At 68.5% G+C, this 57,671-nt stretch carries 47 protein-coding genes, 1 rRNA gene, 1 pseudogene and 1 riboswitch (1 of these 50 running past the window's edge); of the genes and pseudogenes, 30 read left to right on the top strand and 19 right to left on the bottom strand.

All coding sequences use genetic code 11. The annotated features are described in order from the left end of the window. From BST28156_RS19830 to BST28156_RS19810, 5 genes are all read left to right on the top strand, one after another. Positions 1-337, top strand: the 3' end of a protein-coding gene (locus BST28156_RS19830) for a Rieske 2Fe-2S domain-containing protein (RefSeq protein WP_174903183.1). Its footprint begins 743 nt before the window's first position; only the last 337 of its 1,080 coding nucleotides appear in the window; the start codon falls outside the window, past its left edge; it ends in the stop codon at positions 335-337. Further along, positions 334-1,299 (top strand): PDR/VanB family oxidoreductase, encoded by a 966-nt coding sequence (locus BST28156_RS19825; protein WP_174903182.1) that lies wholly within the window; start codon positions 334-336, stop codon positions 1,297-1,299. Before BST28156_RS19830 ends, BST28156_RS19825 begins: the two co-directional genes overlap by 4 nt. Before the next feature lie 49 nt (positions 1,300-1,348). Next, the gene (locus BST28156_RS19820) at positions 1,349-2,413 is read left to right on the top strand and encodes a Rieske 2Fe-2S domain-containing protein (protein ID WP_174903181.1); all 1,065 of its coding nucleotides are present in this window, start codon (positions 1,349-1,351) and stop codon (positions 2,411-2,413) included. A gap of 158 nt (positions 2,414-2,571) precedes the next feature. Further along, a complete protein-coding gene (locus BST28156_RS19815) occupies positions 2,572-3,915 on the top strand; it encodes an MFS transporter (protein WP_174903180.1) in 1,344 nt (447 codons plus the stop codon). 95 nt (positions 3,916-4,010) lie between these two features. Next, positions 4,011-5,096, top strand: a complete 1,086-nt coding sequence (locus tag BST28156_RS19810; RefSeq protein WP_174903179.1) for a porin — start codon at positions 4,011-4,013, stop codon at positions 5,094-5,096. 21 nt (positions 5,097-5,117) lie between these two features. Here BST28156_RS19810 and BST28156_RS19805 read toward each other — a convergent pair whose 3' ends face one another. Beyond that, positions 5,118-5,564: a hypothetical protein gene (locus BST28156_RS19805; protein ID WP_174903178.1), complete on the bottom strand. Its 447-nt coding sequence runs from the start codon at positions 5,562-5,564 to the stop codon at positions 5,118-5,120. Between the two features lie 460 nt (positions 5,565-6,024). On the opposite strand from BST28156_RS19805, the gene tetH reads away from it, so the two are divergent. From tetH to BST28156_RS19785, 4 genes are read left to right on the top strand one after another with little or no spacing between them, the layout of a single operon-like run. Then, complete coding sequence (tetH, locus tag BST28156_RS19800; protein WP_174903177.1) at positions 6,025-6,816, top strand: thiosulfate dehydrogenase; 792 nt, start codon at positions 6,025-6,027, stop codon at positions 6,814-6,816. Between the two features lie 8 nt (positions 6,817-6,824). Continuing rightward, complete coding sequence (locus BST28156_RS19795) at positions 6,825-7,871, top strand: molybdate ABC transporter substrate-binding protein (RefSeq protein WP_174903176.1); 1,047 nt, start codon at positions 6,825-6,827, stop codon at positions 7,869-7,871. A gap of 40 nt (positions 7,872-7,911) precedes the next feature. Then, positions 7,912-8,622 carry a c-type cytochrome gene (locus BST28156_RS19790; RefSeq protein WP_174903175.1) on the top strand — a complete coding sequence of 237 codons (711 nt, stop codon included), beginning with the start codon at positions 7,912-7,914 and terminating at the stop codon, positions 8,620-8,622. Then, positions 8,619-9,545: a c-type cytochrome gene (locus tag BST28156_RS19785; RefSeq protein ID WP_174903174.1), complete on the top strand. Its 927-nt coding sequence runs from the start codon at positions 8,619-8,621 to the stop codon at positions 9,543-9,545. Before BST28156_RS19790 ends, BST28156_RS19785 begins: the two co-directional genes overlap by 4 nt. A gap of 24 nt (positions 9,546-9,569) precedes the next feature. On the opposite strand, the gene BST28156_RS19780 is transcribed toward BST28156_RS19785, so the two are convergent. Then, positions 9,570-11,486 (bottom strand): SMP-30/gluconolactonase/LRE family protein, encoded by a 1,917-nt coding sequence (locus BST28156_RS19780; protein WP_060242779.1) that lies wholly within the window; start codon positions 11,484-11,486, stop codon positions 9,570-9,572. Between the two features lie 69 nt (positions 11,487-11,555). Here BST28156_RS19780 and BST28156_RS19775 point away from each other — a divergent pair, with 69 nt between their 5' ends. Beyond that, complete coding sequence (locus BST28156_RS19775; RefSeq protein WP_155640662.1) at positions 11,556-11,759, top strand: hypothetical protein; 204 nt, start codon at positions 11,556-11,558, stop codon at positions 11,757-11,759. Between the two features lie 83 nt (positions 11,760-11,842). Here BST28156_RS19775 and BST28156_RS19770 read toward each other — a convergent pair whose 3' ends face one another. Together BST28156_RS19770 and BST28156_RS19765 are read right to left on the bottom strand one after the other, a co-directional pair. Next, positions 11,843-12,154: an aldehyde-activating protein gene (locus tag BST28156_RS19770; protein ID WP_174903173.1), complete on the bottom strand. Its 312-nt coding sequence runs from the start codon at positions 12,152-12,154 to the stop codon at positions 11,843-11,845. A 59-nt stretch (positions 12,155-12,213) separates the two neighbouring features. Further along, positions 12,214-13,407 (bottom strand): porin, encoded by a 1,194-nt coding sequence (locus BST28156_RS19765; RefSeq protein WP_060242777.1) that lies wholly within the window; start codon positions 13,405-13,407, stop codon positions 12,214-12,216. A 382-nt stretch (positions 13,408-13,789) separates the two neighbouring features. On the opposite strand from BST28156_RS19765, the gene BST28156_RS19760 reads away from it, so the two are divergent. From BST28156_RS19760 to BST28156_RS19750, 3 genes are all read left to right on the top strand, one after another. Further along, entirely contained in the window at positions 13,790-14,326 is a 537-nt protein-coding gene (locus BST28156_RS19760) for a GNAT family N-acetyltransferase (RefSeq protein ID WP_174903172.1), read from the top strand. 88 nt (positions 14,327-14,414) lie between these two features. Further along, positions 14,415-15,149, top strand: a complete 735-nt coding sequence (locus tag BST28156_RS19755; RefSeq protein ID WP_174903171.1) for a metallophosphoesterase family protein — start codon at positions 14,415-14,417, stop codon at positions 15,147-15,149. A 46-nt stretch (positions 15,150-15,195) separates the two neighbouring features. Beyond that, positions 15,196-15,807, top strand: a complete 612-nt coding sequence (locus tag BST28156_RS19750) for an alpha/beta fold hydrolase (RefSeq protein ID WP_174903170.1) — start codon at positions 15,196-15,198, stop codon at positions 15,805-15,807. Positions 15,808-15,926: 119 nt separating this feature from the next. Here the strand turns inward: BST28156_RS19750 and BST28156_RS19745 are convergent, their stop codons facing one another. After that, positions 15,927-16,586 carry an FMN-binding negative transcriptional regulator gene (locus tag BST28156_RS19745; RefSeq protein ID WP_060242768.1) on the bottom strand — a complete coding sequence of 220 codons (660 nt, stop codon included), beginning with the start codon at positions 16,584-16,586 and terminating at the stop codon, positions 15,927-15,929. A 157-nt stretch (positions 16,587-16,743) separates the two neighbouring features. On the opposite strand from BST28156_RS19745, the gene pdxR reads away from it, so the two are divergent. The 3 genes from pdxR (at position 16,744) to BST28156_RS19730 (ending at position 20,909) form a co-directional block, all read left to right on the top strand. Then, the gene (gene pdxR / locus BST28156_RS19740; RefSeq protein ID WP_174903169.1) at positions 16,744-18,228 is read left to right on the top strand and encodes a MocR-like pyridoxine biosynthesis transcription factor PdxR; all 1,485 of its coding nucleotides are present in this window, start codon (positions 16,744-16,746) and stop codon (positions 18,226-18,228) included. Positions 18,229-18,391: 163 nt separating this feature from the next. After that, entirely contained in the window at positions 18,392-20,623 is a 2,232-nt protein-coding gene (locus tag BST28156_RS19735) for a penicillin-binding protein 1A (RefSeq protein ID WP_174903168.1), read from the top strand. A 10-nt stretch (positions 20,624-20,633) separates the two neighbouring features. Continuing rightward, the gene (locus BST28156_RS19730) at positions 20,634-20,909 is read left to right on the top strand and encodes a nuclear transport factor 2 family protein (protein ID WP_174903167.1); all 276 of its coding nucleotides are present in this window, start codon (positions 20,634-20,636) and stop codon (positions 20,907-20,909) included. A gap of 35 nt (positions 20,910-20,944) precedes the next feature. Here BST28156_RS19730 and BST28156_RS35095 read toward each other — a convergent pair. Together BST28156_RS35095 and BST28156_RS19720 are read right to left on the bottom strand one after the other, a co-directional pair. Next, positions 20,945-22,202, bottom strand: a pseudogene (locus tag BST28156_RS35095) (hypothetical protein). Positions 22,203-22,601: 399 nt separating this feature from the next. Next, positions 22,602-24,020, bottom strand: a complete 1,419-nt coding sequence (locus tag BST28156_RS19720) for an MFS transporter (RefSeq protein WP_174903165.1) — start codon at positions 24,018-24,020, stop codon at positions 22,602-22,604. A gap of 394 nt (positions 24,021-24,414) precedes the next feature. On the opposite strand from BST28156_RS19720, the gene BST28156_RS19715 reads away from it, so the two are divergent. Then, positions 24,415-26,865: a DUF3772 domain-containing protein gene (locus tag BST28156_RS19715; protein WP_174903164.1), complete on the top strand. Its 2,451-nt coding sequence runs from the start codon at positions 24,415-24,417 to the stop codon at positions 26,863-26,865. 123 nt (positions 26,866-26,988) lie between these two features. Here the strand turns inward: BST28156_RS19715 and amaB are convergent, their stop codons facing one another. Further along, positions 26,989-28,500 (bottom strand): L-piperidine-6-carboxylate dehydrogenase, encoded by a 1,512-nt coding sequence (gene amaB / locus BST28156_RS19710; protein WP_060242753.1) that lies wholly within the window; start codon positions 28,498-28,500, stop codon positions 26,989-26,991. Positions 28,501-29,015: 515 nt separating this feature from the next. On the opposite strand from amaB, the gene BST28156_RS19705 reads away from it, so the two are divergent. The 3 genes from BST28156_RS19705 to BST28156_RS19695 all read left to right on the top strand — a co-directional run bounded on the left by BST28156_RS19705 (position 29,016) and on the right by BST28156_RS19695 (position 32,783). Continuing rightward, on the top strand, positions 29,016-30,596 hold the full coding sequence (locus tag BST28156_RS19705; RefSeq protein ID WP_174903163.1) for an amino acid permease: 1,581 nt from the start codon (positions 29,016-29,018) through the stop codon (positions 30,594-30,596). 128 nt (positions 30,597-30,724) lie between these two features. After that, positions 30,725-31,993 (top strand): NAD(P)/FAD-dependent oxidoreductase, encoded by a 1,269-nt coding sequence (locus tag BST28156_RS19700; RefSeq protein WP_174903162.1) that lies wholly within the window; start codon positions 30,725-30,727, stop codon positions 31,991-31,993. Between the two features lie 115 nt (positions 31,994-32,108). Beyond that, a complete protein-coding gene (locus BST28156_RS19695; protein WP_009689240.1) occupies positions 32,109-32,783 on the top strand; it encodes a TetR/AcrR family transcriptional regulator in 675 nt (224 codons plus the stop codon). A gap of 60 nt (positions 32,784-32,843) precedes the next feature. Here BST28156_RS19695 and BST28156_RS19690 read toward each other — a convergent pair whose 3' ends face one another. Both BST28156_RS19690 and BST28156_RS19685 read right to left on the bottom strand, forming a co-directional pair. After that, positions 32,844-34,625, bottom strand: coding sequence for a phospholipase D-like domain-containing protein (locus BST28156_RS19690; RefSeq protein WP_174903161.1), 1,782 nt, complete (start codon positions 34,623-34,625; stop codon positions 32,844-32,846). Positions 34,626-34,836: 211 nt separating this feature from the next. Beyond that, complete coding sequence (locus tag BST28156_RS19685) at positions 34,837-35,595, bottom strand: DeoR/GlpR family DNA-binding transcription regulator (RefSeq protein ID WP_060242745.1); 759 nt, start codon at positions 35,593-35,595, stop codon at positions 34,837-34,839. A gap of 235 nt (positions 35,596-35,830) precedes the next feature. Between BST28156_RS19685 and BST28156_RS19680 the strand changes: the two genes are divergently transcribed. The 3 genes from BST28156_RS19680 to nadE all read left to right on the top strand — a co-directional run bounded on the left by BST28156_RS19680 (position 35,831) and on the right by nadE (position 38,104). Next, positions 35,831-36,019, top strand: coding sequence for a hypothetical protein (locus BST28156_RS19680; protein WP_174903160.1), 189 nt, complete (start codon positions 35,831-35,833; stop codon positions 36,017-36,019). 188 nt (positions 36,020-36,207) lie between these two features. Further along, positions 36,208-37,077: a DMT family transporter gene (locus BST28156_RS19675; RefSeq protein ID WP_060242742.1), complete on the top strand. Its 870-nt coding sequence runs from the start codon at positions 36,208-36,210 to the stop codon at positions 37,075-37,077. A gap of 148 nt (positions 37,078-37,225) precedes the next feature. Next, positions 37,226-38,104 (top strand): NAD(+) synthase, encoded by an 879-nt coding sequence (gene nadE, locus BST28156_RS19670; RefSeq protein WP_174903159.1) that lies wholly within the window; start codon positions 37,226-37,228, stop codon positions 38,102-38,104. A 78-nt stretch (positions 38,105-38,182) separates the two neighbouring features. On the opposite strand, the gene BST28156_RS19665 is transcribed toward nadE, so the two are convergent. From BST28156_RS19665 to BST28156_RS19655, 3 genes are all read right to left on the bottom strand, one after another. Then, entirely contained in the window at positions 38,183-39,859 is a 1,677-nt protein-coding gene (locus BST28156_RS19665; protein WP_060242737.1) for a S10 family peptidase, read from the bottom strand. 71 nt (positions 39,860-39,930) lie between these two features. Next, positions 39,931-41,523, bottom strand: a complete 1,593-nt coding sequence (locus tag BST28156_RS19660) for a S53 family peptidase (protein ID WP_174903158.1) — start codon at positions 41,521-41,523, stop codon at positions 39,931-39,933. Between the two features lie 224 nt (positions 41,524-41,747). Continuing rightward, positions 41,748-42,368, bottom strand: coding sequence for a LysE family translocator (locus BST28156_RS19655; protein ID WP_040130991.1), 621 nt, complete (start codon positions 42,366-42,368; stop codon positions 41,748-41,750). A 134-nt stretch (positions 42,369-42,502) separates the two neighbouring features. On the opposite strand from BST28156_RS19655, the gene BST28156_RS19650 reads away from it, so the two are divergent. Then, positions 42,503-42,967, top strand: coding sequence for an Lrp/AsnC family transcriptional regulator (locus BST28156_RS19650; RefSeq protein ID WP_174903157.1), 465 nt, complete (start codon positions 42,503-42,505; stop codon positions 42,965-42,967). 126 nt (positions 42,968-43,093) lie between these two features. Here BST28156_RS19650 and BST28156_RS19645 read toward each other — a convergent pair whose 3' ends face one another. Then, complete coding sequence (locus tag BST28156_RS19645) at positions 43,094-44,005, bottom strand: LysR family transcriptional regulator (protein WP_060242732.1); 912 nt, start codon at positions 44,003-44,005, stop codon at positions 43,094-43,096. Positions 44,006-44,144: 139 nt separating this feature from the next. On the opposite strand from BST28156_RS19645, the gene speB reads away from it, so the two are divergent. From speB to BST28156_RS19630, 3 genes are all read left to right on the top strand, one after another. Further along, positions 44,145-45,101, top strand: coding sequence for an agmatinase (speB, locus tag BST28156_RS19640; protein ID WP_060242730.1), 957 nt, complete (start codon positions 44,145-44,147; stop codon positions 45,099-45,101). A gap of 54 nt (positions 45,102-45,155) precedes the next feature. After that, positions 45,156-46,481 (top strand): MFS transporter, encoded by a 1,326-nt coding sequence (locus BST28156_RS19635; protein WP_174903156.1) that lies wholly within the window; start codon positions 45,156-45,158, stop codon positions 46,479-46,481. Positions 46,482-46,651: 170 nt separating this feature from the next. After that, a complete protein-coding gene (locus BST28156_RS19630; protein ID WP_174903155.1) occupies positions 46,652-48,154 on the top strand; it encodes a purine-cytosine permease family protein in 1,503 nt (500 codons plus the stop codon). A gap of 114 nt (positions 48,155-48,268) precedes the next feature. On the opposite strand, the gene metE is transcribed toward BST28156_RS19630, so the two are convergent. Continuing rightward, positions 48,269-50,563, bottom strand: a complete 2,295-nt coding sequence (gene metE / locus BST28156_RS19625) for a 5-methyltetrahydropteroyltriglutamate--homocysteine S-methyltransferase (RefSeq protein WP_174903154.1) — start codon at positions 50,561-50,563, stop codon at positions 48,269-48,271. A 127-nt stretch (positions 50,564-50,690) separates the two neighbouring features. Between metE and BST28156_RS19620 the strand changes: the two genes are divergently transcribed. Beyond that, positions 50,691-51,599, top strand: a complete 909-nt coding sequence (locus tag BST28156_RS19620) for a LysR family transcriptional regulator (protein ID WP_060242725.1) — start codon at positions 50,691-50,693, stop codon at positions 51,597-51,599. A 31-nt stretch (positions 51,600-51,630) separates the two neighbouring features. On the opposite strand, the gene BST28156_RS19615 is transcribed toward BST28156_RS19620, so the two are convergent. Next, on the bottom strand, positions 51,631-52,353 hold the full coding sequence (locus BST28156_RS19615; protein ID WP_174903153.1) for a CbtA family protein: 723 nt from the start codon (positions 52,351-52,353) through the stop codon (positions 51,631-51,633). A 13-nt stretch (positions 52,354-52,366) separates the two neighbouring features. Then, complete coding sequence (locus BST28156_RS19610) at positions 52,367-52,576, bottom strand: CbtB domain-containing protein (protein WP_060242721.1); 210 nt, start codon at positions 52,574-52,576, stop codon at positions 52,367-52,369. Positions 52,577-52,611: 35 nt separating this feature from the next. Beyond that, a riboswitch (cobalamin riboswitch) is annotated at positions 52,612-52,753 on the bottom strand. Here BST28156_RS19610 and BST28156_RS19605 point away from each other — a divergent pair. Both BST28156_RS19605 and BST28156_RS19600 read left to right on the top strand, forming a co-directional pair. Next, entirely contained in the window at positions 52,744-53,376 is a 633-nt protein-coding gene (locus tag BST28156_RS19605) for a histidine phosphatase family protein (RefSeq protein ID WP_254596400.1), read from the top strand. (Overlaps the previous riboswitch by 10 nt.) 225 nt (positions 53,377-53,601) lie before the next feature. Next, positions 53,602-55,191 (top strand): inorganic phosphate transporter, encoded by a 1,590-nt coding sequence (locus tag BST28156_RS19600; protein WP_060242719.1) that lies wholly within the window; start codon positions 53,602-53,604, stop codon positions 55,189-55,191. A 438-nt stretch (positions 55,192-55,629) separates the two neighbouring features. Here BST28156_RS19600 and BST28156_RS19595 read toward each other — a convergent pair whose 3' ends face one another. Both BST28156_RS19595 and rrf read right to left on the bottom strand, forming a co-directional pair. After that, positions 55,630-57,054, bottom strand: coding sequence for a DHA2 family efflux MFS transporter permease subunit (locus BST28156_RS19595; protein ID WP_174903152.1), 1,425 nt, complete (start codon positions 57,052-57,054; stop codon positions 55,630-55,632). A gap of 325 nt (positions 57,055-57,379) precedes the next feature. Beyond that, positions 57,380-57,492, bottom strand: a 5S ribosomal RNA gene (gene rrf / locus BST28156_RS19590). Positions 57,493-57,671: the final 179 nt, after the last annotated feature.

Genomic DNA, 57,671 nt, shown 5'->3' with positions numbered 1-57,671 from the left:
GAAGGCGTCGTCGATCGTGGTCGACTTCATCACGCCCGAAACGGAAACGTCGATCTGGTATTTCTGGGGCATGGCGCGCAACTTCCGGCCGGACGATGCGGCGCTGACCGACACGATCCGCGAAGGCCAGGGCAAGATTTTCGCCGAGGATCTCGAGATGCTCGAGCGCCAGCAGCGCAACCTCGAAGCGTGGCCGGACCGCAATCTGCTGAAGCTCAACATCGACACCGGCGGCGTACTGTCGCGCAAGGTGATCGAGCGGCTGCTCGCCGACGAACGCGCGTCGGCCCCGCAGCGGCCCGTCATTCCGGTTGCGCGCGCGACGGAGGCGTCATGAGCGATGCCTCGCTGACCGTCAAGGTGGCCCGCAAGTGGCAGGAAGCCCGCGACATCTGCGGGTTCGAATTCGTCAGCGACGACGGCTCGCCGCTGCCGGGCTTCACGGCGGGCGCCCATATCGACGTCCATCTGCCAGGCGGGCTCGTGCGCCAGTATTCGCTGTGCAACCACCCCGCGCAGGCCGACCGCTATCAGATCGCCGTGCTGCTCGATGCCGAAGGCCGCGGCGGCTCGCGCGCGATCCACGACGCGGTCCGGCAAGGCGATACCGTGCGGATCAGCACGCCGCGCAACCACTTTCCGCTTGCGGCCGGCGCGGCGCACCACCTGCTGCTCGCCGGCGGGATCGGCGTCACGCCGATCCTCAGCATGGCGGAACGGCTGTCGTCGTCCGGCGAGCCGTTCGCGATGCATTACTGCGCGCGTTCGACCGAGCGCATGGCCTTCGTCGAACGGATCGCCGCCTCCGCGTTTCGCGACCGGGTGCGCCTGCATGTCGACGACGGCGAGCCCGCGCAACGATTCGATCTCGCCGCGGTACTCGCGGCGGCGCCCGAAGGCACGCATCTCTATGTGTGCGGGCCGCGCGGCTTCATGGACGCGGTGCTGAACGAAGCGCGCGCACGCAACTGGGCCGAAGCACGGCTGCACTACGAGTTCTTTGGCGGTGCGGTCGAAACGTCCGCTGCCGACCGTCCGTTCCAGGTCCGGATCGCGAGCAGCGGCCGGGTGATCGACGTGCCGGCCGAATGTACGGTCGTCGCAGCGCTCGCGGCCAACGGCGTCGACGTGCTGACGTCGTGCGAGCAAGGCGTATGCGGCACCTGCCTGACGCGCGTGCTGGACGGCGAGCCCGAGCATCGCGATTCGTACCTGACGGACGACGAGAAAGCAGCCGGCGACCAGTTCCTGCCGTGCTGCTCGCGTTCGCGTAGTGCGGTGCTGGTCCTCGATCTGTAGCAAACGGCCCGCGCGACGCGCAGCGGCAATACGATACTGGAGACAATCGATGGCACATCACACCTCGCCAGAAATAAATAGTCCTATCTTTCCCGCCAACCGATGGTGGGTCGCCGCACTCGCGTCCGAACTGGCCGACCAGCCGGTTGCCCGCACGCTGCTCGGCCGCCCGGTCGTGCTGTTCCGGCTGCCGTCGGGCGAAGTCGGCGCATTGGAGGATCGCTGCTGCCACAAGTCGCTGCCGCTGTCGTGCGGCTCGCTCGAACCGCGCGGCCTGCGCTGCGGTTATCACGGGTTGCTGTTCGACCGTGACGGGGCCTGCGTCGAGATTCCCGGGCAGGACCGGATCCCGGCCAGCGCTTGCGTAGCGTCGTATCCGGTGCGCGAGCAGGACGCGATCGTGTGGATCTGGATCGGCGACGCCGCCAACCGCGAGCCGACCTGCGCGCCGCCGTCCTATTCGTTCCATTCGGATCCGCGCTACCGGTTCGGCGGCGGCAACTACCACTACGACGCGCCGTACCAGCTGATTCACGACAACCTGATGGACCTGAGCCATCTCGGCTACGTCCATCTGAAAACCATCGGCGGCAACGCCGCGTTGCACATGGGCGCGGAAACGCGCGTCAGCAGCGAAGGCGACACGGTGAAACTGGTGCGCCGGATGCCGGACTCCGATCCGCCGCCGACCTACACGGCCGCGTGGCCATTCGCAGGCCGCGTCGATCGATGGCAGGAAATCGAATTCCACGTGTCGCATATCCGGATCTGGACCGGCGCGATGGACGCCGGCACCGGCGATCTCGCCGACCCGGCGCGCGGCGGGTTCCATATGCGCGGCTTCCACGGCATCACGCCCGAGACGGAAACCACGACGCACTACTTCTGGACGATCACGACCAATCCGCAAAGCGACGTCGAGCGCGTCGCGCGCACGGTCATCGAGCAATCCGCGGCCACCTTCGACGAGGACAAGACCGTGATCGAGGCGCAGTACCGCAATCAGCTGCGGTTTCCCGACAGGCGGCAGATCGACATTCACGTCGATGCAGGCCCGAACCGCGCGCGGCGCGTGATCGAGCGTCTGCTGCTGCAGCCCGCGCACGCCGCATAGACGCCTGGCACCTGCAAACAATCGGGGAGCGCACGACCGGACACCGAACGCGCCCCGCTCGCCCGTCGCAATACGAATCCGCAGTCACCCGCTCGACTCCCCCGAGCGCCATCCGGTTCCAATCAATTTGTCATACTATTCTTATAGGGGTCTTGGACGTGAGCGTACCTATCCGCAATACGATCGATGCGTCTCCGATGAGCGCATTCCAGACGCTGGCAGTCACGGCCTGCGTCGTGCTGAACATGCTCGACGGTTTCGACGTGCTGGCGATGGCGTTTGTCGCGCCGCGTCTCGCGGCCGAATGGCAGTTGAGCGGCAAGGCAATCGGCATGCTGCTGAGCGCCGGGCTGGCCGGCATGGGCCTCGGCTCGGTGCTGATCGCGCCGCTGGCCGACCGGGTCGGCCGTCGCCGGATCATCCTGTTCTGCCTGGTCGTCATCTCGACCGGGATGCTCGCCTGCTCAGCCACCCACGGCACGCTGCAACTGGCGGCCGCCCGCGCGTACACGGGGCTCGGCATCGGCGGCATGCTGGCCAGCCTGACCGTCATCAGCGGCGAATACGCATCGAACAAATGGCGTAGCGCCGCGATCGGCATGCAGTCGGCCGGCTATGCGATCGGCGCCACCGCGGGCGGCGTGATCGCCGGCTACCTGCTGTCCGTGTGGGGATGGCGCAGCGTGTTCGCGTTCGGCGGCGTGCTGACGCTGATGGCGATTCCGATGGTGCTCGCGCTGCTGCCGGAGTCGCTCGACTTCCTGCTGGTCCGCCGTCCGGCGAATGCGCTGCAGAAGATCAACCGAATCCTCGCGCGGATGCAGCGCGCGCCGCTCGACGCGCTGCCCGCGGCCACGACCGCGGCGGACGCGGCCGGCCCCGATACAGGCCGCGCGGCCGTGCTGCGCGGGCCGCTCGCGCGTCGCACGATCGCGCTGTGGATCGCGTTCTTTCTGGTGATGGGCAGCTTCTATTTCGTCGTCAGCTGGACACCGAAGCTGCTGGTGCAGGCCGGGCTGTCGGCGTCGCAGGGCGTGACCGGCGGCGTGCTGCTCAATCTCGGCGGCATTGCAGGCGCGTCGCTGTTCAGCCTGCTGTCGGCCCGGTTCGGCCTGCGCAACCTGCTGGTCGCCACGCTGCTGACGGGCGGTGCGCTGCTGGTCGTGTTCGGCGCGAACACGGGCTCGCTCGGGGTCGGGATGACGGTCGCGGTGTTCCTCGGCGCGATCATCAATGCGTGCGTGGCCGGGATGTACGCACTATCGCCGACGCCCTATCCCGCGCAGATCCGCACGACCGGCATCGGCCTCGCGGTCGGCATCGGCCGTCTCGGCGCGATCCTGTCACCGCTGACGGTCGGCGCGCTGCTCGATGGCGGCTGGTCCGTGTCACATCTCTATTTCGCGTTCCTGCTGCCGATGATCGGCGCGGCCATCGCCGTCGCCGTCGTGTGCGCGCCGGCCCGTGTGCCGCGCCGGCAAGCCGACCCTGCACTGTCGTAACACGCAGTACCGACGGACGGCGTCCGGATATCGCATCCGGATGCTGTCCGATAAAAATCGATAAGCATCACTACATACCAGGTTTGGAGACAAGGATGAAGACGAAACTGTGCGCCGCCCTCGCGATGGCGCTGGCCGGCCCGGCTTGCGCGCAAAGCAGCGTCACGCTGTACGGGATCATGGACACCGGCGTGTCCTACTACAACCACGCCGCGCACGGCGGCTCGTTCGTCGGGATGCCGACGCTGACCGGCGAAGTGCCGTCGCGCTGGGGACTGAAGGGCACCGAGGATCTCGGCGCCGGCTACCAGGCGTTCTTCGTACTCGAGAACGGCTTCCAGCCCGGCACCGGCGCACTGAACTACGGCGGCCGACTGTTCGGGCGGCAGGCGAACGTGGGCGTGAGCGGCGGCTTCGGCGCGCTGACGCTCGGCCGCCAGATGAACATGACGATGATCGTGCTGGCCAATGCCGACGTGATCGGCCCGTCGATTCACTCGATGGCGGATTTCGACTCGTACCTGCCGAATGCGCGCAGCGACAACGCGATCGGCTACAAGGGCACGTTCCGCGGCGTCACGCTCGGTGCCACCTACAGCTTCGGCCGCGATGCGGCCGGGCCCGCCGGGCCGTCGGCGACCGGCTGCACCGGGCAGGTGGCCGGCGACTTCGTCGCGTGCCGCCAATACACCGCGATGATCGCGTACGACACGAGCCAGTTCGGGCTGGCCGCATCCCATGACGTGATGCGCGGCGGCGCCGGCGCGCTGGCGCCGCTGAACGGCTCGGGCTACACCGACACGCGCGACATCGTCGCCGCGTACGTCAAGTGGGGGCCGGCCAAGCTCGGCGCCGGCTGGATCCGGCGCAACCTCGCGGCAGCGCGGCACCTGCAATCCGACATCGTGTTTGCCGGCGGCACCTATTACGCGACGCCGGCGCTCGCCTTCGACGTGCAGGGCGTGCGCTATCTGCAACGCGGCGAAGGCGAAAGCGGCACGAACGGCACGCTGGTCGTCGGCCGCGCAAACTACTTCCTGTCGAAGCGCACGACCGTCTATACGTCGCTGGGCTATCTGTTCAACAGCGCGCAGGCGGCGAACCCGGTCGCCGCCGGCGGAACGGTCGGCCTCGGCATGAACCAGCTCGGCGTGATGGCCGGCATCCAGCAGAAGTTCTGAGCGCCGGCGCGCGGCGCGGCGTCAATCGACCTTGCGGCAATGCGTGAGCTTCAGGCCGGGCAGCACGGGCGCATCGACATAGCCTTCGTTCACGCAACTGAACCGGAACGCCGCCGACGTGACGAACGGCTTGATCTCGCCGCCGGGGAATTTCGCTTTCAGCGCATCCTGGTCGGCGACGTCGAAATGCGTGTCGAACTGCTCGCCGTCCGCCGTCAGCGCGCCGAAATAGGTGCCGCCCGGATCGCTGCCCATCCGGATCACCGCACCGACGAACGCGAGGCGCTGGCCGTCGTATTTCGACCGGGCCGCGGCCATGTCCTGCGTGTAGGCCTCGATCACCGCACCGTAGTGCGTGTCGATCGCGGCCGCGTCGGCGGGCGCGGCGACGGCCGGCTGCCAGGCGGCCGACAGCGCGGCGAACGTTGCGAACGCAGCGGTCGCGAACGATGCGGAAAGCTTTTTCATCTGCAAGGTCTCTCAGGTCTCGAGTGGTTGAAACGCGCATGTCGCCAAGGCACGGCACGCGCGGCGTGGATTCGCTTGTCGTTCTTTTCAGTGATTCGATCGGCGAGGCGCGGCTTCGCTCGCTTTGTTGCCGGCGCAGCCCGTATCGGCGCGCGGCTGGTCGTCGCTCCCGGCGCGACAGGAAGATGACATGGCCCGGCCCCCGCTCTCGTCGATTCCGATGCTTCGAATTTTGGCGCTACGGTAGCAGACGGCCCCGCGCCGCGCAATCGCACCGCCCGCCGCGGCCCGCGCACCGATCGCCTGCCGATCCTCAGACGAATCATCGGGCGCGCCAATATCCGTCATCCGATATCGCGATTTTGCCGAGCCGTCGTGCGCCTCTAGACTGGCTGCGCACAGTCGCGATGCCGCTCCGCCGGGCGGCACGACGGCTCCCCGATCATCAGGAGACACACTCATGACGGACCGGCACGCGCGCCGCGGCGCGCTGAAAACGCTCGGCCTCGCGGCCGGCACCGCGCTGCTCGGCGCCACGCCTCGCGCGCACGCGGCGACGCCCGCCCCGGGCTCGCTGTTGCCCGACGGCGCCGCGCGCCTCGCGGACCTCACGCGCCGCGTCGCAGCCGCGCCGAGACGGCGCGATCTCAAGACCGTACCGATGATTCTCGAGCGCGCCGATCAATGGGATCACGCAGCGCTCGCCGAAGTGCTCGGCTATCGCGGCGGACCGAAGCAGGTGTGGGACAACACCGAGCTCGGCGGCCCGTGGCTGAACCTGATGCGCAATGCGCTGAACGCACAGGTCTGGTCGTACGGTCATCCGGATTTCCTGGTCGTGTCGGCCACGCACGGCAGCGCGCATCTCGCGCTGTTCGATCAGGCCGCGTGGGACAAATACGGCCTCGCGCGCTTTGCCGGCGCGGCATTCCCGACCAACACGCTGCTCGACGCGAAGCCCGCGCAGTCGAAGGACGCGCACGACCACGAACGCGCAGACGGCGCCTTCTCGTCGCACGACAACAGCATCGCCGCGCTGCAGCAGCGCGGCGTCGTGTTCCTGTCGTGCCACAACGCGATCTGGGAACTCGCGGAGCGGCTCGACGGCGCGAATGCGAATCCGGACAAGCTGCCGCTCGACGCGCTGGCGGCCGACCTGACCAACCACGTGATTCCCGGCGCGATCGTCACGCCGGGCGTGGTCGGCACGCTGCCCGAGTTGCAGCAGGCCGGCTTCACGTACGCGAAATGAGGCCCTCGATGACGTCCGCTCATCCGACTCCGAAACCGCGCCGCCCGCGCCTGCGCGCGCTGCTCTCCGCCTGGCTGTGCTGCGCCGGCGCGTTCGCGCTCGCCGCGCCCGTCGATTCCGCCTCGACCGTCTTCCCGCCGTGGCAGAACGGTCGCAACAACGATGCGCTCGATCGCGGCCTCGAATTCACGGTCCCGCAAGTCGACGTGCTCGCCGATTTCCACGGCGACCTCAGCGCGCCGAAGCTCGTGCTGTTCGTCGGCGGCAACTATTTCTTCGCGATGGCGCCGCTCGTCGCGAAGTTCGAGCAGGACCATCCCGACTATCGCGGCCGCATCTACTGGGAGACGATCCCGCCCGGCCTGCTCGTGAAGCAGATTCACGCGGGCGGCACGATCACGGTCGGCAACATGACGTGGACGGTCAAGCCCGATGCGTATTTCGCGGGACTCGGCAAGATCGACGAACTGATCGCGGACGGCACGCTCGCCGGCCCGGCCGTGCCGTATGTGACGAACCAGCTGACGATCATGGTGCGCGCCGGCAATCCGAAACGCATCGCGTCGCTGAACGATCTCGCGCGGCCCGACGTGAAGCTCGCGATGCCGAATCCGGCGTTCGAAGGCGTCGCGCGCCAGATTCGCGCGTCGCTCGTGAAGGCCGGCGGCGACGCGCTCGCGCGCACCGTCTACGACGACAAGGTGCGCGCGGGCACGACCGAGCTCACCCATATCCACCATCGCGAAACCGCGCTGTTCCTGATGCAGGGACGCGCGGATGCCGGCGTGCTGTGGCAGTCCGAAGCCGCATTCCAGGAACAGGCCGGGCATCCGCTGATGCACGTCGACATTCCTTCCGCGCACAATACGACGGCGATCTATGCGGGCGCGATGGTGAAGGGCGCGCCGCATCCGGAAGCCGCGCGAGCGTGGCTCGCGTTCATCCGGTCGCCGGATGCATTTCGGATTTTCCGGCGCTACGGTTTCGGCCGATACGACGGCACGACGCCGGCGTCGAGCGCCGCGCCCGCGCGCGAGCAGCCCGACGCGGGCTGACGACACCGGCCGCGCGGGACGCGCCCTACGCACGAGACGCATGACAAACAACAAAGGAGGAGACGTGAACGATCCGGTCGAAACACCGCGACGCCGGTTCGCGCCGCTGCTGCTCGCGACGGCGGCGCTGCTGGCCGGCACCGCGCACGCGGACGACGCGACGCTCGGCAAGACGCTGGCGACACAGGGCACGACGACGGGCGTGGCCGCATGCATCGGCTGCCACGGCGCCCACGGCGAAGGCAATGCGGCCGCCGGTTTCCCGCGTCTCGCGGGCGCCAGCGCCGCGTACCTGTCCGCGCAACTGTCGGCGTTCGCCGACGGCACGCGCCAGAACCCCGTGATGCAGCCGCTCGCGAAACTGCTATCGGCGCGCGAGCGCGATGCGGTCTCCGCGTACTTCGCGAGCCTGCCCGCCGCACCGGCCGTCGCGACATCCGACGACACGTCGATCGACCCGGCCAGCACCGGCGCGTGGCTCGCGACGCGCGGACGCTGGTCGCAGGGCCTGCCGGCCTGCGCGCAATGTCACGGCCCCGGCGGCATCGGCGTGGGCACCGCGTTTCCGCCGCTCGCAGGCCAGCCGGCCGCGTATCTCGCCGGCCAGTTGAACGCGTGGAAGCACGGCACGCGCGCACCCGGCCCGATGGCGCTGATGCCGATGATCGCCGGCAAGCTGTCCGACACCGACATCGACGCGGTCGCCGCGTACTACGCGCGCGGCGGCGCCGCGCAGGGAGACAAGCCATGATCGATCGCACGACGCTGATCCGCCGCACGCTGCTGGGCGCCGCGTGGCTGCCGGCGCTCGCCTTCGCAGCCGCGCCGCAGGATGCACCGCCCGCCGCCTCGTCGCCCGCGCCCGCCGTCGCCACGCCCGCGGCGAAACCGTTCACGCCGCCGGCCGAATCGGCGATTCCCGCCGACGACTTCGGCAAGACCGTGAAGCTCGGCGAGCAGATCTTCCTGCACACACCCGAGTTCGCGGGCAAGTACGTCGGCAACAAGCTGACCTGCGCGAGCTGCCATCTCGACGCGGGCCGCCGCCCCGATTCGAGCCCGATGTGGGCCGCGTACCCGCTGTATCCGGCCTACCGCAGCAAGAACGGTCACGTGAACACGTTCGCCGAGCGCCTGCAGGGCTGCTTTCGCTACAGCATGAACGGCAAGGCGCCGCCGGCCGGCGACCCGATCCTCGTGGCGCTCGAAACGTATTCGTACTGGCTCGCGAAAGGCGCGCCGGTCGGCACGAAGCTGCCCGGCCAAGGCTTCCCGAAACTGCCGCCGCCGGCGCAGAAGGCCGACTACGCGCGCGGCGCCGCCGTCTATACGCAGCACTGCGCGCTGTGTCACGGCGCGGACGGACAGGGCCAGTCGAGCGGCGGCAAGCCCGTGTTCCCGCCGCTGTGGGGCGCGCGCTCGTTCAACTGGGGCGCCGGGATGGGCGACATCCGCAACGCGGCCGGCTTCATCAAGGCCAACATGCCGCTCGGGCTCGGCGGCACGCTGACCGATCAGCAGGCGTGGGACGTCGCGACCTTCATGGACAGCCACGAACGTCCGCAGGACCCGCGCTTCACCGGCTCGGTGGAAGACACGCGCGCGAAGTTCCACGATTCGCCCGACTCGATGTACGGACGCAGCGTGAACGGCCGCGTGCTCGGCGCGCCCTGAGCGCGATCCGCGCGGCCCGCGCGCTCACGGATGCCAGCGATACACGACGAGGCTCGTGCCGTTGTAGTTGTCCTTCGTGATCACGTATTCGCCGGTCGAGCGCAGGTACGCGCGGATCCCGTACATCGAGTCGACGTCGTTGCCGACGTCCATCGCCGGCGTGTTCGAGTTGGTCAGCGTGGTGACGAGGTTGCCCGTGTTCAGGTCGAACACGTCGACGTTCGGCACGGTGTGCACGTAGCCGACGAACAGGTAGTGGCCGGCCGCCGCGATCGATTTCGGATTCGCGCTCGTCAGGTTGATCACCGGGCTCGGCGTGCTCGTGTTGCCGCCCTTCCAGCCGTGATAGACCTCGATATGGCCGTTCATCGCGGTCCAGTCCCAGCTTCCGGAGATGCCCTGCGCGAGGATCATCGTGTCGCTGTCGGACTGGTAGATGATCCGCGTGAGCGGCAGCACCGAGCGCGGGATCGGGATCTGCGTCGCCGCGCCCCATGACGGCTTGCCGGTCGCGTCGAAGCCCGTCATCGGGTAGTGGGAGATATTGTTGGTGCGGTCGAGCCCGGCCCACACGTCGCCGTTGCCGTCGATCGCGAAGCCGGCCGTCACCTGCAGGCTCGTGTTGAACGGCTTGCCCGGAATCGAGCCGTCGGGAATCGCGATGTAGCCGCTCGCCGGATTGAAGTGGTAGAAGTTGAAGTTGCCGGGGTTCTGCCCCGACGCGACGAGGATCCGGTTGCCGCCGACCGTCACGAGCTGGCCGAAGTGCTGGCCGCGCTGGTAGTCGTTCATGTCGAGGCGCGGGTCCTTCGGATAGGTGAACGGGTCGATCGTGTTCGCGACGAACGTGCCGCCCGCCGAACCCGTGTAGACGTTGTTGCCGCTGTAGAAGAACGCGCCGTCGGTCGCCGGATCGGGCGCGGCGGCCGCCTCGAAGTTCAGCGCCTGCAGTTTCCATTGCAGCGTGCCGGTCGGGCTGTACGCATGGATGTCGGTGCTGCCGTTGCGGCCCAGATCCCAGCCGCCGCCCCACGCGTTGTTGAGCACGTACAGGTTGCCGGCCGAATCCTTGCCGATGCCGACCACGCGCGTGAAGCGCTTGTCGCCGACCTGCCCCTTGATGCCCGACGTCGTGTCGAGATAGCCGCCCTGCACGCCGAAGGTGCCGACCTGCAGCGGCAGGCCGAGCAGCCCGTAGACCTTGATGTTCATGTCCGGGCCTTCGTCGCCCACCAGCAGCTGCCCCGCCGCCGCGTCGAAATACAGCGACGCCGGCCGCGCACCGGCCGCCATCTGGATCGTGTTCATCTGCGTGCCGGTCGGGCTGTATTGCACGACCACCCCCGCGCTCATGCGCGCGACCCACAGGTTGCCGGCGGCATCGAGCGCCAGTGCGCCCGGCCCCTGCACGCCGATGTCGCGCTGCCACACGCCGTCGGTCGTATAGACGCGCACGCGGTTGCCGTAGAAGTCGCTCGCATACAGCAGGTTGCCGGCCGTCGCGAGGCCGGTGATCACGTCGGCGTTCTGGATGCCCGTCCACGTGCTGACCGGGATGCGCAGGTCGCGCGTATTCGTGCCGCGGTTGTAGCGGCCCACCGAGCCGCTGCCGAAGGTCCGGTTGTAGCCGAGCGCGACGAAGATCGACGTCGCGTTGCCGGTGATCGCACCGCCCTGGAATTCGTCGTGGATGCCGATCGTGCCGAGCGTCTGCCCGTTCTGGTAGATCGCGACGCCGCCGGCGTTCTCGTCCCAGCGCGACGACGTGTAGATCACGCCTTCGGGCGCGACCCACATCGAGCGCGCGCCGTTGCCGACGTGCGCGGCCAGCGTGCCGAACGTGTTCGCGAGCCAGTCGGTCGTGTATTGCGCATGACTCGCCGGCGCCAGCATCGCCATGCACATTCCCAGTAATGCTGCGCGAATTTGTTTCATTGACATGAACGATGCTCCCCAGACGGACGTTTTTCGACACTGTAAATCGCGACGTATGAAACATTGGTGATTCCGGTGAACGCCATTTCACCATCTACGCCAATTATTCACGCCATTATTTTGCTGCGCGACACAGCTTCGTCGATGACGAGCCAATCTGGTTCCTGCGCCGCGACAGCCTGCCAGGCTTGCGATTTCGGCGCATTTTCCCCGGCATTTTCTTCCGGACCGTTCAATGCAAATGCGTCATTTTTTCTGATCGACGCATATTGCTTTTAATTTCCCGGAAATCCGGTCAATGATTGCAAATCGAAATTGAAATGAAAGAGAAAAAATATTATCCGGCGCACGGCGGCGCAGGTTCAATTCGAGGTGTCGAGCGTCGGGCGGTCCCAGCCGTCGAGGAATTTCGGCAGCGCGTCGACGACGTCGATCACGCGCTGCCGGTAGAACAGGTGCATGGTCGGCTGCAACGCGTCGGGCAGCTGCCCGCCGTGCGCACACGCGGTCACGCTGTTCGGCACCACGCGCATGCCGAGCCGGTTCGTGCCGAACACGATCTCGCCGCACTTCGTGCACGACGTGCGCGACATTGTCTTCGACGGATGCCGGAACGTCGCGTCGCCGCCCGCGACCGACACCTGCTCCGGTTGCCACGCGGTCGCGGACAGCATCGCCGTGCCGTAGACGAGGCGACAGTATAGGGGCGTGCGCGCGGCACGCCCGCAGCGCGTCAGAACCGCTGACGCAACCCGACGCTGACGATCGTCTGCGAGCGCGAGTCGGACGAGTGGCCGTTCGCCTTGTCGGACACCGACGCGGTCGCGGCGACCGGCCGGCCGAGCGCGTCGAGCGTCGTGCCGGACGCGTGCTGGTACGCGCCCAGCAGGTACACGCTGGTCCGCTTCGACAGGTCGTAGACCGCGCCGAGCGTCACGTTGTGATACTGCGCACGATTGTCGATCCCGTCGACGTCGCTGCCGCGCGTGTAGCTGTAGCCGGCGAACAGCTGCGTATTCGGCTGCACGTTCCAGCGCGTGTACACGCCCGCGACGTTGAAGGTCGCATGACCCGAGAACAGCGACTGGTCGCCGGCGCGATACTGCACGTTGCTGTAGTTCACGCCGACCACGGCCGGCCCGAAGTCGTACGTCGCGCCCGTCGCGATGATCTGCTGCGACTGCGCGCTCGCATAGCCTTCGTTGATCGACGAGTTGAACAGCCCGTCGTCGGTGCTCTGCCACTTGCCGGCCGTCGGGTCGGTCGCGCCGGTCTTGCTGTTGTCCGAACGCTCGTAGCCGACCCCGATGCGCAGCGGGCCTGCCGCATAGGCCGCGCCGACGCTCCACGTATTGCGCTGCTTCATGCTGCCCGGCTGGCCGCCGAACCCGTACAGCGCGCCGAACGTGAAGCCCGCGTAGTTCGCGCTCGTGTACTTGATCGAGCTGTCGACGCGCGCGGTCTGGTCGAGATCGTCGATGTCGCCCGGATGCGCGCCGAAGCCGCCGATATACGACGACGGGCCGACCGGGCTGACGAAATCGTCGAGCGACGTGTACTGGCGGCCGAGCGTGATCGAGCCGTAGCGGTCGCTGCCGATGCCGACGAACGCCTGGCGGCCGAACTGGCGGCCGCCCTGGCCGGACGTGCCGTTGGTGATGTCGAAGCCGTTCTCGAGCACGAACAGCGCGCGCAGGCCGCCGCCGAGATCCTCGGCGCCCTTGATGCCCCAGCGGCTGCCGGACAGGTTGCCGGTCGTCAGCCCGACGTTCGAATGCCCGGTGTAGGCGCCCGCCGAGCCGGTCCGCTCGTTGCTGCGATAGGTGATGCCCGAATCGACGATGCCGTACAGCGTGACGGAGCTTTGCGCGGATGCGATGCCCGCGAGCGTGAGCAGCAGCGGTGCTGCGATCAGTTGCTTGTTCATGATTGTCGTGTCTCCGGGCGCGAGGCCCGTTGTTCTGGCTGCGAGTGCGTGCGGGCGGCGAGATCCGCCGGCGTTGCGAGACCGGCGGCGTCCGCACGCGGGACGCGCGCATGCGACGCGCGCGCGATGTCGCGACGGGCATGCCCGCCGCGGCCGCCATGTTAGATGGAACCGGTTCTATTCGATAGCGGAATAGTGAAAACAATTTATTGCAGAGATCGAGATAGTCGAACCCCGACACGGCGGCGCCTGTACAGCATGGAGCGGCGCACCGGATAATCGAACCCGCGTCGTCCACTCTCGGGAACCGCGTCATGCGTCCAACGACCCTGCCGAGCTTCACCGCCGCACCACGCGCATCGCTCGCCGGCAGGCGCGCGCGATGAGAATCGACGCGCCGCCGCGCGCCGGCTTCCCGGGGCTGTCGCTTCGACAGCTCGAGCGCGCCGATCTCGATGCGTGGTACGCCTATCTGTCGAATCCCGACGTCGTCCGCCACACGAGCTGGAACCTGCGCTCGCGCGACGATCTGCGGCCGCTGTTCGACGGCATCGAATCGGCCGAGCCGGATTCGATCCGCCGTCTCGCGATCGTCGACGACGCAACGGCCGCGCTGGTCGGCACGATCGGGCTGCACACGGTCTCCACCGCGAACCGCTCGGCCGAGATCGCGTACGATCTCGCGCCGTCGTACTGGGGACGCGGCATCGCGAGCGCGCTATGCGCGAGCGTGACCGGCTGGGCATTCGCCGAATGCGGCCTGTTCCGCGTGCAGGCCGTCGTGCTGACCACCAACCTCGGCTCCGCACGCGTGCTGCAGAAATGCGGCTACCGGCGCGAAGGCCTGCTGCGCGCGTACCGGATGGTGCGCGGCACGCCAGGCGATTTCGCGATGTACGCGCGCCTCGCCAGCGACTGACGCGCGGCGCGCGACGCCGCCGCCGCGCGCCATGGACGGCCCGCGCCGATTTGGCGACAATCTGCGTTCCCCGCACCGACGCCCAGCCATGAAAATCGCCGCGCTCTCCGACATCCACGGCAATCTCGCCGCACTCGACGCCGTGCTCGACGACATCCGCCGCCGCGGCGCCGACGTGATCGTCAATCTCGGCGACATCGTGTCCGGCGCACTGCATCCGCCCGAGACGGCCGATCGCCTGATCGCGCTCGACCTGCCGACCATCAAGGGCAATCACGAACGGCAGCTGCTCGCCGGCGATCGCGACGCGATGCGGCTGTCCGACCGCTGGGCGCACGACACGCTGCGCGACGCGCACTTCGCATGGATCGCCGCGCTGCCCGAACGCCTGATGCTCGACGACGACGTGCTGATGGTCCACGGCACGCCGGACAGCGACCTCGTCTATTTCCTCGAAACGGTGACGCCCGACGGCTGCCGCGCGGCGACGCCCGATGAAATCGCGCAGCGCGCGGGCGACGAGCCGGCATCGCTGATCCTGTGCGGCCACACGCACGTGCCGCGCGCGGCGGCGCTCGACGACGGCCGGCTGATCGTCAACCCGGGCAGCGTCGGCCTGCAGGCCTACACCGACGACCAGCCGCACCCGCACCGGATCGAAACCGGCACGCCGCACGCGCGCTACGCGATGGTGTCGCGCACCGCATCGGGCTGGCATGCCGAATTCCACGCAGTCGAATACGACTGGCATACGGCCGCCGCCACCGCGGCCGCGCGCGGCCGCGACGACTGGACCGTCGCGCTGCGCACCGGCCGGTGCTGACGCGATCGCGCCGACGCTCCTTCATTCACCGGGAAACCGAACCGTCATGACCGTTCCGTCGCAACTGCTTTTCCTGCCCGGCGCATCGGGCAGCACCGCGTTCTGGGAGCCGCTCGCCGGCCGGCTCACCCATCCCGCCGCGCGACGCATCGTCGGCTATCCGGGCTTCGGCGACACGCCGCACGATCCGGCCGTCGACGATTTCGACGGCCTCGTGCGCCATGTGCTGGCGACGATCGACCGGCCGACCGCGGTAATCGCGCAGTCGATGGGCGGCGTGATCGCGATGCGGGCGGCGCTCGCGCGGCCCGGGCTCGTCACGCAGCTCGTGCTGACGGTCACGTCGGGCGGCCTGGACATGCGCGGGCTCGGCGCACAGGACTGGCGCGCGGGCTTTACCGAGGCGAACCCGCAGCTTCCCGACTGGTTCCTGACCTTTCACGCCGATCTGTCGCAGGAGATCGGCCGCATCGCGCAGCCGACGCTGCTGCTGTGGGGCGACGACGATCCGCTCAGCCCGGTCGCGGCCGGCCGGCGCCTGCTCGAACGGCTGCCGGACGCGCGGCTGCATGTCGTGCCGGGCGGCCGCCACGATCTCGCGGCCGTGCATGCGGACGCGCTCGCGCCGCTCGTCGACGCGCATCTGCCGCGCGCCTGACATCGCGGCCGCCCGGCTACGACAAGACCGACGCCGCGATTCGCGGCGCGCTCGCGCAGGCCGCGCAAGCGGCACAAGCTGCGCGCCCCGCGACACGCACGCGCCGGCGCGTGTCGCCGTCAGGCCGTGCCCCGCGCCTCTTGCTCGCGCTTCGCGTCGGCCTCGGCCAGCATCGCGTCGCCGATCGCCGCCTGGCCGTTCGCGATCAGCGCATCGGCGGCGCCGCGGATATCCGCGGCAGCCTTGTTCTGCCCGAGCTTGCGCTTGCCGACGAGCCGCGTGATCTCGACCTGCAGCCCGACGATCGACTGCAGCATCCGGTCGAGATAATCCTTCGGCGCGTCGGCCATCTTCCACGGCGCCGGCTGCGACGCCTCGTGCGTGCGCGTCAGCCGCGCGACCACGCCGCGCACGAACTTCTCGTCGTCGCGCACCGTGATGCGTCCGTGCGCATGCACGACCACGTAGTTCCATGTCGGCACCTGGCGGTGCGTCGCGTGCTTGCTCGGATACCAGTTCGGCGAGATGTACGCGTCGCCCGCGCGGAAGATCACCAGCACCTCGTCGCCGTTCGCGACCGCCCGCCAGACCGGATTCGCGCGCGCGACATGCGCATGCAGCTCGCCGAGCCCGCCGTCGACCGGCATCAGCTCGAACGGAAGGTGGTTCGCATCGAGCCCGTCCGCGCCGTGCGTGATCAGGCTGCCGAACGGATGCTGCACGATCAGCTCGCGCAGCGCGTCGGGGCGGGATTCGTCGAAATCGGCGGGGACATACATGGCGGCTCCACGGTCGGACAGGATTCGGGAAAGCGCGGGCCGGCGCGAGCATCGTCGTCGACGCACCCGAGCGCCAACCCGCATCATGCGCCGATTGTGAACGCTAACTGGTTTATGCTGTAGAGCCGGTTTGGAACATTTTCAGCAGACCAGAATCATGGCAAGAACGGCCCGGATCGTCGAAATCCCGTCGCTCGGCGCGCTCGACCGCGCGGCCGGCGACCTGAGCCGCCAGCTCGCGCAGGCGTTGCGCGAAGCGGTGCGCCGCGGCGACGTGCGGCCCGGCGACATGCTGCCGTCCACGCGGCTGCTCGCGGCGTCGCTGCAGGTCGCGCGCGGCACCGTCGTCGACGCGTACGCGCAGCTCGTCGCCGAAGGCTTTCTCGAATCGCGCGGCGGCGCCGGCACGCGCGTGGCGAACGCGCTCGCCACGCCGGCGCCGGCCGGCGCCCGCCAGCCCGAACGACAACCGCCGGTCCGCGCCGGCCTGCCCGAGCCAGCCGCGACTTTCGCGCGGATCGCCCGCGAATTCCGTCCGCTGCCGGCCGTGCCGTTCGCGGTGTCGGTGCCGGTCGGGCTCACCGCGCCCGACGACATCTGGCGGCGGCTCGGCAATCGCCTGCGTGCGCGCGGCGCGGGCGCGCCGGCCGGCTATGCCGATCCGCAGGGCGCGCTGCCGCTGCGCGAGGCCATCGCCGACTACGTGCGCCGGTCGCGCTCGGTGCGCTGCGAAGCCGGCCAGGTCGTGATCACGAGCGGCACGCAGCAGGGTCTGCACCTCGCGAGCCAGGTGCTGCTCGGCGCGGGCGATCGCGCCTGGGTCGAGAATCCGGCCTATCGCGGCATCACGTCGCTGCTCGAAAGCACGGGCCGGCGCGACGCGATGGTGCGCGTGCCGGTCGATGCGGACGGCATCGACGTCGACGCGGGCATCCGCGCCGCGCCGCACGCGCGCGCCGCGTTCGTGACGCCGTCGCACCAGTATCCGCTCGGCATGCCGATGAGCATGGCGCGCCGCAATGCGCTGCTCGCGTGGGCGCGCGCGCAGCGCGCCTGGGTGGTCGAGGACGACTACGACAGCGAGCTGCGCTACGAAGGCTATCCGTTCCCGTCGCTGCAGGGCCTCGATCCCGATCGCGTGATCTATCTCGGCACCTTCAGCAAGATCCTGTTCCCGTCGCTGCGGCTCGGCTACGTGATCGCGCCCGACGATCTCGTGCCCGCGTTCTGCGGCGCCCGCGCGCTGATGGATCGTCATGCGCCGACCGCCGACCAGCACGTCCTCGCCGCCTTCATCGCCGAAGGCCATCTCGACCGCCATATCCGCCGCGTGCGCGGCGTGTACGCGGAGCAGCGCGCGCTGCTGATCGACACGCTCGGCGCACGGCTGCCGCGCGAGCTCGCATGGGTGCAGCCCGGCGACCAGGGCATGCACGTCGTGCTGTGGCTCGCCGACGGCATCGACGATCTCGACGTGGTCGCCCGCGCGGCCGACGCCGGCATCGCGGTGCGCGCGGTGTCGCCGATGTTCGCGCCGGGCACCGCGCGCCCGGGGCTCGTGCTCGGCTTCGGCGGGTTCGGCCGCGCGCAGATGGAAGCGGCTGCGCAGCGGCTTGCGGAAGTCGTCGCGGCGCGTCGCTGAACGCCGCGATTCGTCGGCACAATCGCTGCGCGCGCATCGATAAAGGTTGTCGGCGGGCAACAAACGTAATCGTCTGTAAATCCTGCAAGCAAAACGCCGTTTCGGGCCTCGGCATGCCCGTCCCGTTTGCTAGGATCGCGCCTTTTCCGCCCCTGCCCCCGCCGTGAATCGCTTCGTGCCGTTCCTTCGAGATTCGTGGATCCGCTGCCGCGCCCGCGTCGCGCCGCTCGCCGCCGCCTGCGCCGCGCGCGCCCGGGCGCTGCTCGGCCGCGGCCTGCATGCGCTGCGTCATCCGACACGGCGCGGCGTCGCGCTGACGCTCGCCGCGATACCGGTGCTCGGCGTGCTGGTCCTGCTCGCGTTCGTGCCGTTCACGCCGAGCATCGGCGACATCCGCAAGGCGCGCATCGATCGTCCCGCGCGCGTGCTGTCGGCCGACGGCCGGCTGATCGCCGAGTTCCGTCCGGTCAACCGCGAATGGGTGCCGCTCAAGCTGATCTCGCCGCACACCGTCGACGCGCTGATCGCCACCGAGGACCGCCGCTTCTACGCGCATCACGGCATCGACTGGCGCCGCACGGTCGCGGCCGCGCTGCATACGTTCTCCGGCGATCGCCAGGGCGGCTCGACGATCACGCAGCAGCTCGCGCGCAACCTGTATCCGGACGAAGTCGGTCGCGCGCCGACGCTCACGCGCAAGCTCAAGGAGCTCGTCACCGCGTTCAAGATCGAGATGGTGTACAGCAAGGCCGAGATCCTCGAAACCTACCTGAACACCGTGCCGTTCCTGTACAACGCGTACGGCGTCGAGATGGCCGCGCGCACCTACTTCGGCAAGTCGGCGGACCAGCTCGACATCGTCGAGAGCGCGACGCTGGTCGGGATGCTGAAGGGCAACAGCTACTACAACCCGGTGCTGAATCCCGAACGGGCCCTGCAGCGCCGCAACATCGTGCTCGACCGGATGGCGAAGGCCGGCATGCTGTCGCCGGTGCAGCTCGCGCAGCTGCAGCGCCGGCCGCTGCGCGTCGATTTCGAGCGGCAGACGCCGGAACCGGGCCCCGCGCCGCATTTCGCGGTGCAACTGCGCAAGTGGCTGATCGCATGGGCCGACAGCCACAACTACGACCTCTACTCGGACGGGCTCGTGATCCGCACGACACTCGACGCGCGGCTGCAGGACATGGCGACGCAGGCGCTCGAGAAGCAGACCGCCCGGCTGCAGGCAGTCGCCGACGCCGCCTGGCGCGGCCCGTCCGGCTGCGGGCTGCGCAACGATCTGTTCCGCGGCTTCATGCGCCAGACGCCCGACTACCGCGATGCGCGCGACGCGGGGCTGGCCGATGCGGCGGCACTCCGTCAGCTCGGCGCGAATCGCGCGTTCATGCACGCGCTGTGCGAGCGCAAGACGCAGGTGCAGGCCGGCTTCATCGCGATCGATCCGCGCAACGGGGCGATCCGCGCGTGGGTCGGCAGCCCCGACTTCGGCGACGAGCCGTTCGACCACGTGCAGCAGGCGCGCCGCCAGCCGGGCTCGACGTTCAAGCCGTTCGTCTACGGCGCCGCGTTCGCGGACGGCGCTCGGCCGGACGATACCTACGTCGACCGCGACGTCGCGATCCCGCTCGACGGGCATGCGGTCTGGCGGCCGACCGATCCGGACCCGCCGACCGGCGAACCGATGACGCTGCGCGACGCGCTCGCGCAGTCGAACAACCGCGTGACCGCGCAGTTGATGCAGCGCGAAGGCGCGGCGAAGGTCGCGCGGCTCGCGCGCGCGATGGGTGTGCGCGACAGCCCGCTCGACGCGGTGCCGTCGCTCGCGCTCGGCACGAGCCCGGTCACGCTGAAGGAGATGGTGTCCGCGTACGGCACGATCGCGAACCGCGGGCTCTATGTCGCGCCGCAGATGATCACGCGCATCGAGGATCGCAACGGCAAGGTGCTGGCCGCGTTCGGCAGCGCGCCGCCGGAACGCGCGCTGCCGGCGAGCGCCGCGCTGACGCTGGTCGACGTGATGCGCGACGTCGTCGATCGCGGCACGGGCGCCGACATCCGCGTGCGCTACGGCATTCGCGACGACGTCGCCGGCAAGACCGGCACGACGCAGGACAACGCGGACGGCTGGTTCATCCTGATGCATCCGCAGCTCGTCGCCGGTGCGTGGGTCGGCTTCGACGACGGCAGCGTGACGCTGCGCAGCAACTACTGGGGCGCGGGCGCGCACAGTGCGCTGCCGATCGTCGGCGCGTTCTACGACGACGCGCTGCGTGCGCGGGCGATCGACCCGCGCGTGCAGTTCTCGCCCGACTTCCGGCCGCGCAGCGCACCCGCACCGGCGCCGCGGCGGCGCGCGCATCCGGGACTGTTCGACTGGTTGAGGCTGTTCCGCTAGCAACGCGCGCGTGAAGCGCTACCCGTGCGGCACGCCGCGCACGAAGCACGTCGTGGCCAACCCGATCATCGAGATCGACGAAGCCGCGCATCGCGCGACCGCGCGTTCGTACTACACGGTGCGGCAAGCCGTCGACGGCCTGCCGTCGCAGCCGGTCGCCGCGGGCCGCTGTCACGATGCGTTCGAACGCGTCGACGGCGCATGGCGCTTCGCATTTCGCGACTACTCGCGGTTCGATTTCGCGGGCGCCCTGAGCCATCGCCTGAATCCTGCGCCGCATCGCTGACGCGGCGGGTTCCGTCGGCCGCCACCGGTTCCCCGTCAATCCGCCGTATCGCCGCCCTTCGGCACCTTCGACCAGGCCTTGCGGCCCGGCAGCGGCGACCACGCCGGGCGCGTCTTGCGCGCGCTGTCGATCACGACCAGATAGCGGCCCGCGATCGGCGTGATGTCGCGATCGGCGTGCAGCACCCAGAACGACTTGCCGGCTTCGACGCGCGCCTCGTAGTCGTCGTCGAGAATGCCGTGCCGGTCGAGGAACGTATTCAGCGACGCAGGAATCCGCACGCATCCTTTCGAGTGCCGGATGCCGAGCAGCGGCTCCAGGCGATCGGGGTCGGTCGCATGCATCTGGAAGCGCATCGGCGACGTGCCGCCCTTGCCCCAGCCGCGCTCGCCGTCCACCCAGCCGAAATCGAAGATGCGCATGTCGCGCCGACCGTAGCCGCGAATGCCGTTCTCGTTCGTCGTGCCTTCCGCGCGGAAGTCCATGTTGTCGGGCGTGTGGTCGAACACGCCGAGCGGCGTCAGGAAATGGTCGTACTGCCCCGGCAGCCCGGTGCCGACCGGCGACGCGCCGATCATCAGCCACGCATTCGCCGGCGTCGCGCGGAAGTAGAGGAAGATCGCCTGCACGTTCGGTGCGCGATCGACCATCGCCACGTATTCGCCGGCCAGATCGCCGAGGTTCGCGTCGTCGAGCGCCTTCTGCAGCCGTACGCCATACGCGCGCTGTTCGCTCACGGGTACGTTCAGGCGGCGCGTGACTTCCTGCGCGAAACGCTTGCGCATGTCGATCGCGCGCGCGGTCGCGTTTTCCGCCTCCTGCGCGGACAGCGGCGGATGCCGGCGCGGCGGCGTGGGCGGCGGCGCGGCCTCGCTGGCGGGCGCGGCGGACGCCGCCGAAGCAGGCGATGCGGGCGAAGCAGCCGAGGCCGGCGACGCGCCGGACGCTGGCGACGCGGGTTTCGCGGCCGATGCAGCGGAAGCCGCGTGCGCACGGGAAGCCGACGACGCAGCCGCCGGCGCAGGCTTGGGCGATTCGACGGATGAGGATCCAGCGGCAGCCGACGGCGACGCGTCGGACGCGGCAAACGCAGCCGGCGCGGCAATCAGGGAAATCGGCGGGACGGCAGCGAGCCACACGCAGGCGGCGAAGGCGAGGGTACGGCAACGCGGCTTGTTATGGCGCCGCGTCAGGCGGGGAAGCATCATACGATCGAGAACCATCGGCCGGTCCGGCCGCCGCGCACGGCGAACGGCATGTCTTTCGCGAGAACCGTCGATGCAGCCGACGCATCGCGTGCGCCGGTGTCGACGCCTCTGCGCGGCGAGACCGTTTGCGGATGCAACGTGTCCGGTCCGATGGCGGTACGAGAGTCGTCAGATATTTCATTCTACGCGCCAGCGTCAGAATCGGCAGCGATGAAGCCCCGCTTTAGCGACGAATTTGCGTTTCGTCACCGGTTGTTTCAACTCGTTGCCGTCCACCCGGCAATCGCATGACACGCTTCGAGGCTGGACCCTCGGCGCGCTGCGGCCATGCAGCGCGCCGGCCGGAATGCCTGCCGGTTGCCCGGAGCGGAAGCCCGGCTATCGATTGGCATCCCCAATCATTCCCGGCATGCGTCTTTTCCGGAAAAGCGTCGCGTCCTTCCCTCTGCGACGGGAAAGACGCGACGCACGCGCCGAGCGCCGCTCAGCGGGAAATCGTCTCGAGCGCGATGCCCTTCGTGCGCGGCCCCATCAGCCCGATCGCGGCCATCACGATCACCATCGCGCCCGCGATGAACGCGAACACGCCGACCGTGCCGAACCCCTTGAGCACGGCGGCAATCACGAACGACGAGAAGATCGCCGAGAAGCGGCTCCACGAATAGACGAAGCCGACTGCGCGGGCGCGGATCGACGTCGGGAACAGCTCGGCCTGGTACGCGTGGAAGCTGTACGACATGATGTTGTTCGCGAGCGTGAGGCCGATGCCGAGCACGATCAGGAACGCACCGACCGTGGTCTGGCTGAACATCAGCCCGCAGACGATGATGGCCGCGGCCATCGCGACGATCACCGACTTGCGCTCGAAGCGGTCGGCAATCACGAGGCCGATCAGCGGGCCGATCGGCGCCGCGAGCGCGATCACGCTCGAATACATCAGGCTCGACGTGATCGTGATGCCCTGCTTGATCAGCAGCGTCGGCACCCAGTTCGCAAAGCCGTAGAAGCCGACCGTCTGGAACACGTTGAAGATCGTCATCATGATCGTGCGGCTGCGATACGGCGACACCCACATGTCGCGGAAGCGACCGCGCTCCGCCACCGGCTGCGCGGGCGCGGGCGCCGGCAGCGGCCGCCCGTATTCGGCCTCGACCTTCGCCTCGAGCGCGCGCATCACGCGATCGGCTTCGTCGAGCCGGCCCTGCTGCGCGAGCCAGCGCGGGCTTTCCGGCAAGCCGCGGCGAATCCACCAGACGAAGATCGCGCCATGCGCGCCGATCAGCACGACCCAGCGCCAGCCGTCGAGGCCGAACGGCGCGCGCGGCACCAGCAGATAAGCGAGAAACGCGACCACCGGCACCGCGACGAACCCGACCGCCTGCTCGCACGCGAACGCGCGGCCGCGGATCTGCTTCGGCACGAGTTCGGAGATGTACGTGCCGATCGTCACCATCTCGACGCCGAGGCCGAGACCGACGACGAAGCGCCAGAAGTTCAGCCCGGCCGCGGTGTCCTGGAACGCCATCACGACGTTGGCGGCCGTGTACCACAGCAGCGACCACGTGAAGATCGCGCGGCGGCCGAACCGGTCGGCGAGAAAGCCGCACGCGATCGTGCCGATGAACAGCCCGGAGAACAGCGCGGCGATGAAGCTCGCGACGCCCGTGGTGCCGAACAGCCCGTGCGTCGTCGCGCTGAGGATGCCGCTTTTCACGAGGCCCGGCGCGACGTAGCCGCTGTAGAGCAGGTCGTAGAGCTCGAAGAAGAAGCCGAGGCTCAGCAGCACGACGAGTTTCCAGACGCTGCGCGTCGGCGGCAGGCGGTCGAGGCGTGCCGAGATCGAGCCGGCGTCGATCGGCGAAGATAAGGCGGGTGCCTGCGGAATGCTGTCCGTTGAGGCCATCTTGGATGCGTCTCCTGATCGTGTCGTCTGTTGTTGTCGGCGGCGTCGGGGCGCGCCGCGCGCATCGCTGCATTGTACCGGCACGCCCGACAGTCACGGGGCGAGGCGAGCCACGCCGTTTCGCACCCGATAATGTGTAAATTGCGTAACCGTCTGTCGGGCCCGGCGTGCGCCGCGAACAGCGCCTGCGCTGCCGCCGACTGCCGCCTCCGGCCCGCCGGCACGGGGCGCGCGGGACCGTTTCACGCCGGCGCGCGCCGCCCGAACCGCCGCGAACGGCATGCGCGATCCGCGCGACCGCCATCGCCGCGCCCCGGTAACATGCTACCGGGCCAACCGCCGGCCTGCGGATGCCGTTCGGCAATCGATAGTGTCGGCAAATCGTAAGCATTCCATGTCCATACAACGACTTTCCTCCTACGCACGCCGGATCGCGCTGATCGCGTTGCTGCAGTTCGCCGCGATCGCGACCGCGTCGGCGTTTCCGGCCGCGGCGTCCGCGCCGGGCGCCAGCGCCGTCGGCGCGGCGGCCGTTCCGGCCATTTCGCTGACCGAAGCGGTTGCACAGCTGAAGCAGATGCAGGTCGAACAGGACCGCATCAAGCAGCAGACGGCGACCACCGACAACAGCAAGGCGCTCGACGCGCTCGACGATGCGACCCAGGAACTCAGTACCGCGGTCGAGAAACTGCAGGGCGAGCTCGTCCCGCAGCGCGCACAGATCCAGGCGCAGCTCGACGTACTCGGGCCGCCGCCCGCCGCAGGCGCCGCGCCCGAAACGCCGGCCGTCGCGCAGCAGCGCGCGACGCTGAACGCGCGCAAGGCGCAGATCGATGCCGCACTGAAGCAGGCCGCCGACCAGAAAGCCAATCTCGCGAACCTGTCCGACCAGTTCGCGAAGCTGCATCGCAGCCTGCTGAAGAACCAGCTCGCATTCCGTTCGGGCAGCATCTTCGGCGCGCAATTCTGGCTGCCGCTGTTCCACCTGTCGCCGGAAGACGTGCAGCGGCTCGGCGGCTTCAACGCCGAACTGCGCGACATGCTGCAATCGTCGTGGACGCCCGGCCAACGCACGATCACCGTGCTGCTGCTGATCGCCGCGCTCGCGGTCTGGAGCGGCGGGCGCCGGCTCGTCGAGCGCGCGCTCGCATGGTTCTGCCTGAACCGCCTGCCGCCGACGCGCCTGCGCCGCAGCGCGCTGGCGCTGTCGATGGCCGTCTCGACCTTGCTGACGACCGCGATCGCAGTCCAGATCCTCTACCTCGCGGTGGCGCGCCACTACGAACTCACGCCGGCGATGACCGACCTGTGGGACCAGTTCGCGAAGCTCGCCGCGACCTGCGCGCTGATCGCCGGGCTCGGCCGCGCGCTGCTGTGCACGAACCATCCGACCTGGCGGCTGCCGGCACTCGCCGATCCCGTCGCGCTCGCGATGAAGCCGTTCCCGGGCGTGCTGGCCGGGCTGCTGCTGGTGTCGGGCGCGCTCGAGTCGATCAACCGGATCGCCGACACGAGCCTGTCGGTCACGCTGTTCGGTCGCGGCATCGTGTCGCTCGTCGTCGCGCTGACGGTCGGCGCGTCGCTGTTGCGCTCGAACCGCGTGCGCAGCGCGCTCGCGGCGGCCGGCGAGTCGCCCGAGCAGCGCTCGACGCTCGCCGGGCTGATCCACGCCGGCGTGACGCTGGCGATCGTCGCGTCGCTGGCCGCGCTCGCGATCGGCTACATCACGGTCGCGCGCTTCATCACCTACGAGCTCGTGTGGTTCGAGATCGTGCTGTGCAGCGTGTACGTGCTCACGCAGCTGATGCGCGACGCGAGCGAGAGCCTGTTCTCGGCGAACCTGTCGACCGGCAAGCAGATCAAGCACCTGTTCGCGCTCGACGACAAGCATCTCGAACAGGCGCACACCGTGCTGTCGGGCCTCAGCACGAGCCTGCTGATGCTGCTCGCGGCGATCGCGCTGCTGACGGGCGGCTTCGGCACGACGCCCGGCGACCTGCTCGACAGCGTGACCGCGATGGTCGGCGGCCAGCGGCTGCAGAGCCTGAACATCATGCCCGACCGGATCATGAACGCCGTGATCGGCTTCGCGATCGGCTTCTACCTGCTGCGCTCGGTGCGCCGCTGGCTCGACGACGAGTTCATGCCCGCGCTCGGCATGGACGCCGGGATGCGCGTGTCGCTGATCACGCTGTTCACCAACGTCGGTTACGTGCTGCTCGTGCTGATGACGCTCGGGCTGCTCGGCGTCCGCTGGAACAACCTCGCGTGGATCGTCAGCGCGCTGTCGGTCGGTATCGGCTTCGGCCTGCAGGAGATCGTGAAGAACTTCGTGTCGGGGCTGATCCTGCTGACCGAGCGTCCGGTGAAGGTCGGCGACATGATCAGCATCGCCGGCGTCGAAGGCGACATTCGCCGCATCAACGTGCGCGCGACCGAGATCCAGCTCAGCGATCGCTCGACGGTGATCGTGCCGAACTCGCAGCTGATCTCGCAGAACCTGCGCAACGTGACGATGGGCAACAGCACGCAGGGCGTCGCGACGCTGGTGCTGACGTTTCCGCTGAATACCGATCCCGAGCAGGTGCGCGACCTGCTGCTCGACGCGTATCGCGAGCATCCGGCGATTCTGGAAAAGCCCGCGCCGTCGGTCACGTTCAGCCAGCTCGCGCCGGACGGCATCACGCTGAGCGTGACGGGCTACGTGTCGAGCCCGCGGATCGCGAGTTCGACGAAGAGCGACTTGCTGTTCGAGATCCTGAAGCAGTTGCGCGCGGCCGGCATCACGCTGTCGAGCCCGCAGATGCTGGTCGTGCAGAACATGCCGTCGGCCGACGGCGCCTGAGCGCAGCGCGCCGTCGCCGCGCACGATCGCGCATCGCGTCCCCCGAAACGCAAAAGGCCGGCCGCCGCATCGCGGCAACCGGCCTTCTGCATTGACGCACCGCGCCCTTCCGGGCGCGTTGCCTTACACGTCGAACTTCACCCCCTGCGCCAACGGCAGTTGACGGCTGTAGTTGATCGTGTTCGTCGCACGACGCATATACGCCTTCCACGCATCCGAACCCGACTCGCGGCCACCGCCCGTTTCCTTCTCGCCGCCGAATGCGCCGCCGATCTCCGCGCCGCTCGTGCCGATGTTCACGTTGACGATCCCGCAGTCGCTGCCGGCCGCCGACATGAACTGCTCGGCCTCGCGCATGTCGTTCGTGAAGATCGCCGACGACAGGCCTTGCGGCACCGCGTTGTGCACCGCGATCGCGTCGTCGAAATCGTCGTAGACCATCACGTACAGGATCGGCGCGAAGGTCTCGCGCTCGACCACCGCCGACTGCTTCGGCATCCGGACCAGTGCCGGACGCACGTAGTACGCATCGGCATGACCGACGTCGACGCGCTCGCCGCCCTTCACTTCGCCGCCCTGCTCGCGCGCATCGGCGAGCGCCTTCTGCATCGCGTCGAACGACGCGCGATCGACCAGCGGGCCGACCAGCGTGCCTTCCTCGAGCGGATTGCCGACCTTCACCGACGCGTAGGCCTTCTCGATGCGCGGCAGCAGCTGGTCGACGATGCTGCGATGGACGATCAGGCGGCGCAGCGTCGTGCAGCGCTGGCCGGCCGTGCCGACCGCCGCGAACGTGACCGCGCGCACGACGAGATCGAGATCCGCGCTCGGCGCGACGATCATCCCGTTGTTGCCGCCGAGTTCGAGGATGCCGCGCGCGAGACGCTGGCTCAGCACCTTCGCGACTTCCGTGCCCATCCGCACGCTGCCCGTCGCGCTGACGACCGGCACCTTCTTCGACGCGGTCAGCACCTCGCCGACATCGCGCATGCCGAGCACCAGTTGATGCAGGCCTTCCGGCGCCACGCCCGGATGGGTCTTGTCGAATTCGCGCAGCGCCTTGCCGAGCAGCACGTGGCACGCGATCGCGGTGAGCGGCGTCTTTTCCGACGGCTTCCACACGACCGGGTCGCCGCACACGAACGCAAGCGCCGCATTCCACGCCCACACGGCGACCGGGAAGTTGAACGCCGAGATCACGCCGCACACGCCGATCGGGTGCCACGTTTCCATCATCCGGTGACCCGGGCGCTCCGACGCGATCGTCAGGCCGTAGAGCTGGCGCGACAGGCCGACCGCGAAATCGCAGATGTCGATCATTTCCTGCACTTCGCCGAGGCCTTCCGACGTGATCTTGCCGGCCTCGAGCGTGACGAGGCGGCCGAGCGCGGCCTTGTGCTCGCGCAGCACGTTGCCGAACACGCGTACAAGCTCGCCGCGCACCGGCGCGGGCACCGTGCGCCACTTGAGGAATGCATCGTGCGCGGCGTCGATCTTGCGCTCGGCGTCGGCGGGCGTATCGACCGCCAGCGTCGCGAGCGTCGCGCCGTCGAGCGGCGAGCGCGCGGTCAGCGCGTTGCCTTTCCACTGGGCGAGATCGATGTCGAGCGCAGCAAGAATGTCGTTGAATTGCATCACTTCCTCTTCAGGGACAGATTGATCGGTGCGGCGGCGACGCCGCCCGCGTGATTCGATTGGAGCGCGTTCGCGCGCCCTGTGCAAGCGGATGCGCGCCGCGAGCGGCCCGTTGCGCGGGCGCGGCGGCCTCGCCGGACATCCGTCCGGCCGGCGCAAGCCCGCCTCGCGAGGCACGATCCATGCAGCACATTGTCGATGGCCACAAGTCGGGCCGCTATTGATATTAACTCACGACTTCATTCCCAAAACGCAACACCTCGGCGGCACGAAGCGCCCCGTCCCGGCCTGCCGACCGGATATCGCCGAAGCCGGCACCGCGCGGCGCCGCCCCCCGTGATCCGGCGCGACTTGATGAGCCAGCCGCATCAACCAGTTCGGAAATATCGTTTGCAGCCGGTTTGCCGACCCCACACAATCGGGCCGCGTCGAGGTGCCGCCGCGGCCGGCGCGCCGACGGCCGCCCGCGCCTCATATCGAAAAAACAATTCCGGAGACAGCGCCCAGCACCCGCCATGCACTCAGATGCCCGCCCCGATTCCTCTCGCCCGCCCGGTTCGCGTCCCGCGAAGCCGGCCCTTCACCGCAGCCTGCAGGCGCGCCATCTGCGCATGATCGCGATCGGCGGCTCGATCGGCACGGGCCTGTTCGTCGCGTCCGGCGCGTCGATCTCGCAGGCCGGCCCCGGCGGCGCGATGGTCGCGTACATGCTGATCGGCCTGATGGTGTACTTCCTGATGACGAGCCTCGGCGAAATGGCCGCGTTCATGCCGGTGTCGGGCTCGTTCGCGACCTACGGGTCGAAGTTCGTCGACGAAGGCTTCGGCTTCGCGCTCGGCTGGAACTACTGGTACAGCTGGGCCGTCACGCTCGCGGTCGAGCTGGTCGCCGCGCAGCTCGTGATGAACTACTGGTTTCCGCATGTGCCGGGCGTCTGGTGGAGCGCGCTGTTCCTCACGCTGATCTTCGCGCTCAACGCGCTGTCGGTGCGCGGCTTCGGCGAGGCCGAATACTGGTTCGCGCTGATCAAGGTGCTGACCGTGATCGCGTTCCTCGGCATCGGCCTGCTGATGATCTTCGGCGTGTTGACGGGCGGCCCGAGCGCGGGCCTCGCGAACTTCTCGATCGGCGACGCGCCGTTCGCGGGCGGCTGGGCGGCGATGCTCGGCGTCGCGATGATCGCGGGCTTCTCGTTCCAGGGCACCGAAATGATCGGCGTCGCGGCCGGCGAATCGGAGAACCCGCGCACGACGATTCCGCGCGCGGTCAGCCAGATCTTCTGGCGGATCCTGCTGTTCTACGTGCTCGCGATCTTCGTGATCGGCGTGCTGATCCCGTATACCGACCCGAGCCTGCTGAAAAGCGACGTGACCGACATCGGCGTGAGTCCGTTTACGCTGGTGTTCCGCCACGCGGGCCTCGCGTTCGCGGCCGGCGTGATGAATGCGGTGATCCTGACGGCCGTGCTGTCGGCCGGCAACTCCGGCATGTATGCATCGACGCGGATGCTGTACAACCTCGCCGTCGAAGGCCGCGCGCCGAAATGGTTCGCGAAGCTGTCGCCAGGCGGCGTGCCGCGCAACGCGCTGTATGCGACGACCGCAGTCGGTGCGCTGTGCTTCCTCACGTCGCTGTACGGCAACAAGACCGTCTATCTGTGGCTGCTGAACACGTCGGGGATGGCCGGCTTCGTCACGTGGCTCGGCATCGCGGTCAGCCACTACCGGTTCCGCAAGGGCCTGCTGAAGCAGGGCTATCGCCTCGACCAGCTGCCGTACCGCGCGAAGTGGTTCCCGTTCGGGCCGATCTTCGCGTTCGTGCTGTGCGCGATCGTCGCGCTGGGCCAGGACTATCAGGCCTTCCTCGCCGACCGGGTCGACTGGGCCGGCATCGCCGCGACCTACATCGGCCTGCCGTTCTTCCTCCTGATCTGGCTCGGCTATGCGCTCGCGCGCAAATGCCGCCTCGTCCGCTACGAGGACATGGAGATCGCGCCGTGGATCGAGCGCAACGCGGCGTCCGAGCCGGTAGCGGACAGCACCGCCGGCTACCCGGCCGGCGTCGCGCGCGCGGCGAACCCGACGCCGGGCATCTGACCGAGGACGCGCGATACCGCGCAGGCCGCCCGCCGCGGCGGCCCGACCACCATTCGACGCGGCGCGCGCATTCAGGCAAGATCGACGCGCGCCGCCTGTTTTTCCGCCGTTACGAGTCATCGAATCGCATGCAGAACTTCTACGAAGCCACCGTTACCCGCCAGCCCTATCCGCAACTGACCGGCACCCTCGACACGCAGGTCTGCATCGTCGGCGGCGGCCTCGCCGGCCTGTGCACGGCGCTCGGTCTCGTCGAGCGCGGCGTGCGCGACGTGATCGTGCTCGATGGCGAGCGGGTCGGCTTCGGCGCGTCGGGCCGCAACGGCGGCTTCGTGTTCGGCGGCTACAGCCTCGACAACGCGGACCTGCTGCGCACGCTCGGCCGCGACGAAGCGCGCCGCCTGTACCGCCTGACGATCGACGCGGTCGACCTGATCCGCGCGCGGATCGCGCGCTACGGCATCGACTGCGACATCGTCGACGAGGGCGTGATGCTCGCGAACTGGTTCGACGATCCGTCGCGGCTCGACAGCGTGCGTTCGCTGATGAAGCGCGAATTCGACGTCGACTGGCAACCGGTCGCGACCGACGCGCTGCGCGCGCGGCTGAAAAGCACGCGCTATTACGGCGGCCTGTTCGAGCCGAACGCGTTCCACTTCCATCCGCTCAAGTACGTGCTCGGCGTCGCGGCGGCCGCGGCGCGCGGCGGCGCGCGCATCTACGAACGCTCGGCCGCGCTCGGCATCGCGCGCGAAGGCGCCGGCTACGTCGTGCGCACCGCACAGGGCGCGGTACGCGCGAAGGACGTCGTGTTCGCGGGCGGCGGCTACGCGCGCGGCGTGTCGCCGCGCATCGAGCGCGCGGTGCTGCCGATCGCCACTTACGTGATCGCGACCGAGCCGCTCGGCGAACGCCTGAAGACGGCGATCGACGCACCTTACGCGATCTACGACACGCGCTTCGCGTTCGACTACTACCGTCCGCTGAAGGACACGCGGATCCTGTGGGGCGGCCGGATCTCGGTGCTCGACCGCGGCCCCGACGCGATCGCGCGCCTGCTGCGGCGCGATCTGCTGCGCGTCTATCCGCAGCTCGCGGACGTGAAGGTCGAATACGCGTGGGGCGGGCTGATGAGCTACGCGCGGCACAAGATGCCGCAGATCGGCCGCGACGCGGACGGCGTATGGCACGCGATCGCGTTCGGCGGCCACGGGATGGCGCCGACCACGGTGGCCGGCGAGACGCTCGCCGCCGCGCTGGCCGAAGGCCGGCCGGTGCCGGACGGCTTCGGCGCGTTCGGGCTCACACGCACCTTCGGGCTCGCGGGGCTGGCCGCCGCGCAGCTCACGTACACCGCGTACCAGGCCCGCGACGCGCTCGCGTCGTGCCGCCGCTGAGCGTGGCGCGGCGGCGAAAACCGCGCCGGGATTAGAGCGGCGGGTCGGCGGGACGCCGTTTTTCCGCATGCTAGAATGCCCGTTCCACGCCGCCGCTAAGCCACAACAACGTCACATGAAAGCAGGAAGCAAGGCCGCCACGTCCGCCCCCCGCGCGCTTCCGTCCGATGCGCGGCGCAAATACGATCCCGAGCAAACCAAGCGCAACATCCTCGACGTCGCCACGCAGGAATTCTCCGCGATGGGCCTCGCCGGCGCGCGCGTCGATGCGATCGCCGAGCGCACCAACACGACGAAGCGGATGCTCTACTACTACTTCGAAAGCAAGGAAGGCCTGTACGAGGCCGTGCTGGAGAAGGTCTACGGCGACATCCGCGAGCTCGAGCAGGAACTGCACGTCGGCGACATGGAGCCGCGCGAAGGGATGCGCCGGCTCGTCGAATTCACGTTCGACTATCACGACAAGCATCGCGACTTCGTCCGCCTCGTGTCGATCGAGAACATCCACGGCGCGAAGTATCTCGAACAGCTGAAGTCGTTCAAGAACCGCAACGTCAGCATCATCAAGACGCTCGAGGAACTGCTCGAGCGCGGCGCGGCAAGCGGCGTGTTCCGCCAGGACATCGACGCATTCGACCTGCACCTGCTGATCAGTTCCTTCTGCTTCCATCGCGTGTCGAACCGCTACACGTTCGGCGCCGCGTTCGGCCGCGACCCGTCGGCGCCGCGCCTGCGCGCACGGCATCGCGAGACGATCGCCGATTCCGTGCTGCGCTACGTCGCCGCATAACGCGGTGTCAAGCGGTTTCGCGCGGCGGCCGCGTCGCAGCCGCGCGCGTGCGTCGGTCCGTCAGTTCGTCGGCGCGCTCGACGCCAGCGCGATCCGCGCCTTCTCCTCGGGGCTGCCCGCCACGTAGTACTTCTTCGCCCAGCTCGAATCGGGCGCGAGCGCGAGCCGCGCATGCGCGCCCGTGCTGCCCTGCTTCGCCTCGATCGCGAGCGCTCGCGCCCGGTAATGTTCGTAGAGCCGCAGGAATTCCGCGAGATAGGTGCCGGCGATCCGCGCGTCGCGAATCTCGAGCAGGTTCTCGTCGTTGTACTGCTCGGAATTGCGGCTCATGTTCGCCGAACCCGTATAGACGACCGGATTCGCGCCTTCCGCATCGATCACGATGAACTTGTGGTGGATCACGACGGGCGGATAGGCCGGCGCCGGTTCGCCCGGGAACAGCCGCAATTCCGGCTCGAAGCCCTGCGGCACCGTCGCGGGCGAGAAATACGCGGCGTCGATCACGTCGCGACGGTCGCGCCGGCGATGGTACAGCTCGAGGTTCGCGAGCGTCGCCGCATCGAGCGACTGCCCCGCCTGCTGCGCGGTGTCGGCCTTCGTCGCGCTGCCGACGTTGATCCGGTTCACGAGCCCGAACATCATCAGCCCGCGGTCGCCGGCCGCGAAGCACGCGTCGCGCAGCGCCGCGTCGGTCGGCATGAACAGGCAGAACGACACCGAATGCTGCGCAGCCGCGATCGCGGCGACGATCGTGTCGATCTCGGTGCGCTGTCCCGCCGGCTCCGGCGAAAACGCGACGCGCACCTGCGCGCTGCCGACCGTCAGCGGCGCCGACCAGCCCGACGACAGGCGCGCGGTCTCCGCGATCGACGGATTCGCGGCCAGCGCCCGCGCGCGCTCGTTGTACAGCGCGGCGAGCGCGGGCGAGTCGAACGCGTGCAGCACGTTGGCCTGCTCGGTCAGCCCTTCGGTCGTGAAATTCGCGGAGCCGGTCAGCACGCGCGCGGGCGACGCATGCGCCGGCGCGTCCGTCACGATGAACTTGTCGTGCATGATGTGCGTCCTGTCGCGCGGCGCGAGCGTCGCGAGGCCCTGCAGCGCGTCGACGGCCGGCTGGTTCGGCGACGGCAGCGGCGGCTTGCCCTTGCGCGTCGTCACGTGCGCATCGTAGACGATCGCGAGCGACGCTTCGCCGTGCGCATGCCCGAACGCTTCGAAGGCGGGCAGCGCCCACAGCGTGTCCGTCAGGTGATAGACGGCCGACGCCGCGCGCGAGGCTGGATCGAGCATCTCGGCGAACACCTGCTCCATGTCGTTCGCGAGCCAGGTGCGCAGCTTCAGCGCCTGCGCGTCGCTCGGCGCTTCGCCCGGCGCGAGGCCGAGCACGGCGACCTGCTTCGCGAACGCCTGCGAACTGACCACCGCGCGGTTGAACCACGTGCCGATGCCGTCCTCCACGTGCGCGGGCAGCACGACGCGGCACGCGCCGGCCTGCGCGTCGAGCACCTGCAGGTTCGCCGGCGTGCCGACGACCGGATAGACGTCGTAGCGGAAGGCAGCGCCGCGGTCCTGCGGATCGATGCGCGCGTCCCACCACATGAATTTCTGGATCGGCGCCTGATCGGTCGGCGCGTCGCCCTGCGTGTCGGCAGCCGGGCCGTCGAAGGTCAGGCGGTTCGGCAGCCAGCTGTACGGCGCGCGCGTCCTGCCGTCGGCCGACCAGAAGCCGGGCGTGCGCCGGATCGCGAAACCGAGGAAGTCGGTGCGCGACGCCGCATCGGGCCAGTCGAAGGCCAGCAGGACCAGGGTGGGGGATAGATAGCTGCGCACGCTGACGGACATCGTTGCTCCCAGGCTCGGGGCCGGTCGAATGGACGAATCGGGAAGGTTCTCGACGGGCGGCGGGAGCGCGCGAATCGCGGCCCGCCGTGCGCGCGGCTTTCACCGGCCGGGCCGGCAGGGCGCGCGAGATTCGACGAGAACCTGCCCGAGTGTCCGCAACGGTGTTGCCGTCCGGATGACGGTTCGATGAATCTTGTGTGTCAGGCGTGCGTCAGTCGCACAGCAGCAGCTCGATGCCGCGCGCGGTCAGCGCACGGCGCACGGCCTTGTCCGGCGCGCGTTCGGTCACGAGATAGCGCGCCGCCGAGGTGCCGTTGATCCGCACCGGCGTCACGCGGCCGAACTTCGAGTGATCGGCGACGATGATCGCCGTGCCGGCCGCCGCGATCATCCGGCTGCGCACCTCGGCCGCGAGCCGCGAGTAGTCGGTGCATTCGCCGTCGGCCGTGATGCCGCCCGCGCCGACGAACGCGAAATCGACGTGGTACTGCGCAAGCTGCTGGATCGTGTCGAGCCCGAACGTCGCGTCCTCGTCGTCGGACAGCTCGCCGCCGAGCAGCGTCACGCGGTTGCCGTTGCGGCGCGCGAGCACGAACGCGGTGCGCCAGTCGTTCGTGTAGATCGACAGCCGGTGCCGGTCGGCGAGCGCCAGCGCGACCGCGTGCGGCGTGCTGCCGGAATCGATCAGCACCGATGCGTCGTCGGGTACGAATTCGGCCGCGCGCCGCCCGATCTGGCGCTTCGCGTCGGCGTTCGCCGCCTCGCGTTCGGACAGGCTCGGCTCGCGCCGGTCCGCGGCCAGCGCGCCGCCGTGCGTCATCACGAGCAGACCGCGCGCGGCCAGCGCGTTCAGGTCGCGCCGCACCGTCTCGCGCGATACGTCGAGCGAACGCACGAGTTCCGCGACCGACAGCGCGCCCGATCGCCCGAGTTCCGACAGGATGTATTGGTGACGTTGTTCCGCGAGCATCGCGTGATGCGCCCGAGGCGGCAGGTAATGGGAAAGCCGTCCATTGTATTACGGACGTTTGACGGCCATTTGACGACGGCGCGTCATGCGACGGCGCGTCATGCGTCCGCGCCGCCCGGCGGCCGAGGCGGGCAAATGCGAAATTCTGTATTGCCTGACGCGTGCGAATCGGCGCGGCGCCGGTTGCTACACTCTGCGCTTCGCCAAACGACAGACCATGCAGGGGGCTTGCGCAATGTATCGCAAAGGCAGTGTGCTCGAAATCCAGTTTTCGCCCGACCGGCTCAACGACGCGGCCGGCGATCCGTACTGGATCGACCTCACGCTCGACGAGGCGCGCCGCCTGTACGAGCAGCTCGCCGCGCGCTTCGCGACCGATGCGCGCGCCAACCAGCCGCTCGACACGTTCTTGCTCGACGACTGATTGCGCGTCGTCCCGGCGGCCGGCACGGCCCGTGCGCGGCACGCGGGCGGCGGTTCGTGCGCGACGCCCCGCCGCCCGCTTTCGCGCACCGCGCCCGACGAGTGCAGGATTCGACAAGACGCGCACGCCGATTCACCCGATACTGGCCGACTTGATGATTTTGTCGGCCGCGCCGCGGCCTGCTCCGCATGCTTACCTCGATCGTCGCCGCGCTGTTCGTCGCGCTGTGGTCCACCGGCTTCATCGTCGCCCGGGCCATCAAACCCTATGCCGATCCCAACCTGTTCCTGCTCGCGCGTTTCGCGGGCACGGCCGCGCTGTTCGCGGCGGTCGCGCTCGCCGCGCGCGCGCCGTGGCCGGCCCGCCGCGAATGGCCGCGCCACCTGATCGCGGGCGCGCTGCTGCAAGGCGTCTACCTCGGCGCGAGCTACTGGGCCGTCGCGCAGGGGCTGAACGCAGGCGTGATGGCGCTGCTCGGCGCGTTGCAGCCGCTCGCCACGGCCGTGCTCGCGGTGCCGCTGTTCAACGAGCGCCTGCCGGCACGCGGCTGGCTCGGCATGGCGCTCGGCCTGGCGGGCGTCGCGCTCGTGCTCGCGCCGAAAGTCACGGGCGGCGTCGCGCCGCCGCCGGGTGCCGCGCCGGCATGGCTGGTCGTCACCGTGTCCGTGCTGGCGGTCGGCTCGATCACCGCGGGTTCGCTGTACCAGAAAGGCAAGCTCGCGCAAAGCGACCTGCGCACGGCGGTCGCCGTGCAGAACTTCGGCGCGGCGCTCGTCGCGGCCGTGTTCGCCGCGCTGCTGCATGAAACGCGCTGGATCGACGCGCCGGCGCTGTGGGTGTCGCTCGTATGGGGTGTCGTGTTCCTGTCCGGCGGCGCGGTCACGATGCTGATGTGGATGCTGCGGCGCGGCAACGCGGCGCGCGCGACTTCGCTGCTGTTCCTCGCGCCGCCGCTGGCCGCGCTGCAGGGCTACCTGCTGTTCGGCGAAACGCTCGCGGCGATCCAGCTCGCCGGATTCGCGCTCGCGCTGGTCGGCGTCGTGCTCGCGCGGCGCTGACGCCGGCGCATCGCGCATCGCGCATCGCGTGTCGCGTGTCGCGTGTCGCCGATGCAACGCGCGGCCGCCGCAACGCCGGCCCGGCGCGGCACCGCGCTGCGATTGCGCTTATGATGAGCGCCTTGCATTTCGTTCCGGAACCCTTCCCATGACAGCCGCCGATTACGCCAGCCGCCAACGCGCAATCATTGCCGAACTGAACGTTGCCCCGCATTTCGACGCCGACGCCGAGATCGCCCGCCGCGTCGACTTCCTCGCGCAGTACCTGCGCTCGACCGGCCTGCGGACCTACGTGCTCGGCATCAGCGGCGGCGTCGATTCGTCGACGGCCGGCCGGCTCGCGCAGCTCGCGGTCGAGCGCCTGCGCGCAGGAGGCTACGACGCGCGCTTCATCGCGATGCGTCTGCCGAACGGCGTGCAGAACGACGAGGCCGACGCGCAGCGCGCGCTCGCCTTCGTGCGTGCGGACGAAACCCTGACGGTCGACGTGAAGCCGGCCGCCGATGCAATGCTCGCGTCGCTCGCGGCCGCCGGCCACGCGTTCGAGACGCCGGCGCAGCAGGACTTCGTGCACGGCAACATCAAGGCGCGCGAGCGCATGATCGCGCAGTACGCGGTGGCCGGCGCCACGCGCGGCATCGTGATCGGCACCGATCATGCGGCCGAATCGCTGATGGGTTTCTTCACGAAGTTCGGCGACGGCGGCGCGGACGTGCTGCCGCTCGCGGGCCTGAACAAGCGCCGCGTGCGCGCAGTCGCACGCGCGCTCGGCGGCGACGAGGCACTCGTGATGAAGGTGCCGACCGCCGATCTCGAGGAACTGCGCCCGCTGCGCCCCGACGAGCACGCGTACGGCGTCAGCTACGACGAGATCGACGACTTCCTCGAAGGCAAGCCCGTCAGCGACCACGTGTACGAAACCGTGCTGCGCTTCTTCGACGGCTCGCGCCACAAGCGCGCGCTGCCGTACACGCCGTTCGACTGGCCGGGCCTCGGCTTCGCCTCGAACGCCGGCCACTGCGGCTGACGCGCCGGGGCCGGCCAATGCCGACAACCGGCCCCGCGCGGCACCGCTTGCGCACGCGGCCGGACAACCGGCGCGGCGCTACGCGTGCCCGCCCGCCTTCTTCGCCTGCAGCGCGCGAATCCGCATCCGCGCGCCCGTATCGCCGACCGTCGCGTCGTACATCGCCGCGAGATCGCGCTTCAGTGCGGTGCGCGAACCGCCGTCGAGATACACCATGTGCCCCGACGGATAGAACCGCGCGGACAGGTTCTGCCGCACCTTCTGATCCTCGAGCGGCATCTGCTGCAGGTCGATTACGGTCTGGTAGAACGGCGTGACGAAATCGTAGAAGCCGTTCGCCGACAGCACCTTCAGGTCGACGTTGAGCGCCATCACCGCGGCGAGATCGCCGGCCGTATAGAGGATCACGTTCCCCTTCGCGTCGACGCCCTGCTGCGCGCCGGTCGGGTCGATATGGCTGAAATCCCAGTTCTGGAATGCCTGGTCGTTCAGGTCCGTGAACGCGGAATTCGACGTGAACTTCAGCTGCTCGTTCAGGTAGCTGTTCCACATCGCCGTGTAGACGCCCGTCACGGCCGTCATCGTCGGATCGTTGCCGCCCGAGTTCGGATCGATCTTGCCGGCGATGCCGGTCGAGATCGCCGTCACGCGACCGTCGTACGAGCCGAGCGCGAGCCCCTGCGCGCGCAGCAGCGTCGTCAGGAACACCGAATTGCCGCGCGCGTCGTAGCCGGCGATGTCGAGACTCCACGACTGCAGCGTCGCCGTGTCGATGCCCGTGTATTCGGACAGCTTCTGCACGACCGCCTGGTCGGCCTGCGGAAACTTGCGCAGCGCGTTCAGGTAGTCGGTGCGCGCGAACTGCGCGACTTCCTCGACGAACGCACCGAGATCGGTCGGCGTCGGCGACACGCCGAGCCGCTTGTGATACCACGCGTCGGCAGCCGCGGTCGGCAGCGCGCCGACCGGGTTGCCGGCCTGGCGGTAGTCGAGGATCGACGACTGCAGCGTGACGCCGTTCAGGTCGACGCCGTCCTCGTGCAGCTTGTACGCGAGCACGCAGCTGCGTGCGGTGCCGTACGACTCGCCGAACAGGTATTTCGGCGAATTCCAGCGATTGTTCTTCGTCAGGTAGCGCTTGATGAACTGCTTCAGCGAATCCGCATCCTGGTCGACGCCCCAGAAATTGCGGTTCTTGTTCGGCGCGATCGCCGCCGAATAGCCGGTGCCGACCGGGTTGATGAACACCAGATCGCTGTGGTCGATCATGCTGTCCGGGTTGTCTTCCATCTGGTACGGCGCGGGCGGCGTGAAGCCCGGCATCGACGTCCTGATCCGCTTCGGCGCGAACGAGCCGAGCAGCACGAACACCGACGACGAGCCCGGCCCGCCGTTGTAGAAGAACGTGACGGGACGCGTTTCCTCCTTCGCGCCGTCGGCCGTAAACGCGACATAGAACAGCTTTGCGGCCGGCTGCGAGCTGCTCGGGTCGACCGTCACCAGATGGCCGGCCGTCGCCGTATACGCGATGCGCTTGCCGTCGATCAGGATCGTGTGATGCGTGATCGCGGCCGCCTCGGTCGTGTCGGTCACCGAATCGTCGGGGCCGTTGCCGTACGCGACCGGATCGAAGAACGGCTGGTCGCGCCCGTGGCTCAGCGCGACCGGATTGACGCTCGGCGGCACGCCGTGCGAGTTGTGGTCGCCGTGATGCAGCGGATACACGCCGCCGGAGGATGCGGAATCGATGCCCATCGTGCTGCTCCTGGAGGTAAGAAAAGACGCGGGGGCCCCCGCGTCGAACGAAAAGGCGTGTACCGCGGCCGTCAGCTCGACGGCTTGCGTGCGAGGATCGCGGCGAGCTTCGCGCCGTCGGGGCTGCCGAGCCCCGTGCATGCGTCCCACCCTGCGGCGGCCGCATAGGTGCCGTTCGATCCTTTCGTGATGTCGCGCAGCGCACCCGGATTCTTGTACAGCGTCGGATTGATCCAGCCGGCCGCTGCGCCGGCCGCCGCGTTGATCCGCGCGATCAGCGCAGCCCACAGCGGCGCGACCGCGCTCGTGCCGCCCATCACCGCGGCCGTGCCCGCAATCGAGACTTCGTAGCCGGTTTGCGGCGATGCATCGCCGGCGACGTCCGGCACGCCGCGTTTCGCCAGCGGCGCGCTGCTGCCGTCGGCCCGCGTCACGACGAGCCCCTGCTGCCATGCCGGCACGTCGAACATCGTGCTGACGCCGCCGCCGCCCGCGCCGCCGCCCGACGCCTCGTCGTTCCACGTGACCTCGCTGCGGATGCCCTGGCCGGGCAGCGCATCGAGCTGCGTGCCGCCGCACCCGAGCACGTACGGGCTCGACGCGGGGAAGTCGACATGATCGGCGCCGTCCTGCAGGCCGTCGCCCGAGCCGCTGTCGCCGGACGCCGCGCACACCGTGATGCCCTGCGCGGCGGCCGCCTGCAGCACGCGGTTGAACGCCTGCGCCGACTGCGCCTGCCAGATCGCCTCCGGGCCGCCCCAGCTGATCGAGATCACCGACGGCTTGTTGGTCGTGTCGGTGACGGCCGCGTTGACGGCCTGGATGAAGCCTGCGTCGCTGTTCGCCGCGAAGTAGACCGCGATCTTCGCGGCCGGCGCGATCGCGCCGGCGATCTCGATGTCGAGCGCGACCTCGCCGTCCGGGCCGTTCGGCTCGCCGGTCGGCGCATTGCGGCCCGTGCCGACGTTCACGTCGACGAGCGTCGGCGGCGTGGTGATCCCGAGCCCGCGGAAATACTGCGCGATGTCGGCCGCGCGGTAGCCGCCGCCCAGCTCGACGATCGCGATGCATTGCCCGGCGCCGTCGCCGGCGGGAAAGCCGTACAGCGACGCCAGCTGCGGCGGCGTGAACGTGACGCCGGCCGCCGCGCCGCGCGCGGGCGTGAACGGCGGACGCATCCGGAAGTGCGGCCGCGCCTGCGGGCGGCTGTCGAGGCCGAGCACGGCCGTGACGGCGTCGCCGAGCTCGTCCGGCAACGCGATCGGGCCCGAGCGGCCGCGGTACTGGCCGATCGCATGATGCTCGAACCGCTCGAGCGTGACGCCGAACGCGGCTTCGAACTGCTTGATCGTGCCAGACAGCACGACGACGCTCTCGACCGGATCGACGCGATCGACCGTCAGTTGGTGACGGTGCGCGAAGTCCTCGGTCTTGCGAATGTCGTCGGGACTGGCGGAGAACCGCTGCGCGAACGCCTCGCGCGACAGCGGCCTGGCTTGCGCGTCGCCGGTGGCGAGCTGGTGAAGCAGCGTGTCGAGTTGCCCTTCTTCCTGCCGCCGCAACATGATCGTGACGTGGATGCGTTCTGCGGGATCGCACGGGCCGAGACACTTGGAATCGGCGACGATCCGGGGTTCACGGTCGGCGTGAAGATGCCTTGCCATGTTCAGACCCTCCTTGGTACCGCGTTGCACGGAACAGCCAGGAAATCGGACAGGGCCGGCGGAAGACGGTTCCGTTCGGTCAGTCTGGTTCGACGCAGCGCGAAGACACAGGAAGTTTAGAACAGTCAGATGATTTGCGCGCACGCCGTTGTGCGGCGGGAAGGTGCGCGAGGCCGGCGTTGCAGGCCGCCTCGCGCGCAAGATGCGCTGCGCTGCCGGGGCGCTCAGTCCATCGACAGGCGTAGCGCGAAGCCGATCAGCGCCGCCGAGAAGGTCCAGCGCTGCACCGTCTGCGCGAGCGGATGCGCGCGCATCCACGACGCGATCCGCGACGCGCCGAACACGCAGGCGAGGTCGAAGCACACGCCGGCCGCGACCAGCAGCGCGCCGAGCGCGAACATCTGCCAGACGACCGGCCCGGCCTCCGGCCGCACGAACTGCGGCAGCAGCACCGAGCAGAACAGCAGCGCCTTCGGGTTCAGCAGGTTGGTCAGCAGCCCCTTCACGAACGACTGCCGCAATGCGCCGGCCGCCGCTTCGCCGCCGCCGACGTCGAACACCGGCGAGCGGAACACCTGGATCGCGACGTAGCCGAGATACAGCGCGCCGCCGTAGCGGATCACTTCGTACAGCCACGGCGCGCTGCGAATCAGTGCCGCGACGCCGCACGCGGACAGCGTCACGTGCGCGCTGCGCGACAGCGACAACCCGGCCGCCGCGGCGATCCCGGGCCGCACGCCGCGGCCGATGCTGGTCTGCAGCACGAGCGCCATGTCCGGCCCCGGCACCGCGTAGATGGCCGCCAGCGCGGCGAGATAAATCAACAGCAAATGCGTGGAAATCATGGTCTGCCCCCGTCCGTCAACGACGATAGTTTGCCGCTGACGAACGAGGGATTATTGGCCATCTTCGGTTCATAACTGGCGATCGATAGCGGAATCCTCCACAATTACGTCGTCAAAACATGGAATCCACCAACATGACCGAGCTCGACAAAACCGACCGCGCGATTCTGGCCGCCGTGCAGCGCGACGGCCGCCTGCCGATCGCGCGCCTCGCCGACAGCGTCGGCCTGTCCGAAACGCCGTGCGCGCGGCGCCTGAAGCGCCTCGAGAACGACGGCTACATCGAGCGCTACCGCGCGCAGCTGTCGCGCCAGGCGCTCGGCTTCGGCGTCGTCGCGTTCGTGCTGGTGCGGTTCGCGACGCACGACCGCAAGGTCGCCGACCGCTTCGAGCGCGAGGTGCTCGGCATCGAGCGGATCCTGTCGTGCCACAACGTGGCCGGTACCGCCGACTATCTGCTGCAGGTCGTCGCGCGCGATCTCGACGACTACGGCACGTTCCTGCGCGATTCGCTGCGGATGCTGCCGGGCGTGACGTCGATCGAATCGGCGCTGTCGCTGCGCGAGGTCAAGCACGACGCGGGCTTGCCGGTGCCGTGAGGCGAGCCGCGGGCCGAGCGCGCACGGAGCCGGCGGGCACAGGCTGCCGCGTCCGCCCGTCACATCGTTAGCCGTCGATGCGTACCGCCGACAGCCGCCGCGTGACAGTTGCTGACGCTGTCGGCCCTAGACGGCGTCCGGCGCCTGGTGCGCGTGTTCGAGATCCTCGAGGAACGCCTCGACGAGCGGATTGCCGCGCCCGTTGCGCGCGACGACCATGTGGAACGTCACGTCGTAGTGCAGCCGCTCCGGATTGAGCGGCGCGAGCAGCCCCTGCGCGACGTACGGCGCCGCGAAGTGCTGCGGCAGGTAGCCGAGGTGGTGGCCGGACAGGATCAGCAGCGCGACGGCCTCCATGTTGTCGGCGGTCGCGGTCACGCGGTCCGGCGTGGTCGACATCTGCGCCTCCGGCAGCGGATACGAGCGCCACGCCCATTCGAAGCCGGCCACGTCGGCCGGCGTCAGCGCGCCGGCGCGCTCGAACAGCGGATGGCCGCGGCCGCAATACGCGACCTGCCGCTCGATGAACAGCGGCGTGTAATGCAGCGACGGCACGCGATGCCAGAAATAGCCGACCGCGATCTGGATCTCGTCGCTCAGCAGCTTTTCCTCGAGATCGCCCGGTGCGCGCACCGAGATCGAGAAACGCACCGCCTCGTCGCGCGTGCGGAACGCGGCGATCGCCTCGGCGATCCGCGCGTTCTGGCTGATCGGCGTGTGTCCGATCAACCCGATATGCAGCGTGCCGACGAGCTGGCGGTCCATGTGCCGCGCGGCCATCCCGAATTCGTCGAGCGCGGCGAGCAGCTTGCGGCTCATCGCATGGAACCGCTCGCCCTTCGGCGTGAGCCGGAAACCGCTGCGGCCGCGCTCGCAGAGCCGGTAGCCGAGCCGCGTCTCGAGCGACGACAGCTGTGCGCTGATCGTCGACTGGCCGACGTTCAGCACGGCCTGCGCGGCCGACACGCCGCCCGCGTCGGTGACCGCGAGAAACACGCGGATCAACCGCAGATCGAGGGTCGACAGATTCCCCAGCACGCTATTCCCCTTGCATACATCGATGGAAATCGATGTTTACGTCGATATCTTCGCATTCTTCTTTGCGGGCGGAGCGCGTAAAACTGTGCGCCACGCCGCGTCGAATGATACGGCAACCCCACATCGGAAGAGACACCCCATGAACGACACCACCCGTTTCCAGCCGCTCGGCGGCAACGAAATGCCGCGCTGCGGCGGCATCGCGACGATGATGCGCCTGCCGCACGTGCCGACCGCCGAAGGCCTCGACGCGTGCTTCGTCGGCGTGCCGTTCGACCTCGGCACCTCGAACCGCACCGGCGCGCGCTTCGGCCCGCGCCAGATCCGCACCGAATCCGTGCTGCTGCGCCCGTACAACATGGCCACGCGCGCCGCGCCGTTCGACTCGCTGCAGATCGCCGACATCGGCGACGTCGCGATCAACCCGTACAACCTGCACGACTCGATCGCGCGCATCGAGGATGCGTACGACGCGATCCTGAAGCACGACTGCAAGCCGATCACGCTCGGCGGCGACCACACGATCGCGCTGCCGATCCTGCGCGCGATCCACCGCAAGCACGGCAAGGTCGCATTGATCCACGTCGATGCACACGCCGATGTGAACGATACGATGATGGGCGAAAAGATCGCGCACGGCACGCCGTTCCGCCGCGCGGTCGAGGAAGGCCTGCTGCACGGCGACAAGGTCACGCAGATCGGCCTGCGCGGCACCGGCTATGCGGCCGAGGATTTCGACTGGTGCCGCGAGCAGGGCTTCCGCGTCGTGCAGGCCGAGGAGTGCTGGAACAAGTCGCTCGCGCCGCTGATGGAAGAAGTGCGTGCTCGCATCGGCGACACGCCGGTCTACATCAGCTTCGACATCGACGGCATCGACCCGGCCTACGCGCCGGGCACCGGCACGCCGGAAATCGCCGGCCTCACGGTGCCGCAGGCGCTCGAAATCATCCGCGGCGCGAAGGGGCTGAACATCGTCGGCTGCGACCTCGTCGAAGTCGCGCCGCCGTACGACCCGTTCGGCACCACCGCGCTGCTCGGCGCAAACCTCGCGTACGAGCTGCTGTGCGTGCTGCCGGGCGTCGCGTACCGCGACTGATCCCGGCGCCGCCAACCATTCCAAATCAGAGGATTCCAGAGGAGCACACGCAAGATGGGGACTTCCGTCAAGCAACCGAAGCGCGCGGCGCTCGCGTCGTTCGTCGGCACCACGATCGAGTGGTACGACTTCTATAGCTACGCGACCGCCGCCGCCATCGTGTTCGGGCCGCTGTTCTTTCCCGGCGAAAACCGCTTCATCAGCCTGCTCGCGTCGTTCGGCTCGTTCGCGGTCGGCTTCTTCGCGCGGCCGCTCGGCGGCGTGATGTTCGGCTATCTCGGCGACCGCTTCGGCCGCAAGCGCTCGCTGCTCGCGACGCTGATGCTGATGGCCGTGTCGACGGTCGCGATCGGCCTGCTGCCGACCCACGCGCAGGCCGGCGTGATCGCGCCGATCCTGCTGGTGCTGATGCGCGTGCTGCAAGGCATCGCGGTCGGCGGCGAATGGGGCGGCGCGGTGCTGCTCGCGGGCGAGCATGCGCCCGAAGGCAAGCGCACGTTCTTCGCGTCGTTCGCGCAGCTCGGCAGCGCGAGCGGCCTGATCCTGTCGATGCTCGCGTTCGGCGCGATCAGCACGCTGCCGAAGGAAGACCTGATGAGCTGGGGCTGGCGCCTGCCGTTCCTCGCGAGCGCGGTGCTGCTGGCGGTCGGCTTCGTGATCCGGGCCAGCGTGTCGGAATCGCCGGAGTTCGAGGAAGTGCGCGCGCGCGGCGACACCGCGCGCAACCCGGTGCGCGAGGCGCTGAAGTACTGGCCGCTGCTGCTGCTCGCGATCGGCGCGAACGTGTACGGGATTGCCGGCGTGTATTTCAGCAACATCTTCATGATCAGCTATGCGACGCAGTTCCTGTCGCTCGACCGCTCGATGGTGCTGCAGTGCATGACGATCGTCGCCGTGCTGCAGTTCGTCGTGCAGCTCGCGGCCGCGTTCTTCGCGCAGCGTTTCGGCACGACGCGCGTGCTGCTGATCACCGGCGCGTGGGCCGCGATCGTTCCGTTCGTGATGCTGCCGCTCGTGCACATGGGCACGCCGCTGTCGATCACGGTCGGCGTCGGCCTCGCGACGCTCGCGGAATCGGGCTACTACTCGGTCGTCGCGGGCTTCGTCAGCGGCATCTTCGTCGCGCGCATCCGCTACACGGCGATCTCGATCGCATACCAGGTGTGCGGCGCGCTCGCCGGCGGCCTCACGCCGCTCGTCGCGACCGTCATCGCGCAGAACACCGCACCGCAATGGTGGCCGCTCGCGATCCAGTACACCAGCGCGGCGATCCTGTCGTCGCTGTGCGTGTGGCTGATCTCGCGCCGCGTCGGCATCGACGACGCCGGTGCGCCGCGCGACACGTCCGACGCGCTGCCGCGCACCGCACGCACCGCGTAACACCCGGCAACGCGGGCCGGCATCGCGCCTGCCCGTTCGCCCGGCGGCGCACCGCGCCGCCCTTTTCCGTCACCGTCACAATCATTCATCGCCTGCCGCGCACGCATCGCGGCGGGCCGGCGCGCGCGGTCGCATCGGCGAACCGCGCGCGACCCAGGAGACATCGCGTCATGAACCGCCCCGACACCCTCGATCTCGGCCACGCCGAATCGGCCAGCCTTGCGATCGAGCATCACTCGATCGACTACATCCCCGAGAACGAACGCCACGCGAAGCTCGCGAGCCAGGGCCCGTTCTGGTTTCTCGGCAACTTCCATTTCTTCACGATCTCGATCGGCTTCGTCGGGCCCGGCATGGGGCTGTCCGCGGGCTGGACGACACTTGCCGGCGCACTCGGCATCATGTTCGGCACGATCTTCATGGCATTTCACGGGTCGCAGGGGCCGGAAATGGGCCTGCCGCAGATGATCCAGTCGCGCGCGCAGTTCGGCTATCGCGGCGTGATCGTCGCGCTGCTCGCGACGCTGTTCGTGTTCGTCGGCTTCAACGTCGTCAACGTGTCGCTGATGGTCGACGGCGTGCACAACGTGTTCGGGATCGACGGCGGTTTCGTCGCGATCGCGGCCGTCGCAGTCGGCGCGCTGCTCGCGATCTACGGCCACGACCTGATGCACCGCACCTTCAAGTGGGCGCTGATCGCGACGCTGCCGCTCTATGCGCTCGTCACGCTCGCGCTCGCGTTCGGCCATGCGGCGCCGGCGACGGCCGCCGCCGCGCCCGCCGCTGTGCCGGGCTTCAACTGGATCGGCTTTGCGACGCAGTTCGCGATCGCCGCGAGCTACAACATCTCGTATGCGCCCTACGTGTCCGACTACTCGCGCTACCTGCCGAAGCACACGAGCCGCGCGAAGCTGATCGCGGTGATCTTCGCCGGCGCCTCGCTGTCGGGCACCTGGATGATCGGACTCGGCGCGTGGCTCGCGCAGAAGCTGCATGCGGCCGATGCGCTGGTCGCGATGAACGACGTCGGTGCGTCGCTGGTGCCGGGCCTCGGCAAGTTGATCGCAATCGTGTCGCTGGTCGGCTTCCTGCCGATCATCGCGCTCAATGCGTACAGCGCAATGCTGACCGTACTGACCGGCATCGATTCGATCGTGCCGATCAAGCCGACGCGTCGTGCACGCATTGCGTCGATCGTCGCGATCAGCGCGTTCGTGCTCGCCTGCGTGTTCGCGATCCGCGGCAACGGCATCGCGCTGCTGCAGACGTTCCTCACGCTGATGCTGTACTTCCTCGTGCCGTGGACCGCGGTGAACCTCGTCGACTATTTCTTCGTGCGGCGCGGCCACTATGCAATCGCGCATTTCTTCACGGCGGACGGACTCTACGGCGCGTGGCAACCGCGCGGCATCGTCGCGTACCTGGTCGGCTTCGCGGCGATGGTGCCGTTCTTCTACATCTTCGACGCCGAAGCGAACCGCGAGGTGTTCGTCGGTCCGTTCGCGCGAATGCTCGGCGGCGTCGACCTTGCATGGCTCGTCGGGCTGATCGTCGCGGGCGCCGTATATGCGCTGCTGTCGCGCTCGCTCGACCTCGAACGCGAGCGCCGCGTGATTGCGCAGACGCCGTCGCCGGAAGACGCGGCCGGCATCGCGCGGCAGGAACGCGTGTAACGCAGTGAATTCGTGCAGTCGGCCCGGCGTGCCCGCGGCCGATTGCACGAACCTGCGCAGGACGGCGCGCCTTTGCCGTTGCGGCGGTTCACGCGCACCGCGCCCGCGTTGCTGTTACTGCAGCTGGCCGCGCAGCGTCTTCGCAGCGGCGACCATGTTGGTCAGCGCCGGAATCACCTCCGCCCACTGACGCGTCTTCAGCCCGCAGTCCGGGTTCACCCACAGACGCTCCGCCGGAATCCGTTCGGCCGCCTTCTTCATCAGCCCGACGATGTGATCCTGCGTCGGGATGTTCGGCGAGTGGATGTCGTACACACCCGGCCCGATTTCGTTCGGATACTTGAAGTCGTCGAACGCATCGAGCAGCTCCATGTCCGAGCGCGACGTCTCGATCGTGATCACGTCGGCATCCATGTCGGCGATCGACGCGATGATGTCGTTGAACTCCGAATAGCACATGTGCGTGTGGATCTGCGTGTCGTCCCGCACGCCATTCGCGGTGATGCGGAACGATTCGACCGCCCACTTCAGGTATTCGCCCCATTGCGCGCGGCGCAGCGGCAACCCTTCGCGCAGCGCGGCCTCGTCGATCTGGATCACACGCACGCCGGCCTTCTCGAGATCGAGCACTTCGTCGCGAATCGCGAGCGCGAGCTGGCAGCACGACACCGAGCGCGGCTGGTCGTCACGCACGAACGACCAGTTGAGGATCGTCACCGGGCCGGTCAGCATGCCCTTCATCGGCTTGTTCGTCAGCGACTGCGCGTACGTGATCCACTCGACCGTCATCGCCTTCGGACGGCTGATGTCGCCGAACAGGATCGGCGGCTTCACGCAGCGCGAACCGTACGACTGCACCCAGCCGAACTGGCTGAACGCGTAGCCGTCGAGCTGCTCGCCGAAGTACTCGACCATGTCGTTGCGCTCGGCTTCGCCGTGCACGAGCACGTCGAGTTCCAGCGCTTCCTGCTCGCGCACGCTGCGTTCGATCTCGGCCTGCATCGCGGCGCGGTAGCCCGCTTCGTCCAGCGCGCCGGCCTTGAACTGGCTGCGTGCGCGGCGGATTTCGCCGGTCTGCGGGAACGAGCCGATCGTCGTCGTCGGGAACGCGGGCAGCTTCAGGCGGGCCGACTGCTTCCGCGCGCGCTGCGGGTACGGGCTCGCGCGCTTGCCGAGCCGCGCGTCGATGCCGGCGAGCGCAGCCTGCACGGCCGGATTGTGCACGCGCGGCGAGCTGCGGCGCGACGCAATCGCCGCGGCATTCGCGGCGAGCGCATCGGTCACCTTGTCGCGGCCCTCGTTCAGCGCGGTCGCCAGCACCTTCAGCTCGTCGAGCTTCTGCAGCGCGAACGCCAGCCACGAACGGATTTCCGCATCGAGCTTCTGTTCGCTCGCGAGATCGACCGGCACGTGCAGCAGCGAGCACGACGGCGCAAGCCACAGACGATCGCCGAGCTGCTTCGCGAGCGGCTCCAGCCAGTCGAGCGCGGCGCCCAGGTCCGTCTTCCAGATGTTGCGGCCGTTGATCGCGCCGACCGACAGCACGCGCCCGGCCGGCAGCTCGCGAGCCAGCGCGTCGATCTCGTCGCGCGCGTTGATCGCGTCGACATGCAGGCCGTCGACCGACAGCGACGCGGCAAGCGCCAGGTTGTCCTGCAGCTGGCCGAAGTACGTCGCAAGCAACACCTTGATGCGGCGCGTCTCGAGCGCGGCGTACGCGGTCCTGAATGCCTGCTGCCATTCGGCATCGAGCTCGGTGACGAGGATCGGCTCGTCGATCTGCACCCATTCGACGCCCTGCGCGGTCAGCGTGTCGAGCAGCGCGCCGTAGACCGGCAGCAGCTTCGGCAGCAGCGCGAGGCGGTCCGAGTCGTCCTTCGACTTGCCGAGCCACAGGTAAGTGACCGGCCCGATGATCACGGGCTTCGCGTTCACGCCCTGCGCCTGCGCTTCCGCCAGTTGCTGCAGCAGGCGCGACGGATCGAGCGAGAAATTCGTGTCGGCGTGGAATTCCGGGACGATGTAGTGATAGTTCGTATCGAACCACTTCGTCATTTCGCCTGCCGCGACACCGCCGCAGCAGGCGGCTTGCGCTTCGGCGGACTGCGCCGAACGGCCGCGCGCCACGCGGAAATAGTTGTCGAGCGTGTCGCCGTGGAAGCCCTGCACGCGCTTCGGCAGGTTGCCGAGCGTGAAGCTCATGTCGAGCACCTGGTCGTAGAACGCGAAATCGCCGATCGGCGCGAGGTCCAGGTCGCGCTGGTCGTTCCAGTGACGCCGGCGCAGCTCGGCGCCGAGCGCCTTCAGCTCGTCGCGCGACGATTCGCCCTTCCAGTAGCGTTCGAGACCGAACTTGAGTTCGCGCCGGGCGCCGATGCGCGGGAAACCGAGATTGTGTGTCGTAACCATGAAGCTGCCGTCCAGAAGAATTGGGTGAGTCGGCAGCCATGATAGGGATTTCAACCCATGAAATAAAATGGCATTATTTCATTCATCCATCAAATCTGTTCATGCGTCTGCAGGGCAAGCGAAATCCATGCTGGAGCGATTCCATCTCGTCGTGATCCGCGAAGTCGAGCGCCAGGGCTCGCTGACCGCGGCCGCCAATGCGCTGTGCGTCACGCAGTCGGCGCTCAGTCATACCGTGAAGAAGATCGAGCAGCAGCTCGGCACCGCGATCTGGGATCGCGAGGGGCGCGGCCTGCGGCTCACGCAGGGCGGGCAATATCTGCTGAAGCTGGCGAACCGGCTGCTGCCGCAGTTCGAGCTGGCCGAGGAGCGGATGAAACAGTATGCGAAGGGCGAGCGCGGCACGCTGCGCATCGGGATGGAATGCCATCCGTGCTACCAGTGGCTGCTGAAGGTCGTGTCGCCGTACCTGTCGCGCTGGCCGGACGTCGACGTGGACGTGAAGCAGCGCTTCCAGTTCGGCGGCATCGGTGCGCTGTTCGGCTATGACATCGACGTGCTCGTGACGCCCGACCCGCTGAACAAGCCGGGGCTGCGCTTCGATCCGGTGTTCGACTACGAGCAGGTGCTGGTGGTCGCGGATGCGCACCGGTTCGCGACGGCCGACTACGTGACGCCCGAGCAGCTCGTCGACGAGATCCTGATCACCTATCCGGTCGAAACCGATCGGCTCGACATCTACAACCAGTTCCTGACGCCGGCCGGCATCGTGCCGAAGCGGCACAAGTCGATCGAGACGACCGACATCATGCTGCAGATGGTCGCGAGCGGGCGCGGCGTGGCCGCGCTGCCGAGATGGCTCGCCGACGAATATGCGGACCGGATGCCGGTCGTGCCGGTCAAGCTCGGCAAGCACGGCATCTCGAAGCAGATCTTCCTCGGCATCCGCGAAGCGGACGCGGCGATCGACTACCTCGCCGCGTTCGTCGCGCTGGCGCGCGAATCGACGTGGAGCGCGCCGCGCATGCTGCGGTAGGCGCGCGCCGTCGGCCGATGCGCGCGTGGCGTCAGGCGGCGCGCATCGCGGTGCGTTCGGCGCGCTCGACCCACGCGCCGAACAGCAGGCCGATCGTCGTCCACAGGATCGCCTGCATGCCGATCGCCGCGACGCGGAACTTCCACAGCAGCATCGCCGGGAACGCCGCCGGCACCTCGTCGATCGACGGCAGGCCGAGTTGCACGGCCGCGATGATCGCGACGTATACGAGTGCCGCGGCGATCGACGCGTTCCAGTGGCCGAGCTTCGCGAGCAGATGGCCGCGCACGCTGACCGAGAACACCATCGTCGCGATCGAGATCGCGATCATCAGGAAGAACAGCCCGGTGCGATAGCCGATCGTATCCGGGTCGCCGATCGACGGCGGATTGGCCGGGTACTTGAGGTTCGGCACGATCACGAGCGCGACGAACGCGCCCAGCGCGAGCCACGCGGCGAGCGGTCGCGCGGCGATGCGGCCGACGCGACCGTATGCGTACGCGAAGGTCAGCGCGAACAGTCCGCCGAAGGCCGCGCCGTACGTGACGACGCCCGTCAGCAGCCCGATGCCGGCCTGCGTGTCGCGACTGACCAGTTCGGGTTCCGGCGCGTCGCCGTGGGCAGCATCGAGTTTTTCTTCGAGGGCGATCGCCTGATCGACTTGCGGTTCGCCGACGATCTTCGCGAAACCGAACGTGAGGAGGCCTGCGGCGATGCCTGCGAGCATCCCGCGCATGAGCAGCTTTCCGACCATCGTGAACTCCGCGTCAGTGGCAGGGGAAGCCGAGCAGATGGCGGCCGTCGTGGACGAACTCGTGCACGTACATGCCCGGCACGAGCGACGTCGCGCCCTGTTCCGCGCCGACGAAGTAAAGCGCGAGCAACAGGATCAGGCCGACGAACACGGCCCACGGCAACAGTGCGCGGACGGGAATGGGCTCCGGCGCGACGGCCGGCTTCAGGACTGCTTCGCTCATGGATGCACCTCAGGGGAATCGCGCCCCGGTCAATGAATGGACGGTCAACGAAGGCAGGTCTGACTTCCGGGATGCGGGATCCGCGGTTACAGTGGCGCGACCGCGCCGGATTCTCACCGGCTTCCGCGCTTCGTATCGGGCGCATTGTACGCGCGAACGTTCGGGCGATGAATACCGTGCCCGCACGCCGCGCCGATCCGGAGACCGACACCGACATGCCTGCGCTGCTGCGACTGATTGCACACGCATCGACCCGTGCGATGCGCACCGGCACGTTTCCCGACAACGCCCCGCTCGATGCGCGCGGCCTGGCGGAAGCTGCCGCGCCCCGCAAGTGGCGGGAAAGTATCGCGGGCGCGCTGGTGCTGTGCAGTCCCGCCCGCTGCGCACAGCAAACCGCCGATGCGCTCGGACTGCATGCCGACCTCGACGCGATGCTGCGCGATGTCGACTACGGGTGCTGGCGCGGCAGGCGGCTGCAGGACCTCGGTCGCGATCATCCGATCGAACTCGATGCATGGATCCGCGATCCGTCCGCGTCGTCTCACGGCGGCGAATCGTTCGACGAGGCGATGCGTCGGGCCGGCGCATGGTTGAATCGTCTGCCGCACGATCGCGACATCGTCGCAATCACGCACGCGCCGATCGTGCGGGCCGTGATCGCGAACGTGCTGCGCGCCGATGCAAGGGCCGTCTCGGGCATCGACATCGCGCCGATGTCGTGCACGACGTTCGCGGGCTCGCCGGATGGCTGGACGCTGATCGCGGATGACGGCAGCCAGGATGGCCGTTTCGGGTGAAGATCGACCATGATCGACGGACTGCGTTCGGCAGGTCGCCGATGTTGTGTGCAAAGGCGTCGAACGAATGAAACGTCACACACCGGTTCTTTCGTTTTGCCAACAAAATCTCTTGCGCCGAAATCTTTCATTTCCGTAATGAATGCTTTCGCGCGTCGCGGCTGTCATCAAAGTGACTGAATGCCGAAGCTAGGATCGGACGCGGTTCCCTTACGAGATGCCGTCATGAATCAGCCTGCTTCGTCCACCGCCCGTTCCGGCTCCCCCGAACGCACGCGGCAGCTCGGCTATGCCGTGTTCCTGCTGGTGCTCGCGATCGGCGCCGTCTATATCGCCACCCACCTGTTCGCGGATCTCGCGCCGGTTCGCGAAGGCTCGCTGTTTCCGTACCTGATGCTCGGCGCCGCGCTGCTGATCGCGCTCGGTTTCGAGTTCGTCAACGGTTTTCACGACACTGCGAACGCGGTCGCGACCGTGATCTACACGCACTCGCTGACGCCGAACGTCGCGGTGATCTGGTCGGGGATGTGGAACTTCCTCGGCGTGATGATTTCGAGCGGCGCGGTCGCGTTCGGCATCCTGCAGTTGCTGCCGGTCGAACTGATCCTGCAGGTCGGCAGCGGCGCCGGCTTTGCGATGGTGTTCGCGCTGCTGATCGCGGCGATCGTCTGGAACCTCGCAACCTGGTATTTCGGACTGCCGTCGTCGAGCTCGCATACGCTGATCGGCTCGATCATCGGCGTCGGACTGATGAACCAGCTGATGCACGGGCCGTCCGGCACGAGCGGCGTCGACTGGGGCCAGGCGCTCGGCGTCGGCAAGTCGCTGCTGTTCTCGCCGATCGTCGGCTTCCTGTGCGCGGCGCTGTTGCTGCTCGTGCTGAAGGCCTTGGTGCGGATCCCCGAACTGTACAAGGAGCCGCCGAAGGACCAGCCGCCGCCGTTCTGGATTCGCTGCCTGCTGATCCTGACCTGCACGGGCGTGTCGTTCGCGCACGGTTCGAACGACGGCCAGAAGGGCATGGGCCTGATCATGCTGATCCTGATCGGCACCGTGCCGACCGCCTATGCGCTGAACAAGGCCGTGACGCCGGCCGAGTCGCAGACCTTCGTCGCGGTCGCGAACCAGGCCGCCGCCACGTTCGGGAAGTACGCGAACGGCGTCGCACCGTCCGCGAATCCGCGCGCCGACGTCGAAAGCTACGTCCAGCACCGCCAGTTGACGCCGGCCGTGATTCCCGCCGTTCAGCAGCTGTCCACGTCGCTCGCGAACGCGGTCGGCAAGTCGGGTTCGATGGCGGCCGTGCCGCAGGGCGACGTCGACAACGTACGCAACACGATGTATCTCGTATCGGAAGCGATTCGCCTGCTGGAGAAGGCCGGCCAACCGGCATTCGCCACCGACGACAAGCTCGCGATCGACAACTATCGCAAGCAGCTCGACCATGCGACGAAGTTCATTCCGACCTGGGTGAAGGTGGCGGTCGCCATCGCGCTGGGTCTCGGCACGATGGTCGGCTGGAAGCGGATCGTCGTGACCGTCGGCGAAAAGATCGGCAAGCAGCATCTGACGTACGGGCAAGGCGCGTCGGCCGAACTCGTTGCGATGCTGACGATCGGCGCGGCCGATGTGTATGGCTTGCCGGTGTCGACGACGCACGTGCTGTCGTCGGGCGTGGCCGGCACGATGGCGGCGAACGGATCCGGGCTGCAATGGGGCACGGTGCGCAGCCTCGTGCTGGCGTGGGTGCTGACGCTGCCGGCCTCGATCGTGCTCGCCGGCGCGCTCTACTGGCTGTTCCGGTCGCTGGGCTGATTGCCGTGGCGCGGCGGCCGGTCGATATCGGCTGCCGCTTCCGCGAAGGCGCGATCGGGAGTCGTCGCGGAAGCGTCTCTCGTCCTCTCTCTCCGATTCATTACGTGTCGTGAAGCCGCCGATGCGGGTGCGTCGTGCGGTGTGTTCCTTTCTCCTCCGCTTCCGCCTTCGAATGGAGATGCAAGCGCTCGAGCGCATTTCGACGACGAGCGACATCAGGCAGGCTCATCGACTTCCGCCGCCGATGCCGCAGGCGCGCACGGCGACCGGACGTCGCGACATCTCCGGTTCCAATGCGGCCTTCGCCGATTCCGGCGTGCGTTTCGTGAAACCCCAGCGTTCGGCGTTCGGCGTTCGGCGTTCGGCGTTCGGCGTTCGGCGTTCGGCGCTTAGCCGCGCGGACGCCTTTTGCCGCGTGAACGCGCATCGCGCGCCGGCTTACCCGCGCGCGGCGCCCGCCCGCAGCCGGTCTCCTGCATTGGTCGCAAGCCGTGCGTAGCCGGGCAGCGTCAGCAACGCGAGCACGCCCGCGGCGACGAACGCCCAGCGAAAATCGTCGAGTACGTAGTGCACGCCCGTCGCATCGCCGCGCAACAATGCCGCCACGCGTAGCGACAACGCGCCGAACGCGATGCCCATCCCGATCGTCATCTGCTGCGCGGCGCTCCACAGCGTGCTGGCTGCGCTCGTCTGTTGCGCGGGGATGTCCGCGTAAGCGAGCGTCGCCAGCGTCGTGAACTGCATCGAGCGCGTGAGTCCGTAGACGAATACGACGAGCAGCGTGATCGTCAGCGGCGTCGAGGCGGTCAGCCAGCCGCATGCGATCGTGAAAAGGCCGGCGATCGTCACGTCGACGAGTGCGACGCGCCGGAAGCCGAATCGATCGAGTATCCACGACGTCCCCGCCTTCATGCCGAGATTGCCGAGCGCGCTCGCGAGCAGCAGCAGGCCGGACTGGAACGGCGACAGGCCGAAACCGATCTGGAACAGCAGCGGCAGCAGATACGGCACCGCGTTGATTGCGATCCGCGTGATCGAGCCGGTGATCACCGTGACCGAGAACGTCGGCACCTTCAGCGTCGTGAAGTCGAGCAACGGATGGTCGCAACGCCGCGCATGCAGCCACGCGGCAATGCCGAACAGCACGCTCGCGCCGACGAGCATGCCCGCGCGCGCGAACTGTGCGTCCTGCTGGCCGGCGGTTTCGGTGCCGATCAGCAGACAGGTCAACGCGCCTCCCGCCAGCACGAAGCCGCCCCAGTCGAGCGGCCGCTGCTCGTTGGCGCGCGTGTTCCGGACGATCAGCCACGTACAGACGAGCGCGGCGATGCCGAACGGCACGTTCAACAGGAAGATCCATCGCCATGACGCGTAGGTCGTGATGAAGCCGCCGATCGGCGGCCCGACGACAGGCGCAACGATCCCGGGCCACGTGATCGTCGCGATCGCGCGCATCAGCCGCGCCTTCTCGGTGCTGCGCACGACGATCATCCGTCCGACCGGCACCATCATCGCCCCGCCGACGCCCTGCAGCAGTCGTGCGGCCGTAAACGTCGTCACGCCGTTGGAGAGTCCGCACAGCACGGACGCGCCGGTAAAGACGACGATCGCGCTACCGAACACCGTACGCGATCCATATCGGTCCGCAACCCAGCCGCTAATCGGGATGAACACCGCGAGCGCGAGCATGTAGGCCGTCATCCCGAGACTCAGCGCATTCGGCCCGACGCCGAACGTGTGCGCCATCTGCGGCAGCGCGGTCGCGATCACGGTCGTGTCGAGATACTCCATGAAGAAGGTGGCGGCGACGAGATACGGCAAGAAGTCGGTCGTCCGATCACCTTGGGCGGGACTGGCAGTCATGAACAGGGCAGTAGACGGAATACTGAAGACGCCGATCGCTGACAGCTGCGACAAAAAAGCGCGGGGACCGGCACGAATCGCGATATTAACTCGAAGGGTCGATTCTTCGCTCTGCCGACCGTTGCTGGGCGGGGTGTCGGTATGCGCAAGACTTTATGCGCATAGATTCAATTCGTAGAGTGCGGACGAAAATCACGAAGATCGCCGAAGATGCACGATGATCGAGAGAGTCAGAAGCGAATTCAAGGAGGTGCCGAATACACCTTTTCCGCGCCACAAATGCAAAAACCCCCGCCTGTTTGGGCGGGGGTTTCTGGCTTAGGGAGCCTGACGATTACCTACTTTCACACGGGAATCCGCACTATCATCGGCGTGGAGTCGTTTCACGGTCCTGTTCGGGATGGGAAGGGGTGGGACCGACTCGCTATGGTCATCAGGCAAAGAGGGTTGTTGCGTTGCTTCGCAGCGCAACCAATCTGGGAAGAAGCAGTAATCTTGGGTTGTGCGTATCGCACACGAGAATCAACAAGTGCTGCAAGGCAGACTTGTTATAGGATCAAGCCTTACGGGCAATTAGTATCGGTTAGCTGAACGCATTACTGCGCTTACACACCCGA

The organism is Burkholderia pseudomultivorans (assembly GCF_902499075.1).
Taxonomy (GTDB): Bacteria; Pseudomonadota; Gammaproteobacteria; order Burkholderiales; family Burkholderiaceae; genus Burkholderia; species Burkholderia pseudomultivorans.
Note: the sequence above shows the minus strand (reverse complement) of the source record. Positions and strands in the feature narration are given on the sequence as shown.

Coding starts and splice junctions, on each gene's coding strand:
- speB (WP_060242730.1), top strand. CDS start 44,145: ATGAACGACACCACCCGTTTCCAGCCGCTCGGCGGCAACGAAATGCCG.
- BST28156_RS19615 (WP_174903153.1), bottom strand. CDS start 52,353: ATGGTCGGAAAGCTGCTCATGCGCGGGATGCTCGCAGGCATCGCCGCA.
- BST28156_RS19680 (WP_174903160.1), top strand. CDS start 35,831: ATGTATCGCAAAGGCAGTGTGCTCGAAATCCAGTTTTCGCCCGACCGG.
- BST28156_RS19790 (WP_174903175.1), top strand. CDS start 7,912: ATGACAAACAACAAAGGAGGAGACGTGAACGATCCGGTCGAAACACCG.
- BST28156_RS19695 (WP_009689240.1), top strand. CDS start 32,109: ATGAAAGCAGGAAGCAAGGCCGCCACGTCCGCCCCCCGCGCGCTTCCG.
- BST28156_RS19755 (WP_174903171.1), top strand. CDS start 14,415: ATGAAAATCGCCGCGCTCTCCGACATCCACGGCAATCTCGCCGCACTC.
- BST28156_RS19620 (WP_060242725.1), top strand. CDS start 50,691: ATGCTGGAGCGATTCCATCTCGTCGTGATCCGCGAAGTCGAGCGCCAG.
- BST28156_RS19700 (WP_174903162.1), top strand. CDS start 30,725: ATGCAGAACTTCTACGAAGCCACCGTTACCCGCCAGCCCTATCCGCAA.
- BST28156_RS19595 (WP_174903152.1), bottom strand. CDS start 57,054: ATGACTGCCAGTCCCGCCCAAGGTGATCGGACGACCGACTTCTTGCCG.
- BST28156_RS19715 (WP_174903164.1), top strand. CDS start 24,415: ATGTCCATACAACGACTTTCCTCCTACGCACGCCGGATCGCGCTGATC.
- BST28156_RS19820 (WP_174903181.1), top strand. CDS start 1,349: ATGGCACATCACACCTCGCCAGAAATAAATAGTCCTATCTTTCCCGCC.
- BST28156_RS19745 (WP_060242768.1), bottom strand. CDS start 16,586: ATGTATGTCCCCGCCGATTTCGACGAATCCCGCCCCGACGCGCTGCGC.
- metE (WP_174903154.1), bottom strand. CDS start 50,563: ATGGTTACGACACACAATCTCGGTTTCCCGCGCATCGGCGCCCGGCGC.
- BST28156_RS19675 (WP_060242742.1), top strand. CDS start 36,208: ATGCTTACCTCGATCGTCGCCGCGCTGTTCGTCGCGCTGTGGTCCACC.
- BST28156_RS19770 (WP_174903173.1), bottom strand. CDS start 12,154: ATGCTGTCCGCGACCGCGTGGCAACCGGAGCAGGTGTCGGTCGCGGGC.
- BST28156_RS19685 (WP_060242745.1), bottom strand. CDS start 35,595: ATGCTCGCGGAACAACGTCACCAATACATCCTGTCGGAACTCGGGCGA.
- BST28156_RS19760 (WP_174903172.1), top strand. CDS start 13,790: ATGAGAATCGACGCGCCGCCGCGCGCCGGCTTCCCGGGGCTGTCGCTT.
- BST28156_RS19655 (WP_040130991.1), bottom strand. CDS start 42,368: ATGATTTCCACGCATTTGCTGTTGATTTATCTCGCCGCGCTGGCGGCC.
- amaB (WP_060242753.1), bottom strand. CDS start 28,500: ATGCAATTCAACGACATTCTTGCTGCGCTCGACATCGATCTCGCCCAG.
- BST28156_RS19780 (WP_060242779.1), bottom strand. CDS start 11,486: ATGTCAATGAAACAAATTCGCGCAGCATTACTGGGAATGTGCATGGCG.
- BST28156_RS19785 (WP_174903174.1), top strand. CDS start 8,619: ATGATCGATCGCACGACGCTGATCCGCCGCACGCTGCTGGGCGCCGCG.
- BST28156_RS19605 (WP_254596400.1), top strand. CDS start 52,744: ATGAATACCGTGCCCGCACGCCGCGCCGATCCGGAGACCGACACCGAC.
- BST28156_RS19805 (WP_174903178.1), bottom strand. CDS start 5,564: ATGAAAAAGCTTTCCGCATCGTTCGCGACCGCTGCGTTCGCAACGTTC.
- BST28156_RS19665 (WP_060242737.1), bottom strand. CDS start 39,859: ATGGGCATCGATTCCGCATCCTCCGGCGGCGTGTATCCGCTGCATCAC.
- BST28156_RS19660 (WP_174903158.1), bottom strand. CDS start 41,523: ATGGCAAGGCATCTTCACGCCGACCGTGAACCCCGGATCGTCGCCGAT.
- BST28156_RS19705 (WP_174903163.1), top strand. CDS start 29,016: ATGCACTCAGATGCCCGCCCCGATTCCTCTCGCCCGCCCGGTTCGCGT.
- BST28156_RS19600 (WP_060242719.1), top strand. CDS start 53,602: ATGAATCAGCCTGCTTCGTCCACCGCCCGTTCCGGCTCCCCCGAACGC.
- BST28156_RS19720 (WP_174903165.1), bottom strand. CDS start 24,020: ATGGCCTCAACGGACAGCATTCCGCAGGCACCCGCCTTATCTTCGCCG.
- nadE (WP_174903159.1), top strand. CDS start 37,226: ATGACAGCCGCCGATTACGCCAGCCGCCAACGCGCAATCATTGCCGAA.
- BST28156_RS19650 (WP_174903157.1), top strand. CDS start 42,503: ATGACCGAGCTCGACAAAACCGACCGCGCGATTCTGGCCGCCGTGCAG.
- BST28156_RS19825 (WP_174903182.1), top strand. CDS start 334: ATGAGCGATGCCTCGCTGACCGTCAAGGTGGCCCGCAAGTGGCAGGAA.
- tetH (WP_174903177.1), top strand. CDS start 6,025: ATGACGGACCGGCACGCGCGCCGCGGCGCGCTGAAAACGCTCGGCCTC.
- BST28156_RS19810 (WP_174903179.1), top strand. CDS start 4,011: ATGAAGACGAAACTGTGCGCCGCCCTCGCGATGGCGCTGGCCGGCCCG.
- BST28156_RS19635 (WP_174903156.1), top strand. CDS start 45,156: ATGGGGACTTCCGTCAAGCAACCGAAGCGCGCGGCGCTCGCGTCGTTC.
- BST28156_RS19630 (WP_174903155.1), top strand. CDS start 46,652: ATGAACCGCCCCGACACCCTCGATCTCGGCCACGCCGAATCGGCCAGC.
- BST28156_RS19690 (WP_174903161.1), bottom strand. CDS start 34,625: ATGTCCGTCAGCGTGCGCAGCTATCTATCCCCCACCCTGGTCCTGCTG.
- BST28156_RS19610 (WP_060242721.1), bottom strand. CDS start 52,576: ATGAGCGAAGCAGTCCTGAAGCCGGCCGTCGCGCCGGAGCCCATTCCC.
- BST28156_RS19795 (WP_174903176.1), top strand. CDS start 6,825: ATGACGTCCGCTCATCCGACTCCGAAACCGCGCCGCCCGCGCCTGCGC.
- BST28156_RS19765 (WP_060242777.1), bottom strand. CDS start 13,407: ATGAACAAGCAACTGATCGCAGCACCGCTGCTGCTCACGCTCGCGGGC.
- pdxR (WP_174903169.1), top strand. CDS start 16,744: ATGGCAAGAACGGCCCGGATCGTCGAAATCCCGTCGCTCGGCGCGCTC.
- BST28156_RS19750 (WP_174903170.1), top strand. CDS start 15,196: ATGACCGTTCCGTCGCAACTGCTTTTCCTGCCCGGCGCATCGGGCAGC.